Here is a 57,671-nt window from a genome sequence, read left to right as displayed (position 1 = left end):
GAAGTAGTATAAGTAGATTGGTCCGGTACATTAGCCCCGTTTTTTATTGCTTGAACAAATTTCCCTTGTGGTGTTTTTGCTGCTTTTTCTGCTGGGCTCTCTCCACAAGCACTAATTACAAGCGCTAAAGCTAACAGAATTGAAAATAAAATCCCTTTTTTCATCTTTTTCCTCCTGCCTAGTTAATATACTAAAACTAACACAATTTGGATATAGAAAACAAGCAAATCCCCAATAATTCACTAGTCTGACACAATTTCAAATAAAAAAAGTGCCCAAAGAACAGGCACACTTTTTATTTTGGAGTCACTTTTAAGGAAGTAGCATTTTCAGAAATTTTCCCAGGAGCAGGAGAAGTCACATTCGTGCCTTGGGGAAAAACAGCTTTAACAGTGTCCCCGTCTTTAATATCAGCTAATTTTATCGCTTTACCAGTCGTTTCATTTGTCACAGCTGTATTACTATTAACAGTTACAATAAGTTCACTTGCATAATTATTCTTCTCGCCGCTCCATGTTAACGTGCCATTTACTGTTAGTTCACTATTATTTTCTAACAAACTAGCATCTGTTACTGTCCCATCAAGCACTAAATATGGAACCTCCTCTTGGTTACAGCCTGCTAAAAATAATACGCTGAGTATAATGGGTATAATTATCTTCTTAAAACCTGCCATTCTCGTTCTCGTCCTCTCTGAAGCTTATCGTTCTTTCTAGCATAGCATTTACACCAATCTCAGGCAATCGTTTTCTTATTTTCTTAAACAATTCTTATACACCCATCAAAATCCCACTAAAAGCCGCCAACAAGCCAAATATGTATGTTAATCCCATATAGGAAAATAATACACGATAATTCGTTTTCCATTTTAGTTCCATGCTTTCTAGTTTGAAGGTCGAAAAAGTAGTATATCCCCCCATAAATCCAGTGCCTAAAAAAAGCTGCCAACCTGGTCCAAGTGCAGAAGAAACAACAAACCCCAACAAAAACGACCCTGTTATATTAATAAAAAATGTCGCATAAGGAAAGTTAGTCTTCCATTTACTTTTAACTAATACAGAAATTCCGTAACGTAAAATCGCACCAAGGCCAGCTCCAAAACCAACGAGTAAGAAATTAACCAACATGATGCGAACCTCTTTTCAAAAGCTTATTACTAAATATATTACCGAGCTTCACCATAGCGAGCCCTCCCATTAAGCTAACAAAAACATAACCAATCGCAAAAAACATTTCACCCTTTTGGATTAGTTGAATCGTCTCCACACTAAATGCCGAGAACGTAGTGAAAGCACCAATAAAACCTGTTCCAATTCCATTTAAAAGCACTAAGGAAATACCCGTTTTCCCCGCTAAAAACCGCATTAAAAAAGCTAACAAAAAACAACCAATTAAATTAACTGTTAACGTTGCATAAGGAAAACTTCCGCCACCAAGCAATAAATTCATCGCATAACGGCACATCCCACCTAATGCACCAAAAATTCCCACATATAAAAAATACATCTTTTAAAATCCCACCTCACAAAAAAACGCCCTGAAATATTTCATTCCGGGCAGCAGCCTTTTCCTATTTCTTCTATACTATAACGCAAAACATTCCAATTATTCAACTCACTGGAAGTCGAAGGATGGTCTTCATTTTTTCTGGGTCTACTTTACGTGGATCGCTTAAATAAATTTCGTGATGTTTACGAACAGCCCCCGTATCATTATGAAGCCCTTCTGTTTCCATGAATTGGTGCATTTCCGCGACCGTTTTCACTTCTTCACTAAAAGGACCAATATGCATCATTTGTACACATTCCCCTTCTTCAAAACGAATCAATTTCACACGACTCGTATCAACATCAGGCTTTTTCTTCTTAGCAAGCTCTTTCGCCCATTCCACCACTTCTTCGGTGACAAAGTCTGGTTGTCTAAGAATAGATGTCCAAAGCCACGCATCTCTGTCCTTTAAATCAAACTTCTCTTCAGACCACCAAAAACCTTCCAGCGGCGGTACAACAAAATCCGCATAACCATCCAGACGCGTCTCGCCCATCTTGCTCATTTTAATCGTGTACGCAATCGCATAAAGAGACTGCACCGCCTTTTGGTATTCTTCACCATCCGGGTCACCTTTCCCATCCACCATCAAAAAATTCATTTCTGGTACAAAAATACGCTCTGGTTTCCTTTTAGGTGCATAGAATTTCTTTTCCTCTTTTTTAAAATCAATTTTCTTTTCAGTCATTTGAATTCCTCCTCGTTCATCCATTTTGGTATTAGCTTTTGAAAATTATCATAACTAGTTGCCATTTTTACTGCAAAATTTATTAACTTCTCTAAATTACGTGATTTATCTTGTCCTGCCTAACTAAGAGCGGATATATTATGTATTATTGTATAAAGTGCATAATGCTCCCAAAAAATCTGCAATTTCTTCCTTCCCAATATATCTTAAAATATTTCCTTTCGCATCTGATGTTTTTAATTTCTCCATCTGATATTTTCTAGTAACTGAAAATCCTTTTTTATCTTAGAAATCTTTTTTTCATTATGTATCATTTTTAGCTGGGATACTTTCATTATTAACTCTCCCTATGATTAAAGTTAGTACTTCTTATTATACAAGAAGGTGTTTACTTTTCCCTAGGTATATTGCTAGATTTTATTGACAAAATAACAGAATCAATATTATAATTAGTTTTGCTACGCATACGCGGTCGTGGCGGAATCGGCAGACGCGCTAGGTTGAGGGCCTAGTGGGGTAAAACCCGTGGAGGTTCAAGTCCTCTCGGCCGCATCAAACAAAATTCCTAGGTTAGAATCTAATCCTGAAATTTAGAATCTAGAAAAACGGAACTTCTCATTGTTTAGAGCATTTGAGGAGTTTCGTTTTTTCTATATTTTATGAAGCCTTACTATTGTTATAAAGCAAAAACAGACTATAGACAAAATGAGCCCTCACTTTGTCTATAGCTTGGATGCTCTCTATATTTCGGGAAAATTCTCGGTTCTAATCAACTATAATTGTTTCCAAAAAAGCCTTCCAAGGTGCTCCATACGTCTTATTTGCCTTTTCAATAATCGCTTTACCATATTCTGTCGTATCTTCGCTCACAACAATTGGTGTTATATTTTTCGTTATGAGCCACTCCACATAGTATTCTATATAAGAAGATGCCTCATCGTCCACATCTTTGAAGTAACACAACAACTCTTCATCATCAGGCTGTGTTCCCCACGGTACTGCATCCACTGATAGGAGTTGTAAAAATTCATTTAAATTACTACAAACAAGATCGAGTTCACCTTCTGTACCAATGAAGACTATCGGATTATTTTCTACTGGTTGATCTTCATCAACAACGAAATAATAATATTGTGCCCCAGTGCCATCTGCATTAGCTAAGTACAATAACTTTTTAGAAAGAACTTCATACTCCCCACCAAAAAAGCCTAAAAAATCTTCGACATCTTCTTTATTCGTATTCCAGACAATCACACCTTTACTAAATGGTGAGTCCGCATTACCACGAGTTGGCATTTTCCATGTCCAGCCTTTAGCTAATAGTTCTTTCCAAAGCGCGGGTATTGCTTTCCCATGATAAATTTCTTGTAAGTTCGTATAAATTTTATTAGCCTTAGCCTCTGGAATATCTTCAATCACTTCTTTTAAGTCAGCAATCAAAACTGTATTCCCTTGAATATCTACGCCATATTTATTACCTGTTTTAAAATAATAGGTATCACTTGGTTCGTGATGAATTAAGAAGTCAGCACGATGTGTATATTCATGAATAGCTGGGAATTGTGAATTGAATGTTGGTCTTTTATCTTGAATCTGATAATCAAATTCATCTATAAACACCCATTCTACACTGTCATAAAAATACATTTTATCAAACGCCATTTGTGGAAAAAAGCCACAAGAATATCGCGTTTCTTTTGTTTTATGATTGGTTAATTTTTTGCGATAGCCAAAATACCCTTTTTTCTTTTTCGCAATAATTCCCTGTACACCAATCAAGTACATTTCTTCACCGATTAATCCTTGCGCATAACCAGGAGATATAAATCCAGCATGGTCAAACATAAAATCCGTAACAGGTGTACCTTCTTCATTAATAAAGCCCCATAAACCATCTTTTTTCACAAATGCTAAACCATTCCAAAAACTATATACAGCACCCTCGTAATGTGGCTCCACAATGACGTTCCCATCTGAGTTAATATAACCATATAAGCCATTCTCAAATAAAAATCGTATTGGATCATAGATGTCTATAATATCCCCAGGTTTTTCAACTGGACCAAGTGTTCCTTCTGAATCTCGCATTTGCACTTTACCATCAGCATAAATAGCGGTATATTCCGTACCTTTACCATCAATATAGCCCCAATCAAATAAATAGCCACTCTCTTTATAATTTTGATAAAACTTGGCAATTCCATTTTTAAATTCAGTTAAATGATGATATTTGGGCTGTGAAATCCAATTCCCATCTGTATCAATTAACCCATAACAATTTACATATGTCCCGTATTCTTCACGTGGGACTCTCTCTAAGGAATTTGCTCGAATAACGCCTTCTGAAACAAGCACATGTTTCTTTCTATTTTCAGCATAGTTATATTCAATTCGATTAAATTGAGGCGTTATCAAAACACCATCTGGTCTTAAAAAACCAGCTCGAAGGTCAACTCCAGCCCGTCCTAAATTATATTCTATTTCAAATACTCGATATCCATCGAGAGTAATAGGTAGTATATTTTTATAATAAGAATTATTTAAAACACTACCTTGTTCATCAATAAAACATTCCACTTGACTCCTGTAAGCATCTTTTTCATTATAAATCAGAGCATCCCCAACAGCTGGTTCTTCGTGTTCACTTATATAACATTTTGATTTAATGAACTTTTTATCAATCTCTCCAACCGCGTATCCAAAGTCATAAGGTCTTAGTTCATTATAAATAAATGGTGTAATTTGTGTCCCGTCTTCTTTAAAAATAGCCCATAATGTTGTATCTTCTATAGTGCGTTCTAAGAAGAAAAAACCATTATTTCCTTCTACGCAAGTTTCATAAGGTATATTAGCTAATTTATTCATTTCATGATGTCTCCTTTACCAAAGTATTTAATACTATTTTTCAGTAAAACTTTGTGCTTCAAATTATTCTATTATAGCTACCTAATACTTTTGATTATCATTTAGATGCTGCTGGTTTATTAAACTGAATATAACCTTCTGATATATAGATAATTCTTCTGTTCGAACAATTAAATCCTCCCTTCAACAAATTTAACATTTTCACTATACCATGTTAAAAAAAGGCAAATTACTAAAATAAATCATTAAAAAAGGGGTTTTTTTAGTGTACAACTTAAAATCGTCATAATTTTGTCATAAACAGAGTACTACAGAAAAAAGAGGCCAAAGCAAGAAATTACTTTAGATAATATAGCAATGAAGTGCTATATATGGCTTTCTAAGCACCGACAAGAAGTACGAAATCAAGTAGTAGTCATGAAGTTGATGAACATGGCCAATTGACTTTGGAAAAAAAAGGAGAGCTTTTTACCTAAAACATGAAAAAAACTTCTCTATTTGGGTTCTAGAGAAGTTTTATATCTTTTTAATTTCTTCTATAAATAAATAATCCACTAGCTATGGTGGTAAATACTCCTATAACAATCATTGTGAAGTCTGAACTATCACCAGTTTGTGGTAAAGCGGAGATATCTGTCGCTTTGTCGGTTACTTTTACTGATGTTGTATTTCTATTTTCGGGAGTTGGCTTTGGTGTTACTTTTATTTTTTTATCATTAAAAGTCACATCGATAGTCTCTTGTGGGTTAAACGGTATCGTTACATGAATTTCTTTAGCTGATTTTTCATAACCGGGCGGTGCTATTTTTTCCGTTATCACATAAGTTCCCGGTAACAAGTTTTCTACAAGTGCAAAACCACTACTGTTGGTAGTTACATTTTTTAACATCGTTCCGGCTGTTGTCTTAATGTTGAAAACTGCCTTTGCAAGTCCTGTTTTCGTTGTTTCATCTTGTTTAAAAATTTTAATTGCTCCTGTTTTTTCTGTGTTTTGAAAAATGAGTTTGGCTGGCTTTGTGTCGCCGTAAGTAATTGTAAAACTTTTCGGGGTGGTATTTATCTGATACCCAGTAGGGGCAGTTAACTCAGTGACTGTATACTTTTCAGGTGGTAATCCTGTGGCGGTTCCAATACCATTTTTATCAGTTGTTATTTTCGCTACTTCGAGTCCAGATTCATCTTTAATTGTATACACTGCTCCACTAAGCGCTTTATTACCAGAAATTTTTTGAATTTCTACTTTTCCATTAGTTGTAAGTCCTGCATCAATATCAAAATTCTCACTTCTTAAAGTTGGAACATTTACTTTTGTAATTCCTGTTTTATCTGGTTTGGAATTAATAGAAGTGTCTGTACCTTGATTTGCTTTAGAAAAAATATAACTATTGTTTGGTAGGTTGAATCTCACTTGGTAATTCCCTGGCAGGATATCTGTGAATAAATAAGAACCAATATTATTTGTTATTGTGCTTTCTTTTAACACACCCTCTTCAGTTAATAAGTCCACTTTTACACCAGGAGCAGGTTCTTCACTATCTTGCTGTATACCATCCCCATTAAAGTCATACCATACAATATCGCCAATTTTTGCACCATTTACATTAATATATAATTGAACATCATCTAAAAAATTCCCATTAGTAAGGGTTCCATCTGCTGTCGATATTGGATTAAAAGTTAGTCTTGTGATAGTTTGTCCAGCAGGCACTGTGTAATTTCCTTCAAAACTTCCCCACGTTTCCCCATCAGAAACTCTTGTTACCTCCGTTTGACTTTCCGGTGAGCCAATAAGCAAATCAGCTGTGTCCATTCCATTACGACCTCGATGCGAAAATTTCCATGTTAAATTCGAACCTGGAATGGTCCGAATATCCTGATAAACTGGTCCAATACCATCTGAATTTAATTCAATAAAGTTATTTCCAGAAAAAGCAGGCACATTATATCCATTGCCGTTTTGCCATACTTCAATGTTTCCAGTAGGATTTGTTGTACTCCAGGCCTCTACACCATCTTGGTTAACCATCCAAACATTTGGTGTGCCAGCATTTTGTCCATAGTTGGCAATATCAACATTTTCAAAATCATTATTTTTAATAGCCCATTTTAATTGCCAGCCATTTAAAGATGTTGGATAAGCCTGCACTTTTTCAGTAGCACTTCCAATAATAAATACTATAAATAAAATAAAGAAACTAGCTATTATTTTTTGTTGCATATTTTTTCCTCCCTTTTTCTGAACATAGTACCTTATAGTACCCCCAATAAAGTAAAAGAAAACAGCTAGTATGTTAAACCAGCTGTTTCATGTTTAAGACAAAATATCATATGCCATTTTATATTTAGTTGATTTAGCGAAGTGTTTGCTTGCGTGCTTTTTCACTCGTTCAATTAATACCGGATCATTGGATTCTTCAATTTTTTTAAGCAAATCTATCATATTTTTTTCGTAGCTAGCTTGCTCCTTTTCATGATATAAAAGTAGCGTTTCGGTGTATTCAATAAAATAATCTAATTCCATCACCCGCTCAGTTACTTTACTCATAATCCGCATCAGCTCTGTCGCCTCTTCTAGCCAACCTTTTTCTGCAAAAATAACCATTAATTCTGTTATAACTAAAAAGTCATTATTGGCAAAGTCAATCCCTCTATTTTCAAAGGCAATTATTTCATCGTAAATCAAAATAATATTTTCATCAAATTGTGTTTCATTTCCTTCTATTTTTTCAATTTCTGCAAGTTTAAAACGAATAACAAAATAGAATTTACTTGTTAATTCAGGATATAATGAGTAAAATTCCACAGCTTGGTTGAAATGTTTTTTTGCTTCTGTTAAGAACCCAATTTGAAAATAAATATAACCATAAAAATAAAGCAAAGATCCTTTTAGTTCAAAGCTTGCATCTGGGATAGTATTTAATAAATCACTGGCAGCTTCTACATGGCTTAAAGCTGGCTCATACAAGTTTTGACAAATATAATTAATACAAATATTAATGTGAAAAACAACCTGAAAAGATGGAGAATCTGTTATTTCTATACATTTTTTCCAGTAGTTTTCTACAAGTTTATAGTCGCAAGTAACAAATGCATGTTTTAATGACTGGCAATAATAATAATATGTTAATAAATAAATTGGAAAGTTGCATTCAGCACGTTTTTCGTTATTATTTAAATATCTTACTTCAATTTCTTCAGCTTTTGAAAACTCCCATATTTTATAATAGTAGCTAGCTTTTAGACAGTAAAAGGCAAGCTCAACAGCCGGAGATTCCTGAACTAAATCTACTTTACTAGCTATTTTATTTAACTTAGTTTCTATATCTTCTGTTTTTGAAAAAACTAATAGTTCAAAAATCAATTGAAGTTCTTGTAGGACTTCCATGTTTGTTTCTTCTTCATTAACTAATAATACTTCTTCAGGCACTTCTAGTCGTCGTGCTATATGCATTAATGTTTCCATGGATGCTAGTTTAACTCCGTTTTCAATATTTGCAAGATATGGAATCGAAACAATTCCTTGTGCTAGATCTTTTAAAGTTAGAGATTTCTCTTTACGAATATTCCTAATTCGCAAACCAATTAAATTCATGATGCCACCGCCATAATATAGATATTTTCATTTTAATTATAAACATTTATTTATGAAAAACAACTACATATTGTAGGTTATTTTGAACTTAAAAATAATCTTACACAACACAAAAAAACTGTATTACTTACAGAATTTTTTTCCAACTATAATTTTGTTTATAAATTACTTCTTACTCCTAGAGCGTGTTTAAGCGTATTATGATTTTTTATTTTTTCATTTTAAAATAAAACTCATTGTACTTATGTAAGTTTATTTGCTGTTTTTTCATTGGAAAATCCATACAAATCTTCACTAATTCGTCATATTTTATACTAATTTTTTTAAATATTTACTTAAAAAATAAATATAGAGGCTAGAAAAAGTTTTGCCTCTATATTCTTTTAGCATAAATCAATTAACCTATTCATTCCCACTTGAAAGGTTTTAACCTACATAAAACGTGTAGAATATCATTTTAACATTCAAATCTTGTAAAATTAAAAAAAGGAAACAACGAAAAAAATGGTGCTTTTAAAGCTTATTTCACTTTAGTTTATCCAAAAAAAGCGAAGGTACAATGCCCTTCGCTTTTAACTATTTAAATAATATATGCTTCTTCTTCATATAAAATACAATCGAAACCGCTACAATCATTTCCGAAATCGGAATTGCTAACCAAACACCTGGGATGCCAATGATTGGTGGTAAAATAAGCAAGAAAATCACCATAAAAATAATTTCTCGTGAAATCGTAATCCATGTTGCCATTTTGACTTTATCGGAAGTTTGGAAATATGTCATCATAACAAAGTTAAAGCCCATAAATAAGTAGGCTGAATAGAATAACTTAATTCCGTTACTTGCAAGTTCTCTAATTTCTGCACTAAAGTTTCCGAACATCGAAACGAGCAAGTTAGAACCAAATAATCCAACTAATAAAAAGGCAACTCCTGTACTAAATGCTACTACGATTGCAATTTTCAATGTTTCAAGTTCCTTCTCTCTTGCCCTTGCCCCTCGGTAATAACTAATAAGTGGTTGAATCGCTGAACCCATACCAAGGAATAACATTAAAATTACACTATGGGTATAATTTAAAACAGAGAAAGCCGCAACGCCTGCAGTTCCAGCAATAGCTGCGATAGAAATATTATAGCCTAAAGTAAATACCGACACGCCAACTTCTGCTAAAAAACTTGGCAACCCAATGCCTAGCGTTTTTTTGAAAAAAGCTTTATTCCAATCAACTTTTACAAATTTCAAGCGACTAGATTTTTTAAAGAAATGTGTAATTAGAATCAACACACCGATAATAATTGCAATCATCGTAGCAAGCGCAGAACCCGTAACGCCCCATTCAAATACGAATAAAAATAAATAATTCAAAATAACATTACTTATTGCCGTAACAATTAGAGCAACCATAGATAAATTCGGATCACCATCGTTACGGACAAAAATACTTAAAATATTTTCAAGCGTAAGTGCAAATCCAAAAATAAGCAATATATTCATATACTCAAGTACGTAACCAATCGTTTCATCATTCGCACCTAAAAAATAAGCTAGTGGTACTTTAAAAATAAAAGCAAGTATGGCAATAACGAGCGTAATGGAAATAACTGCTAAAATCGCGTTCGTAAAAATTGTTTGTGCTCTGGCAACATTTTTCTCCCCAATTGCAAAGGAAAATTGAGTCGCGGCACCAATCCCAATCCAAATCGAAATAGCTGTAAAAATCGTAAATACAGGCACGGCAATGTTTATCCCAGCCAGTGCTACTCCGCCGAGCTTATGCCCAACAAAAATTCCATCAATCACAATATTTAAAGACATTAACAACATTCCTACTAAGGAAGGAATTAAATATCTAAAATAAATCTTTTTAACTGAATCTGTCTCTAATATTTCTATATTCTTTGCCATGTTACACCTCTAAATTAAGCTTTTAGCGTAATTCCTCTCCAGAAAATTTGCCATAAAGCTGTGATTTTCTTTTCCGTTCTTTCCGGGTCATTCACGTACACAATGTCAACGATGACGGCATCGAGGATTCCCATATACGCTTCTTTCATCGTTTCCACATCTTGCATCGGTATTAACTTTTGCTCCATCCAATTGCTAAATAAAGTGGTAAAATCTTGTTCCATTTGTAGCAGATTCTCGGTAATATCTGCTTGAACAATATCATACAAATGCTTCGGTGGATAAAACCCATACCGTAGCCAAAATTGATACGCCTCATCGGTGTCGTATAATTCCTTCACACCAAAAAGTAAACTAGATAAAACTAAATCTGGTCTAGATAAATCGCTATCTAGGAGTTTTGCCCGATAATAATCAATTTCCGTAGATTTCGCATCCTTCATAATAGATAAAAACAAATCATCTTTATCTTTAAAATGAGAATAGATGGATTGTTTCTTCAGCCCCACCACTCCCGCAATATCAGCAAGCGATGTTCCTTCAAAACCATTATTAGCAAAAAGTGTCAGTGCAGCTTGTTTGATTTCTTCTTTTCTCATCATTCCACTCCTCCCAGAAAAACTGACGACCGTTCGTAAGTCATTTTCTCATGAAAAAAATTCTTTGTCAATAAAAAAATCCACTCTACTAAAAGAGTGGATTCACGGATTTATTTTTCTTCTAAAAACTCGCTAATCAATTCGTATGTCTCATCGGTCGCTTCTGAATTAGTTGTCATAAAGCCATGTGGCACTTTTTCAAAGCGTTTGGCAAATACTTCTACGCCAGCGTCTTTTAATTTCTTCGCATATGCTTCCCCTTGATCTCTAAGTGGATCAAATTCAGCAGTCGCAATAAATGTTTTTGGAAGTCCGACTAAATCTTTGCTACGGATTGGTGCAACGAGTGGATCGTATTTACGATCACTTGCATTCGCAATATATAATTTAAAGAATTTATCTAATGATTCTTTCGTAAGCACGTAGCCTTCTGCAAATTCATCCATTGACGGATAAAGAACAGACGCATCACGACTGAAAATATCCGTTGCTGGATAAAGTAAAATTTGAGCAGTGATATTTGGTTTTCCTTTGGATTTAGCAATCTGCGTAACTACAGTTGCTAAGTTACCACCTACACTATCCCCTGCCACAATAATATCGGAGGATTTAGCTCGTAGGCTAGTACGGTGATTTTGTACCCAAAGTAGTGCCGCATAAGCATCTTCCACTGCCGCTGGGAAAGGATTTTCTGGAGCGAGTCGGTAATCAACCGTTACAACACGCGCACCAGTAGTTTGTACCAGTTTTCTTGCAATCGCGTCATGTGTTTGTAGTCCGCCTAAAATAAATCCGCCACCATGATAGTAAACGATAATTTCGAAAGGTCCCTCTTCTTGTGGTGTATAAATCCGAATCGGAATTTTGCCAGCTGGACCATCAATTTTTTTATTTTCCACATCACCAATTTCGATATCTTTTGCTGAAGGTAATGCTTTTGTTGCTAATCTCATATATTTATATCGTGAATCTACGTCAGATAATGGTGAAGTGTTTTTCACATATTCCTGAGAAGCCTCATCTAAATTTTCAAGTACCTCGGGATTATATTCTTTTTTCCCAACTGCTTTTTTGTAAATAAAGAAAACGATTAATAATGGAAGTAGAATGATCCCGGCAAAACCGATAGCAATCCATTTTATTGTATTTTTCACATTCGCTCAACTCCTTCAATATAACTTCAATAACAAGTATAGCAGTTTTACGAACAGGAACCAATTTATTACTATTTGAAATGATTATTTTTATTTGAAAATGTATTTTTAAGCATAATTATGAATAAACCGAAATAAAAAGGTTGATATTCACAAGCGTTAGTGTTAATATAAATACAAATATTTGTATATTTATGAATAGGAGGATGAATACAATGGCAAAGGAAAAAATTGTATTAGCTTACTCAGGTGGGTTAGATACTTCTGTTGCAATTCAGTGGTTAGTAGAATCAGGTTATGAGGTTATCGCATGTTGTTTAGACGTTGGTGAAGGAAAAAATTTGGATTTCATTAAGGAGAAAGCTATTACTGTTGGAGCAAGCGAATCCTATACAATTGATGCGAAAGAAGAATTTGCAGAGGATTTTGCGTTGATTGCACTTCAAGCCCATGCTTATTATGAAGGAAAATATCCGCTTATTTCTGCTTTAAGCCGTCCATTAATTGCGAAAAAATTAGTAGAAGTAGCTCGTCAAGAAGGCGCTTCTGCTATTGCTCATGGTTGTACTGGTAAAGGAAATGACCAAGTCCGGTTTGAAGTAGCGATTCATGCACTTGCTCCTGATTTAAAAGTCATCTCTCCTGTCCGGGACTGGAAATGGTCTAGAGAAGAAGAAATCAATTACGCCAAAGAACATAACATTCCTGTTCCAATTGATTTAGATAACCCCTTCTCGATTGACCAAAACCTTTGGGGTAGAAGTAATGAATGTGGGGTTCTTGAAAACCCATGGACCACACCACCAGAAGCAGCTTACGACTTAACAGTGAGTTTAGAAGACGCACCCAATACAGCAGATATCGTTGAAATCACCTTTGATGCTGGGATTCCTATTTCTCTTAATGGTGAAAATATGAGTCTAGCAAATTTAATCCTTACATTAAATGAAATTGCTGGCAAACATGGTATTGGCAGAATCGATCATATCGAAAATCGTTTAGTAGGTATTAAATCACGTGAAGTATACGAATGTCCGGCTGCTGTCACTTTAATCACTGCACATAAAGAACTAGAAGATTTAACTTTTGTTCGTGAAGTAGCACATTTCAAACCTATTATTGAACAAAAAATCAGCGAAACAATTTACAATGGCTTATGGTTCTCGCCTTTAACAGAAGCATTAGTTGCCTTCTTAAAATCCACGCAAAAATTCGTGAACGGCACCATCCGTGTTAAATTATTTAAAGGTCATGCCATTGTGGAAGGAAGAAAATCACCAAATTCGCTTTACGATGAAAACTTAGCAACCTATACGTCTTCCGATACATTCGACCAAGATGCAGCAGTTGGCTTCATCAAGCTTTGGGGATTACCAACGAAAGTGAGCGCAGAAGTTAATTCAAAAGTGACCATAACAACTGAGGTGTAAAAAATGGAAAAACTATGGGGTGGACGTTTTCAGGAGAAAAGTGATAAATGGATTGATGATTTTGGAGCATCTATTTCTTTTGATCAACAAATGGCAAAAGAAGACTTGGCGGGTAGTTTAGCGCATGTCGCCATGCTCAGCAAATGCGGGATTATTCCTGCTTCAGAAGCAGCTGAAATTACGGCCGGGTTAAAAATTCTCCAAGAAAAATTAGCGCTTGGTGAGCTCGAATTCAGCACGGTTAACGAAGATATTCATTTAAATATCGAAAAACTATTGCACGAGGAAATCGGCCCAGTCGCTGGAAAACTTCATACGGCGCGCAGTCGGAATGATCAAGTTGCAACAGATATGCATTTATATTTAAAACAAGCCGTAGCGGAAATTATTCAGTCATTAAAACATTTACGCGTAGTGCTTGTTCAAAAAGCAGAGTTGCACGTTGAAACAATTATGCCTGGCTACACGCACTTGCAACATGCCCAGCCTCTGTCCTTTGCCCATCATTTATTAGCCTATTTCGGTATGTTTACGCGAGACTTAGAGCGTTTAGAGGAGAGCGTTAAGCGGATTGATATTTCGCCGCTCGGTTCCGCTGCACTTGCTGGAACGACTTTCCCGATAGACCGGGCTTATAGCGCAGAATTACTTGGCTTTTCTGCTGTGTATGAAAATAGTTTGGACGGCGTGAGTGATCGTGATTTTATTATTGAGTTTCTTAGTAACAGTTCTATCTTAATGATGCATTTATCGCGTTTTTGTGAGGAACTGATACTTTGGACGAGTCATGAGTTTCAATTTGTCGAGTTAACAGATGCGTTTTCGACAGGAAGTTCGATTATGCCGCAAAAGAAAAACCCAGATATGGCTGAGTTAATCCGCGGGAAAACTGGCCGAGTTTACGGAAACCTGTTCGGCATGCTAACAGTTTTAAAAGGGCTCCCACTCGCTTACAATAAAGACTTGCAAGAAGATAAGGAAGGCATGTTTGATACGCTTGAGACGGTTCAAACAAGCTTAGATATATTCGCAGGAATGATTGAAACGATGAAGATCAACACAGAAATAATGGAAGAATCGACGCAAAAAGATTTTTCCAATGCGACCGAGTTAGCAGATTATTTGGCGAAAAAGAGCGTTCCATTTAGAGAAGCACATGAAATCGTTGGAAAATTGGTGCTTGCTTGTACCCAAAAAGGGATATATTTGCAAGACATCTCACTTAACCACTATAAGGAAATAAATTCACTTATTGAAGAAGATATTTATGATGTTCTTTCTTCTAAAACGGCTGTTAAAAAAAGAAATTCTTACGGTGGAACTGGGTTTGATCAAATTAGAGTGGCGCTTACTAATGCAAAAAAAACATTGTAAATCCCACTGGAATGCTGCTTGGCATTCCAGTTTTTTTATTGTATTCTCTTTTTTATCGCTCTTTTTCACACCTTACAAGATTTGTCAGGGTAGTACTTTTTTTGTTACTATTAATAAGAATGTTACCTTTGTGCTAACTTGGGGAAATACATACAGAGAAAATAAAGGGAAGTGATGTATTGAAAAAATTAACAAGTGTCTTTTGGGGATCGGGTCTTCTCGTTTTATTAGCCGTTTTATTTGGGGCTTTTTTGCCAAAACAATTTGAGACTTTTACAACCAATATCCAAAAATTTCTAACAAGTAATTTTGGTTGGTACTATTTAATTGTTGTAGCGATTATTATTATCTTCTGCTTGTTTTTAGTCTTAAGTCCGATTGGCTCAATCAGACTCGGAAAACCTGGTGAAGAACCGGGATATAGTAATAAGTCTTGGTTTGCGATGTTATTTAGTGCTGGAATGGGAATTGGGCTCGTTTTCTGGGGTGCAGCTGAGCCGTTATCTCATTATGCTGTCCAAGCTCCCGGCGGCGAAGTTGGCACGCAAGCAGCTATGAAAGATGCGCTTCGCTATTCATTCTTCCACTGGGGCATTTCCGCTTGGTCAATTTACGCGATTGTCGCTTTAGCACTGGCTTACTTCAAATTCCGGAAAAATGCACCTGGCTTAATAAGCGCCACACTATACCCCATTTTAGGCAAACATGCTAAAGGTCCGATTGGGCAATTGATTGATATCATTGCTGTTTTTGCGACGGTAATTGGAGTTGCAACTACACTCGGCCTTGGCGCACAACAAATTAATGGGGGCCTTACATACTTGTTTGGCGTTCCAAACAATTTTACAGTTCAATTTACGATTATTGTTATCGTCACTATTTTATTTATGTTGTCGGCCATGTCCGGACTTGATAAAGGTATTCAGCTTTTAAGTAATGTAAATATTTATGTTGCTGGTGTTTTATTAGTTTTAACCCTTATTCTCGGACCTACGCTTTTCATTATGAATAATTTCACCAATTCATTTGGAGACTATTTACAAAATATCATCCAAATGAGTTTCCAGACGGCACCTGATGCGCCTGATGCCAGAAAATGGATTGACTCCTGGACTATTTTTTACTGGGCTTGGTGGCTTTCTTGGTCACCATTTGTCGGGATTTTCATCGCTCGAATTTCACGCGGTAGAACGATTCGTCAATTCTTACTCGGTGTCATCGTGTTGCCCGCTTTAGTCAGTGTGTTTTGGTTTGCCGTATTTGGTGGCTCGGCGATTTTTGTCGAACAACATGGAAATTCTGAGCTTTCAAGTTTAGCAACTGAACAAGTACTATTTGGGGTATTTAATGAATTCCCAGCTGGCATGGTGTTATCGATTGTTGCGATGATTTTAATTGCAGTCTTCTTTATTACTTCAGCAGACTCGGCCACATTTGTTCTCGGGATGCAAACAACTGGCGGTTCTTTAAATCCACCAAACTCCATCAAAGTAACATGGGGCTTACTACAAGCTGGTATAGCAAGCGTACTGCTCTATGCGGGCGGACTGACAGCACTTCAAAATGCATCAATTATAGCGGCCTTTCCGTTTTCCATTGTCATTATCTTGATGATTGTTTCCTTATTTGTTTCGTTGACGAGGGAACAAGAAAAACTTGGGTTATATGTTCGACCAAAAAAATCACAACGTTCACAATTGTAATAAAAAAGGGATGAAAATCTAATTGTAGATTTTCATCCCTTTTTTCATCCTTTTTTCTGCTTTGCCGCGATTATTTCGCGATAACTACGAGTTTGTTTAGGATATTTTTTCCGAAAGAAATGTTGCGAAACAACTGCTAACACGAGTGAAATGGCGGTGATTGGAATAGAACTTTTAAATATCCCTACCATTAGTAATAAAGCACTGGCAAATAACGTTGCATTAAAAAGGAATTTTTCCATTAGTTACTCCTCCAAATTATAATTTAGTTCGCGGTCATGAGCTAATTTTTTTATACCCAAAGCATCAAACACTAATGCTTTTTCCGCAATATAGGCATTATATTCAATACGTTCTAGCATGTCATAAGCTTTATGGAGTGATGTATCTAGTACGACAATACCATGCTTATTTAATAAGCTTGCACTTGGAACAGCTTTATCCCCTAACTCGATAACGTGTTTCCGTACGATTTCTGCAAGTTCTGGACTAGTTGCTGGAGCAAATTCAAGGGTTGGGATTTGACCAATTTTTTGCGTTGCTTCCGTTAAATTCGGAAGTTCCATACCAAGTGTTGCAAACAACATTGATTCTTTTGGATGAGCATGAAGAACACAACCGATTTTTGGATTTTCTACATAGCAAGCACGGTGTAAGTTGATTTCTCTAGTTACTCTTCCGTCTCCTTCTACTACTTCATTGTTGTTATCCACTACAAGGATTTCATACGGGGAAAGATCGCAAAGTTTTGCTTGACTCATAAGCGTTGGCGTCATAATAATGTGCTCGCTATTCATACGCACACTAACATTTCCTCCAGCCGCATTCGTTTCAAAGCGGTCAAACATAGTCTTTACTATTTTGGCTAAATCTTCACGTTCTTTTTGATATAACATATTATCTCTCCTCCAATTGTATAATACTTACTTGATTCTTGAGTTTTCCAGCAGCTTCTAAATCAAAGCTTGAACTATCTTGTTGCATGACTTTACTAGCTGAGCAACCTGTCGCAACTTTTAGTGTTTCTGTAATCGGCATATTCATCGCAAGTCCCGCAATAAATGCCCCGACAAACACATCGCCCGCCCCAGTATCATTGCGTTCCTGCACTTTTGGTGGAATAACTTGATACAATTTGCCGTTATGTGCGCAAATGGATCCTTTTGCTCCAAGCGAAACAACAAGATAGGGGATTTTTTCAGCTAATTTGCGGACATTTTCTTCTAGTGAACTTGTCTTTTCATCTAAAATGGCGATAACTTCATCTTCATTTGGTTTAATGAAATCGACGCCCATTTCGACAGCTAGATTTAAATATTCACCGGAATTATCACATCCTAGAAACGCGCCAGTTGCTTTGACAGTTCTTAGTAGTTCTTTAAAATCAGATAATGTATAATGAGGAGGCGGGGATCCAGCAATCACCACCATGTCCTCTTTTTTAACTTTTTTAGCGATTTGTTTCAAAAGGTTCACTTTGTTGGTCTGACTTACGGTAAAACCTGCTTCTGGTATCATCGTGCTGCCAAACGTGTCATCACTTAAGACGACGAAGCATTCTCTTGTCGAAGTTCCAGCTTCTACAAGGAGATCATGGTTAATATGTTTTTCTTTTAGAATGGCATATAGTTTGTCGAGATTGTCTGATCCCGCAATTCCAAGTGCTTCATTTTTAATACCGAATTTCGATAGCACACCTGAAACATGAAGTCCCTTTCCCCCGCAATCATATGCTGTTTTTTTGACTCGATTAGTCTTCCTTTTTTCTAACTCTCCTTGAATGAAAAGCAACCGGTCAATAGCTGGATTTAATGTTATTGTGTAAATCATCTCATCACTCCTATTTCTCAAGAGCTAGCTTTTTCTAGTTCAATTGTTCGTTTTTTCATCATTTTCACATAAAATACTAGTAATAATACCCAAATTGCGACAAAAATAAAGCCTAAAATAGTGAACTGACTTGCTTCTGCAAAAATATAACGGAACACTGGATATTCCAGCGTACTCCATGTAATTTGTTGTCCAGCTTTTAGCGAAATTGCGCCTGTTGAATGTGCTAAATCTGTAATCGTTCCAGCGAAGAACGTAGATACATATAAGAAAATTGGTGTTGTAATCGTTCCAAGAATAATCATGCGAATCAAGTTTCCGCCTGTTACAATAAGCGCTGGTGCACACAAGGAAATATTTAAAATCCCTGCGAAAGGTAATACACCATTTCCTGGTAAAATAAGCGCAAAAATAAGTGTAACTGGGACCATAAGAACGATTGCTACCCACACTTCACTACATCCTGCTAAAATAGGCCAATCTAAGCCAATAAACAATTCACGATTTTTAAATTTACGTTTCATAAACTCAGAAATACCATCAGATAGTGGTGAAAGAGCTTGCATAAATAGTTTTGCAACCATTGGGAAAAGGGTTAATGCAGCTGCTGCTTGCATGGCTAACATAAGCGTTTTTGCTACATCGTATCCTGCTGCAATCCCTAAAAGTCCACCGATAATAAAGCCCATTACATGGTTTTCTGCAAAAATACCAATTTTATCTTTTAACGCGTTGGCATCCATATCTTTACGAAGAGCTGGAATTTTTTTAAGTAACCAGTCAAGCGGCATTAAGAAAATACAGAAAATCATCATGCCGTGGGAAACTGTTACACCTGGAATTCCATTTAACTCTTGAATTTGACGTTGGTTTGCATCACATAAAATTAGTTCTGTAACAATTTGAATTCCGGCAACAATAAATGCCAAGTAAACATTTTGAGTTACTCCGATAATAAGTACCGCTGTTAAAATTTTGCCCCAAACGTTCCATAAATCGACATTCAAGGTTTTGGTTTTATTGATAATTAGCATAATCGCGTTAATACCTAGTTGTAGCGGGAACATCAAGAAAGCAAATGGCCAAGCCCAAGCAAGTGTTGCCATCGATGTCCATCCACCATCTAAAATGCTTAAATTAATCCCTGTTCTTTCTGCCAGTCCTTGTGCAGCTGGTGTTAAAGCTTCAATCATAAAGCCAATAACAATATTCATTCCAAGGAAAGCTACCCCTAGAATAATCCCCGCACTTACTGCATCTCTTACTTTCATTCGTACAATTAGCCCAATAATAATCATCAGTGCTGGAACAAAAACGGCAGCTCCAAGGTTCAAAATAAACTGTATAACTGATTGTAATGACTCCATTTTTTCACGCTCCCTATTTTGTGTTATTTATTTTAAGGCGTTAAGTAATTTTTCTGTTTCTTCGTCCATGCCCATACCAGTTAAGAACGCAATACCATTTAATGTTGGAATATCAAATTCCTTGTTCGCTTTTGTAATTGCCACGTATACATCACTTGTCTTAATATGTTGTTCTAAAGACTTAATATCAACTGCTTCTACTGTTGCGCGAACACCTTTTTCTTTTAAAATGCGTTCTACTTTAGATGCCACTGTTTGACTTGTTGCTACACCTGATCCACATGCTACGATAACTTTTTTCACTCTAATCACTCTCCAAATTGTTTTTTTAGAAAATCACATAATGCGTTGCTATCATTTATTTCCTTTATTTGTTCCACAAAGTCTGCTTCCATAAATTTTTCCATGATGCTTGAAAGCAGTGGAACTTGATCTTTGGGATTTTTAATACCTAACATGAAAATAACTTCGACATCAATCCACTTCTCTGTTGTCCCCATTTGAATAAAAGGAATCGGTGTAGAAAGCTTGTTAACAAGTACAAAAGGTCGTTTGACATAAATCGTATCGGTATGAGGAATTGCGATTTTGATGCCATTCATCTCGAGTCCAGTAGGAAAAACTTCTTCTCGGCTTGTCACCGCTTCTCTAAAAGTCGCCTCTACATACTGCTCTTTCTCTAATATCTTGCTCGTGTATTCAAAAAGTTCTGCCTGACTCTCATAACTTGAATTTATCAGGGTTAACTCTTTTTGAAACAAATCATGGTAATCCACGTGATGCTCACCCCCTTTCAAGGATTTCAACGATTTTCTTTTTGTTCGTAGAAGCGAGAAGTTCCGCTAATCTCTCAGGCCGCAAGAAAATTTCGTTCAATTTTAGTAATAAGGGTATATGTTTATTTTGTTCGGATGGTGCTAGAGCAATCATGATTTTAATTGCTTCATTCGCAGGGGTTTTTGTGTCCGCTTTCATTATCATCAACTGAATATCTTGCTCAATTACCCCGTTCGCCGGTTTTGCGTGGGGCAAATAAATATTCGGGCCAATCATCATCTGCTTATAATTTTGATAGAATATCTCTTCACAAGTATGAATGTAACAAGTATCCACCGTTCCTCGTTCTAACATCGGTGCAAACGCCGCTGAAACTAGCTGCTCCCACCCAAGTGACGTTTCTAAAAAGTGAACCTGCTCTTCCGTAATTCGCATTTGTTCGGGCTCTTTTTTCTCCACCTGCTGCTCTTTTTTATTGAAAAAAGATTCTACTTTGGCTTGCACTAATCGAATATTTTCTTCAGGAATTTCATCTTTTAGCATAGCGAGCAATTCTTTGGTTTTTTTATGACTGTCCATTTCAATAGCTTTATCGACTTGTTCTCTGAGGATTTGCCTACTATCTTTACTTAAAATCGACGGGATAACAAAAATGGTCGCACTGCTTTGAACGGGTACGGTTGTAAAAACAAAATCAATATCACGTGCCACTGAATTTAATTGTCGCACCGCATAAGCCCCTTGAAAATCAATATTTGGAAACATCATTTTCAAGTTTTCTAAGAGTAGTTTGGAGATGGATGTACCACTTTTACAAAGGACAACTGCACGGAAAATCGGCTGTTCCGTTTCCTCAATTTGATACATCCACCCAAGAACTATCATAGAAAGATACACAATTTCCTCTTCTGACCACCTATGGCCCACCAATTTTTCAAAAGGTTTGGAGGCTTTTTCTACAATGTTGAAAGTGGAGGTATACTCTTTAATAAACTGTTTTTTAAGTGGGTTATTGATTTGAAATCCTAAAATCGTTCGGTAAATTGCTGGTCTGACATGTAAAATCACTTTTTCTTTAAATTCATTTTTCTTCATGATTTCTGTCGCAAAATACATTTCAAGTAAACCGATGAACTCATCAACTGCATAGGCGATTTCTTCACTGTCTGAGAAATGAAGCGCCGACTCCACTAAGTTCGAAGCAAGTACTTGTAGCGATAAGTAAAGCAAATCATTTTCACTTAAAAAGTCATAACCCCAAAACATTTCTTTCATTATCGGGAACTCACGGGTATTTTTGATGTCATACATTTCAATTTTAAATGTCCAGTTTTTATTTGTTACTTTTGCTCGCTTGATGATGCCGTGGAGAATATAGGGCAATTCTTCCATTTGCTCATCGGTAAAGGTAATTTGGAGCTTACTTTCGACTTTTTCCAGCCGTTTCTTTAGTAAAAAGACTTCGCTTACAGTAATCAGCTTCTTTTCATCAAGTACAAATTTTCCGTAGGGGGTCTGAACGACTTCACGAATGAGTTCTGCTAGTAAATTACGAATCAGAAATTCTGAACCAGAAACCGCATAGCCATCTTTTCTTGAATAATCGAGCTGAATTTCAAACTCATGCAGACTTTCTTTGATACTTTTCACATCTGTAAGCATGGTATTTTTACTTACATAAACATATTCTGCCAGTGCACCGAGTGACATATAATGATTATGTAGCAATAACTTAATCATGATGAGTTTGCGACGAATATTTACCTCATAAAACGAAAATAACTGTTGTTCTTCTGCTGTCAAAAGCCGGTAACAAGCTTCCCTACATACATCTGTAACAAAAATCATGTCATGGTCAATCAAAATTGGTTCTGACTTTAGTAGATGGTTTATTTGTGTAATCTGTGCGCTAATTGCTTCTTTGGATACTTTAAAATTCTTGGAAACATTTCTAAGATTCACTTGCCGATTCAAGAGCAGATAAGTAATTAATTCTTTACAATTCTGTTCCATCTACTTTTCCCTCCCTTATATTAATAGTAAATGATAACCCTTACATAAAAATGATGATTCATCACAACTTCTCTTTTGGCAGAAAGATTTATTGTGATGAATGATATTTTAGGGTTACTTTCTATTATAGATGAGAAGGTTTTCAAGGGGAATATGAAAAAGTGCGAATCAGCCTTCAATCAAGCTTCATCGCACTTTTTTCTATTAATATTTGCTTTATTATATTGGCTACTTGCCTTGAATCGTCTTTCTCAAGTCGGGCATAAGTTACGCGAATAACCGTCTCTTTTACCCCGAATAAAAATCCAGGCATCACTAGTAAATCATTCGCTAAAAAAATATCAAAATCACGAATGGAGCGAAATTCTACTGGTAATTTCACCCACAAATGAAATCCTCCTTTTGGACGGATGAATGCTAGTTCGTTTGGTAAAATTTCCTCTAGAGCCGCTATCAAATGATCTCTACGCACTGCTAAAACTTGATGTAATTGCTTTAAATGCTCTTTATATCCAGCTGTATTTAAGACGCTATTAGCTAATACTTGCGGGAAAATACTTAGTCCAAAATCCATCTCCTGCCTTGCGAGAGCTAGCCGTTCAATCACTGCTGTCGGGCCAATTAGCCACCCAATCCGTGTAGTTGACCCCATTATTTTAGAAAGCGAACCAATATATAAAACATTATCTGAATCTAGTTGTTTTAAAGGAACTGGAATTTCACTATCAAGTGCTGCCAGTTCTGAAAACGGATCATCCTCTACAATCGGAATTTGCAAATGAGCGCAAACTTTCACGAGTTCCTTGCGCCGTTTTAAACTCATTACAAGTCCCGTTGGATTTTGAAATGTCGGATTAACAAAAACCATTTTCACTCGATGCTTATGATATAAATCGCGTAATTCAGAAATAATCACACCATCATCGTCCATTGGCAAGGCAAAAATCCGCAAGCCCGCAGATTGAAATAGCGATAGCGAATAAAAGTAAGACGGCGACTCGATCGCCACGGCATCACCTGGTTTTAATAAACATTGTGTAATTAAAAAGAGTGCTTGCTGCGCTCCTGATGTAATAAAAATTTGTTCCGGGCGTGCATTTAGACCATAGGCATCGTGCATTTGCTTTTGAACAGTTTCACGTAGCGGTCTGTAGCCTGCTTCGTCTTCCAGTTGTTCTTCGGCAATAAAAGACTGCCACGAAAGGCTTGGTGTTTCCATTTTAGGAGTCATTTCAAGTGGAAGCTCCCCTGTCGAAGCATCAATCACTTGTTCCGAATCCGCGCGTTCCATCACACCTGTTTGCCTAATATAAGGAACAGCTGGCGTAAAGCCACCTTGCGTTAAATAGTGGCGCCAATTCGTTGACTGCCCCGCAAAAAGCCCCCACTTTTCCGCATTTACTATTGTTCCACTACCTTGCTTCCGGACGATAACAGCCCGGGCAGTAAGCTCATCAAGCGCCCGAACCACTGTCGAGCGATTCACACCAAAAAATTCCGCCAGCTGTCTTTCTGGAGGTAATTTTTCTTCTGGTAAAAGTTCGCCGTTCATAATTTTAGTTTCTATTAAATCAACAATTTGTAAATAAATCGGTAAATTAGAATTCCCAGTAAGTTTCCACATCTACTACACCCCTTTTTAATTGGATGGAGAAAACAACATCCAATTGGCTGTTTTTACGAAATGGCTTTTAGCTTATCATAATAATCAGGTATTTTCAATTAACTTTGATGGAGGTTATTAGTATGGAGAAAAAAGTTGGTACAGACCGTGTAAAACGTGGAATGGCGCAAATGCAAAAAGGCGGCGTCATTATGGATGTTGTAAATGCTGAACAAGCAAAAATTGCCGAAGAAGCTGGTGCAGTAGCAGTTATGGCACTTGAACGTGTTCCTTCTGACATTCGTGCAGCAGGTGGTGTCGCTCGTATGGCTGATCCTCGTATTGTGGAAGAAGTAATGAATGCTGTATCTATCCCTGTTATGGCAAAAGCTCGAATTGGTCATATTACAGAAGCACGTGTCCTCGAAGCAATGGGCGTCGACTATATTGACGAAAGCGAAGTATTAACCCCAGCTGACGATGAATTCCATTTACTTAAATCAGACTTCACAATTCCTTTCGTATGTGGTTGCCGTGATATAGGTGAAGCGCTGCGCCGTATTGGGGAAGGTGCTGCCATGCTCCGTACAAAAGGTGAACCCGGAACAGGAAATATCGTCGAAGCTGTCCGCCATATGCGCCAAGTAAACGGCCAAATTCGCCAAATTGCAGGAATGACAGATGATGAATTAATGGTTGCCGCTAAAAATTTCGGTGCTCCATATGAACTTGTAAAAGAAATTAAAACACTTGGCAAACTTCCGGTCGTTAATTTTGCCGCTGGTGGTGTTGCGACTCCCGCTGATGCAGCTTTAATGATGGAACTTGGAGCAGACGGCGTTTTCGTTGGTTCTGGTATTTTCAAATCTGATAACCCAGCAAGATTCGCCAGTGCGATTGTCCAAGCTACTACTTACTATACAGACTATGAATTAATCGGAAAACTTTCCAAAGAGCTAGGTTCCCCGATGAAAGGAATCGAAATGTCTCGCCTTAACCCAGAAGACAGAATGCAAGATCGGAGTTTTTAATATGAAAAAAATTGGTGTCCTTGCGCTTCAAGGTGCAGTTGATGAACATATCCAAATGATTGAATCAGCCGGTGCTTTTGCTTTTAAAGTAAAGCATTCAAATGATTTAGCTGGGCTTGACGGACTTGTTTTACCTGGTGGTGAAAGTACAACGATGCGGAAGATAATGAAACGTTATGATTTAATGGAACCAGTTAAAGCATTTGCCAAGGAAGGTAAAGCTATCTTTGGTACTTGTGCCGGACTTGTGCTTTTGTCAAAAGAAATTGAAGGCGGCGAAGAAAGCCTTGGATTGCTTGACGCTACCTCAGTTCGTAATGGTTTTGGACGTCAGAAAGAAAGCTTTGAAGCCGAATTAAATGTAGAAACATTTGGTGCAACTCCCTTCGAAGCCGTGTTTATCCGTGCTCCCTACTTAATTGAACCAAGTGATGAAGTAACTGTATTAGCAATAATTGACGGGAAAATCGTCGCTGCTAAACAAGCGAATATTCTCGTAACTGCTTTTCATCCTGAGCTTACAAACGACAATCGTTGGATGAATTACTTCCTCGAAAAAATGGTATAAAAAAAGCAGTAGACAACTTAGTCTACTGCTTTTGCATATTATTTATTCACTGCTTGCGCTGCCGTAATTAACGTTAAGTTATAAACATCATCTGTGTTACAACCACGAGATAAATCATTAACTGGCGCATTTAAGCCTTGTAAAATTGGTCCAACTGCTTCAAAGTTACCTAAACGTTGGGCAATTTTGTAGCCAATGTTTCCTGCTTCTAGACTTGGGAAGATAAATACATTTGCATCCCCTTTAATAACCGATCCTGGCGCTTTTTTCTCAGCAACCGTTGGAACAAATGCTGCATCAAATTGGAATTCACCATCAAGCGTTAATTCAGGTGCTTTTTCTTTTGCAAGAGCTGTTGCTTCAACCACTTTTTCCGTTTCATCGGATTTTGCAGAACCTTTTGTAGAGAAGCTTAACATAGCAACACGTGGGTCAATGCCAAAGATTTCTGCTGTTTCGGCACTAACAATCGCGTTTTCCGCTAAATCTGCTGCAACTGGTGCAATGTTGATAGCTACATCACTGAATAAATAACGTTCTTCACCGCGAACCATGATCATCGCGCCAGCAACTTTACTTACGCCTGGTTTTGTTTTAATAATTTGTAGGGCAGGGCGAACCGTGTCACCAGTAGAGTGAGCCGCACCACTTACAAGGCCTTCTGCTTTTCCAGTGTATACAAGCATTGTTCCAAAATAGTTTGGATCAACGAGCATTTTACGAGCTGCTTCTTCTGTAGCTTTCCCTTTACGACGTTCTACAAATGCAGCCACTAATTCATCAAAAAGTGGATCTGTCGCAGGTTCGTGAATAGCGATACCTTCAACAGAAGCACCAATTTCTTTTGCTTTTGCTTCAATTTCAGCTTTGTTTCCAAGTAAGATTGGTGTTACGATATTTTCTTTTTGCAGACGTGCAGCTGCTCCAACAATACGTTCATCTGTTCCTTCAGGTAATACAATGCGCACGTTTTTCCCAGTAACTTGTCCTTTAATTGTAGTAAATAAATTACTCATGTGTTAATTGCCTCCATTAATATTAAATATTATAGTTACCATTTTACTATAAAAAGAAACAACTTGATAGAAAAAAAGTGATTAAAAACAGCTCCAGCACTTATTTCCGTGTATCAATACAGAGGTAAAAAGGCGTAACATTCAGTTAAAAGAGCATTCTTCCCTTAGGAAACTTTTTTACTGTTATACCCTATTATTTTGCTACTTTGTTGTTAATTTTAACAAAACACTTCATATTAAGGTCTATTCGTGATAAAATGAACATAGTTGATAATGATTATCATGTTCAATACATAACATAGAAGGAGGCCTGCTAGCTTATGCAATTAAATGAAACTGTTGTTGGTGAAAAAGTTCGCATCTCAGAATTAAAAATTGAGAACGCCATGCTTAAACGTCGCTTACTTGCACTTGGTTGCGATGAAGGTTGTGATATTTGTATCAAACAAAAAGGTCTATTTGGTGGCCCTTGTACTTTTGAAACAAAAGGGCAATATATCAGTATTAGGCAATGTGATGCTTGTGCCATTATGGTGGAACGCAGATGAGTCAAAATACATATTGCTTACTCGGAAATCCGAATACTGGGAAAACTTCCTTGTTTAATGCATTAACAGGCTCTTATGAATATGTAGGAAACTGGAGCGGAGTCACTGTTGAAAAGAAAATTGGTACTTTACGTTCTAAAACAGGCAAATTAATTGATTTACCTGGTATTTATGACTTAAATCCCATTTCTCGTGATGAAACAGTTGTAACTAGATTTTTACTGGAAGAGAAATTCGACTGTATGTTAAATATTGTCGATTCCTCGCAAATTGAACGAAATTTAAATTTAACGATTCAATTACTTGAGTTCGGTGCACCTGTTGTGATGGGTCTTAACATGATTGATGTTGCCGCAGGTCGGGGCATCCACTTAAACATCCAAAACTTAGCAAAAAAACTGCGCATTCCGATTTTACCAGTAGTTGCTCGTTCTGGAAAAGGTACGGATGATATTTTAACTACTTTATCGGAAAAACATGTGGCGCCGGCAATTCCGCTTATTTTACCATATGGCGAACCTGCGGAGAAGGCTATTTTAGAAATCCAAGCTTTAACTAAAGATGTTATTCCTGCTAAGCAATCTCGATGGCTCGCAGTTCAATTCCTTTCTAAAAATGAAGTCACCGAAGAATTTTTAACAGACACCCCTTCGTTTGAGCGATTGAAAGATATCCGCGAAGAACTAGAAATTGCGCTTGCCGGCAAATTAGAAAATCATTTTCACCAAGTTCGCGTGAATTACATTCATGATATTTGTTTGACCTCAGTCGAATATACGCGCAATTCCGATATTCCACTATCCGACAAACTCGATAAGATTTTTACGCATAAGTTTTTCGGGATTCCGATTTTCCTTGGAATCATGTGGTTAATTTTCCAAATAACTTTTACTTGGGTTGGCGCTCCTCTGTCTGATTTGCTTGATGGTTTTATCGGTGGCTCGCTGACAGATTGGGTAACTTCCTTCTTAACAACCATTGGCGCATCTGGATTTATTATTGATTTGGTTGCAGATGGTATCATTGCTGGGGTTGGTGGCGTGCTCGTCTTTGTTCCCCAAATCTTGGTTATTTTCTTCTTCATTTCTGTCTTAGAAGATTCCGGATATATGGCTAGAATAGCGGTTGTTATGGACCGAATAATGGAAATTTTTGGCTTAAATGGGAAAGCATTTATTCCAATGATTATCGGTTTTGGATGTAATGTTCCTGGAATTATGGCAGCACGGTCGATTGAGGAATCCAAAGAACGAACATTAACCATTCTCGTATCACCATTTATGTCCTGTTCCGCGCGCCTTCCTGTTTATGCTCTTTTTGTTGGCGTATTTTTCGAAAAACATCAGGCGCTTGTCGTACTTTCTCTTTATGTTATCGGTATTTTAATGGCACTTATCGTTACTAAAATTCTTTCAAAAACATTACTTAAAAAAGATAATTCCGTATTCGTCGTTGAGCTACCACCATATCGTTTACCTTCACTTAAAACGTTATGGCGCAGTACATGGGAAAAAGGAAAAGGATTCTTACGTAAGGCAGGAACATTTATTTTTGCAGGTTCGGTTATCATTTGGTTACTGAACTATGCTGGCCCAGCCGGACTCGATGTACCAATGGGTGAAAGTTTCTTAGCAATCATCGGTGGAATGCTCGCACCACTGCTCGTTCCTTTAGGATTTGGTACTTGGCAAGCTGGCGCGACACTGATTCCTGGTTTTCTAGCAAAAGAAGTAGTCGTTTCTACAATGGCGATTATTTATGCAGTTGGAGAAAGTTCGCTTGGCAGCATCGTTAGCACCTTCTATACGCCCCTTTCGGCTTATTGCTTTATGTTGTTCATCTTGCTATACATCCCATGTTTAGCAACTGTTGCAGCGATTCGAAAAGAAACTAGTTCATGGAAATGGACCGCATTTTCTGTCGCCTATCCACTCGTTACAGCTTATGTATTAGTATTTCTTGTATATCAAATCGGCAGTCTATTCGTTTAAGAGAGGATGTTTTTCGTGAGTATTATCGTTAATTTATTACTTGGCGGAGCAATTTTTGGCTATACCATTTATGCGATTATCAAATTTGTCAAACGCAGCAAAGAAGGAAAATGCGGCGGTTGCGAACTTGAAAAAGCCTGTAATTGCGAGTCAGATGAGCATACGAATTTGGATCATATCTTTAAATAGAAAAAAGAGCCTATCTCAGGCTCTTTTTTATTTCGACGCTGGTTTAATTGTCACTGCAACAATTTCATATGGATTTCCTAATCTTGGAAATGCTTTTTGATGAAGACTTCCCGCACCAAGACCAGCAGAAATTATCATTGTCTTCCCATCTTTCGAATGCTCACCGTATACATACTCCGGCAAAAGTGTTCGCTGCGGTCCAGGAGCAATCGCGCCAATATTCGTATACGGGATACGCACAATCCCACCATGCGTGTGACCACTTAACGTTAAATCAAAACCACTTTCCACATAAAGCTCAAAATAATCCGGCATATGTGACAAAAGAATTTGATAATACAGCGAATCTTGCTGCGGTTTTATCTCCGCTATACCTTCTTTATAATAAGGATAGTCATAATCTAAATTCGCACTACTTCGCAAACCAGATATCTGAAATTTCTGCCCACCAACATCGATAGTAGCCGTTTTATCTTCTAAGTTAACTACACCCATTTTTTCTAAAAAAGGCTTGTAATCGTCCTCATAGGCATTTTTAACATCGTATTCGTGGTTTCCTGGCGAATAATAAACGGGCGCAATCTTCGTAAGCTGCTTTATAAGCTCTTTAGGAACACTATCCCCTTGTTTATCAAAAAGATCCCCTGTAATCGCAATCACATCTGGATTTAAACTTGCCACTTTATGTAACATTTTTTCATTCTTATCGCCAAATTCACTAAAATGTAAATCCGATAATTGCACTAGTTTAATCTCTTTTTCAATTTTAGTAGAGCTCACTTCATATTTTTTTACCGTTAGTCTAGTTCCGAGAAACCATCCCGCAACTAAAAGTATGACGATAATACTAATTGCTATAATCCACTTTATCTTTAAAGACATTTTTCACCTCTATGTTGTATTCTTTTTTTATTGTACCATAAAGTGAACAAACCTATTTACATAAAAAAGAGACAAAATGGTTTCCCGCTTTGTCTCCAGTCTTAGCTTTGATACTAACCAGAGCTTTTCTTGTTATTTTACAGGAGGTGTAGAAACAATCGCTGTGATTTTGCCACTAATTTCCCAAGATTTCACTTCATTTGGTAAAACGAAATGATCTCCTTTTTTAATAGCCTGTTCGTTACCATCAATTGTTAGTACCGCTTCTCCGTCTAAAATACTTACTAACGTGTAAGGCGCTTTGGCCACAAATTCAGCCTTGCCATCCACTTCCCATTTATAAACGCTAAAGAAGTCATTCGATACAAAAGTCGTTTCGGTTAAGCCATCTCGTGTTTCTGTTTTAATATCTAACTTCGCATCCACATGTGGCGCAGTCGTAACATCAATAGCTTTATCTAAATGAAGTTCGCGCAAGTTTCCTTCTGCGTCTTTACGGTCATAGTCATATACACGATAAGTCGTATCAGAGCTTTGTTGTGTTTCAAGGACTAAAGTGCCAGTACCTAACGCGTGAATTGTACCGCTTGGAACATAATAAAATTCACCTGGTTTAATCGCCACTTTACGAAGCAATTTATCCCATTCGCCATTTTTTGCCCAGCTAGCGAATTCTTCTTTGCTTGCGGCTTTATGTCCATAAATTAATTCCGCACCTGGAGCGCAGTCAATAATATACCAGCATTCCGTTTTTCCTAGTTCGCCATTTTCATGTACTTTAGCATATTCGTCATTGGGATGAACTTGTACAGAAAGATCCGTATTTGCATCCAATATTTTTGTAAGTAATGGAAAAACAGCTTCTTTCGGGTTACCAAAAAGTTCCGGTTTTTCTTGCCATAATTCGGCTAACGTTTTTCCTTTGTATTCCCCGTTTTTGATTACGGAAGGACCGTTCGGATGAGCAGAAATCGCCCAGTCTTCCCCTGTAGTATCAGACGGGATATCATAACCAAAATAATCATGTAATTTCGTTCCACCCCAAATTCGGTCTTGAAAAACAGGGTTTAAAAATAATGCTTCTGTCATTATAAAATTACCTCCATTCCAGCGATTTTGCTGGGTTTTGTCAATTAAAAGTATATACTAATAATGGCGAAGATGCTAGTTATTTTCCGTCTAAAAAGCCTCTTTCTTTTATTTGTTCTGTTAAATTCGGATAATACGGTTTATCATAAAATTTTGCTAAACGTTCGGTATAAGACACAAAACCTTCCCGCTCAGAAAAAGGAATGATTTCTTGGTCATAAGCTTCGAGTAAAGGCATCACATCCGTTTGGTAGGTTTCTTCAAAATAAACTGCTTCTTTCGGCAAGCGAGGTTTTACAGGAGCTTCTACATCCGGAACTCCGATACAAAGTCCGACAACTGGCATGACGAATTCTGGCAAATTTAGGAATTCAGCGGTTGCCGTAATATTTCGTCGCAAACCACCAATACAAATCGTTCCGTAATCAAGCGATTCAGCAGCTGTTAAAGCATTTTGCATACAAAGTCCGATATCTGTTGCCGCAACCATTAGTAAATCTTCCTCCCCAGCAATTTGGAAACTTTTACCGTGCATATCACTCGCTACTTTTACGCGGTGAAAGTCTGCAACGAAACAAAGAAAAACGGAACATTCTGCTATGTAAGGTTGATTGCCACAAAGTTCTGCCATTTTGTTTTTACGTTCTTGATCTTTAATCGCAATAATAGAATAGTGTTGACCGTTAATCCACGACGGAGCTGCTTGAGCTGCTCGGATAATCGCATCGAGCTTTTCTTCTGGAATCTCCACCCCTTTTTTATATTTTCGAAAAGAGCGATGATTTCTCAGCAAAGTTAATACGTCATTCATATTTATGCCTCCTAGAGTTATGGTTTAATTAAAGTATAGCTTGTTTTTAGGCAATTGTTAATGTTTTCTCTTGTATTTCTGCCAGATATTTTCTACACTTAAAGAAAAAGAGGTGAAAAGATGTGCGTCAACAACAAATAGATTTTAAATGGCTAGAAGAAAACTTCTTGACTACAAATGAAGCCGCGACTTACTTAGGCATATCTAAGCAAGCCCTCCTCTCCTTAGCAAAACGCGATGTACTCCCTTTTACAAAAAAAGGAAATATGGTTCTCTTTCATAAAATGGATATTGAACTTCGGTTAGAAAGTCAGCAAAGTTTACGAAAAAAGTACCGCCCTTTTGAAACGTAATTTCACAAACAGCGAAACGGACGAACCACATCCGATATGTTACACTTTAGTTAGTGATATTCTAAACAAGGAGTGATACATAATGAATGAAGCAGTAAAAACTTTAGATGGATGGTTTTGTCTACATGATTTTCGTTCAATTGACTGGGCAGCATGGCGTGAATTAAATCCAGCAAATCAAGAACTTATGTTAAATGAGCTAAGCCACTTTTTAAGTGATATGGAAATTACAAAAAATATCGGTGAAGGTGAACATACCATTTACAGCATTCTTGGTCAAAAAGCGGATTTAGTATTCTTTACTTTACGTGATTCCTTAGAGGCATTAAATGAAGTCGAAAACCGTTTTAATAAATTAGCCATTGCCGACTACTTATTACCAACCTATTCCTACATATCTGTTGTGGAATTAAGTAACTATCTTGCATCTCACATGGCGGGCGGCGAAGATCCTTATCAAAATAAAGGGGTTCGTGCGAGACTTTATCCAACTCTTCCACCTAAAAAACACATTTGCTTCTATCCTATGAGTAAAAAACGGGATGGTGCTGATAATTGGTATATGCTTCCAATGGAAGAACGCCAAAAACTTATCCGTGACCACGGTCTTATTGGTAGAAGTTATGCTGGGAAAGTACAACAAATTATTGGTGGTTCTATTGGATTTGATGATTACGAATGGGGCGTTACCTTATTTTCAGATGATGCACTAGAATTCAAACGCATCGTGACAGAAATGCGTTTTGATGAAGCAAGTGCCCGTTATGCAGAATTTGGCTCCTTCTTCATCGGAAACCTTCTACCATCCGAAAACCTCTCCAAATTATTTACCCTTTAATTAAAATAAGCTGGAATTCTCTTTAATAAATCTTTTTTCAAAAGTTTATTGAGACGGATTCCAGTTTTTTATTTCACAAAACTAACAATTTTGTAAGGATATCTCCCGTAATTGTCATTTGATACGATGGAACGCCTCTCTTTTAAACGATAGAATGATACATATAATAAATGAATCTAGTTTTAAGGAGAGAAAATAATGGAGACAGTTCTACAAGCAAAAAATGTAAGAAAAATTTATGGAAGCAAAGGAAATGTGTATACTGCACTTGAAAATATCAGTATTGATATTAAAGAGGGAGAATTCACTGGAATTATGGGTCCTTCTGGAGCTGGTAAGTCTACTTTACTTAATGTTTTATCTACTATTGATAAGCCAACTTCTGGTGAAATTATGATTTCCGGACAAGAACTTGAAAACATGAATGAACAACAAATGTCTACTTTCCGCCGTGATAAACTAGGTTTTATTTTCCAAGATTATAACTTATTAGATACACTTACCATCCGCGAAAATATTATCCTTCCACTTGCACTAGCGAAACGCCCCGTCAAAGAAATGGAGGAAAAATTAGCAAGTATAAGTGAAAAGTTTGGTATTACAGAAATTCTTGATAAATACCCAAGTGAAATCTCTGGTGGTCAAAAACAACGTACAGCTGCATCACGTGCGATTATTACTTCACCTAGTTTGATTTTTGCGGATGAGCCAACTGGGGCACTTGATTCCAAATCTGCAACCAACTTACTTGAAAGCTTACGTGACTTAAATGAACAAGATAAAGCTACCATTATGATGGTTACACACGATGCATTTGCAGCTAGCTTCTGCAAACGAATTTTATTTATTAAAGACGGAGAGTTATATACAGAAATCTATCGTGGAACGAAAACACGTAAGGAGTTCTTCCAAAAAATTCTAGACGTTCTTGCAAAATTGGGGGGCGACACAGATGACGTTATTTGATTTAGCGAAGAAAAATATTAGACATAATTTCGTACATTACTTTCTATATTTTGCATCAATGATTTTTAGCATTATGATTTATTTTACCTTCCTTGTTCTTTCAAAAGATCCGTCAGTCGTAGCTCGAATTGACCAATCTGCTAAGTTATCGACCGCGTTTTCTAGCTCCTCTGTCATTTTGCTTATTTTTGTAGCAATTTTCATTCTTTATTCCAACAACTTTTTCACAAGAAAACGGAAAAAAGAAATCGGACTTTATTCTTTGCTTGGACTTCGAAAAAAAGAAATTGGTCGGATGTTATTTTATGAAAATTTCATTATGGGTATCGGGGCTTTAGTAATTGGTATTTTAGCTGGTACACTTCTTTCAAAAATTTTTGTAACCATCTTACTTAACTTAATTAATTTGGATAGTATTGGCGGTTTTGCCTTTTCATGGGGAGCTGTTTTACAAACAAGTATTGTCTTTATTATCATTACTTTGTTTACATCTATTACAGGCTATCGAATTATCTATCGCACCACATTATTAGACTTATTCCATTCTGAATCAAAACGTGAAAAAAGTCCGAAACCTTCTTTTATTTTGGCGCTACTTTCTCTAGTTTTAATTGCGCTTGGGTACTTTATTGCTGGACAACCACTTGATGCCAAAAATTCGTTATGGGCGCAATTAGGTTTTTCTATCGGAGCACTGGTCATTTTAGCTTCCGTAATTATTGGTACTTCTTTGTTTATTACCTTCTTCTTACCATATTTACTTACAAAGCTAAGAAACAACAAACGGATTTTTTATAAGGGTAGTAATATCATTTCTACCTCTCAGTTGAACTTTAGGATTTCATCCAATGCAAAAACATTAATTATTATCTCTATTTTAAGTGCAACTACCTTGTCTGCTATTGGAACGATAAGCAGTATATACTATCAAGCAAATACATCCGCAAACACTTCTGCACCATCAAGTTTTGAGTATCTAGTTCCGAAAGACAAAGCGCTAAATAATAAAATCGTGGAAACAGCTGAAAGTGACTCTGATCACCCAGTAGAATACGAACAAAAGAGCACTTACTACACTGTCAAGGCAGAAGGAACTCGACCAGACTTTGTAGAATATGATATAAATGAAGGTTTTCCAGTTATATCTGAATCCGCGTATAATGCGCTCGTTAAAAAACAAGGAAATCCAGAAAACACAGCTAGTTTAAAAGAAAATGAAGCACAAATGGTACTTTCTGTCACTTATGATGAAAAAGCACAGAAAGAAATGCTTGGCGAAAAATATACGTTAGCTTCTCCAAACAAACCAACTGTTGAAATTAAATCAGTTGTTCAAAACTCACCAATTGCATCTGTTATGGGCTTACTCGTTCTTCCAGATGCACAAGTTGCCCAAATCGCTACTGATAAGAGCATCCCATCTCAAACAGTTGAATCTATCACTGTAAAAGATGCAAAACAAGCTCAAGATTTAGATAAAAAAATGCAATCGCTAGTTCCAAAAGATAGCAATCTCATTTCTTACGCAGCTACTTATCAACAAATCATCACAGTAACCGGTGTACTTCTATTTATCGGTATGTTTATCGGTTTTGTTTTCCTAGCAGCGACAGGAAGTATTATCTACTTTAAACAACTAACTGAAGCATATAATGACATCGGTACATTTGACATCTTGAAGAAAATCGGTCTTACTAAAAAAGACATCCGCAAAATTCTTGCTAAACAATTACTCGTTGTCTTCTTGATTCCATTAGTTATCGGAATTGCACACAGTAGTTTTGCACTTATCGGACTTTCACATATGCTGGCACTAGATTTAACACTACCAGTTGTGATTTCTACCGGTGTCTACACATTAATGTACATTGTGTATTACTTTGTCACTCTAAATAGCTATACGAACATTGTTTTCGGTAAAAAATAATAAAAAAAGTCCTCTAATTATTTAGAGGACTTTTTTGCGATATAAGCAAAGATACTAGATAGAAAAGCAGATGCTCCCATTAAAAATTGCATTCCAAAGACTTGCCTTTCATTACTACCGAATGTAATCGACAAGTTTTCTTTTGCAAAATTAATCCAGTTGGTTACAGATAAATAATTCGTAAGTAAAATGAAAGCCGCTCCCATAAGAATTCCAATTAATAAAAGCGAGACTTTACGCCATGCCAGTATAGTTACAAGCAAGAAAATCACAGCTATAAAACAAGCAAAGTAAGCATCAAGTGAAGTTGTAAATAAATAGCCTTCTTTAATACTATCCGAATGTAGTTGTTTAAAAATTGTTACTGCCGCAAAGATTGCCGTAACAGCACCAAAAATTGCGAAAAAGCCAGATGCGTAACGCCATTTATTTTTCCAAGACTGGTCTTCACTTACCTCTTTTAAAGCGAATTTCGGGCCAAATAATAACGTGATTAACACTAAAATACTACTGATAACCAGTAACGTTCCTGACCACTCAAATGGCTGCGAATATTCCAATTTCGCCAAAATTCTTAGTTGGTAATAATACACGGAAAAGACTTGAAATAAAACAAAGCAACTGATTAGCATAATGCTTACTAATCGAAATTTTTCGCTTTTAATGAAACTAAAACCAACAATAAATAATGCTAAACCAAAAATCAATAATACCCAATAATTCCAAACAAATGTAAAGCTATCTTTCTCTGCACTAAAATAACCAACCAAAGCACTTACAAAGCTGTATAGTTGTGTCACACCTAGCGCAATTAGCAAACTACCGCATATTCCTCTTAATTTTTCAGGCAATTTGCCCACTTCCCTTCCTATTTATGTTTCCTCATGTTAATCTAAAATCGAGGTGATAAAAATGAACTGGACCGTTTGGGATAAAACACAACCTGCTCCAATAGCATTGTTACTTGAAGCTGATCCAAGTGAAGAACAAATTGCGAAATATCTTGATAAATCACACGTTTTCCAATTAAATGATGCCATTAAAACAATCGGCGTCGTTTGTTTACTTCCATTAAATAATAAGCAACTTGAAATTATGAATATTACTGTTATATCTACACTTAGAAATCAAGGAATTGGTAAGAAACTACTTGAAAAAGCGTTTGATTTTGCTTTACAAAACAACTTTACTGAAATCATTGTTAAAACAGGCAATTCAAGTATTGACCAACTCGCTTTTTATCAAAAAAACGGCTTTCGGATGCAACAAATCGTTCCAAATTATTTTATAGATCATTATAAAGGGCAAACCATTGTCGAAAACGGTATTGCTTGCGTAGATCAAATCATTCTTTCGAAAGAAATAAAATCCTGATGAAGTTTATATCATCAGGATTTTTTGTTTGTAGTTTTAATCGTTAAGTGCCATTTCTGAACGAACAACCGCTGAAATACGTTCACAATATTCGTCTGTTGCTTCTTTTGTGGCAGCTTCCACCATTACTCTTACTAATGGTTCTGTACCAGATGGACGAACAAGAACACGACCATTACCAGCCATTTCAGCTTCTACTTCACTAATTACTTTACTTACTTTTGGATTATCTGTTACATGATTCTTATCACTTACACGGATATTTTCCAGTTTTTGTGGGAATGTTTTCATTTCTGAAGCAAGTTCAGATAATTTTTTCCCAGTTGCTTTCATAACGTTAATTAGTTGAATTCCAGAAAGCAGGCCATCACCAGTAGTATTATGATCTAGGAAAATAATATGACCAGATTGTTCTCCGCCAAGGTTATAGTTACCTTCTCGCATTGCTTCTACTACATAACGGTCACCAACAGCTGTTTGAACATCTTCAATTTCAAGTTCTCTTAAGCCTTTATAAAAACCTAAGTTACTCATTACTGTGGAAACAATCGTATTACTATTTAATAGACCTTGTTCGCGCAAGTATTTCGCGCAAATAAACATAATTTTATCTCCATCGACAATTTGGCCGATTTCATCAATTGCAATCACACGGTCGCCGTCGCCATCAAAAGCTAAACCTACATCTGCTTTTTTATCTAAAACAAATGCAGCTAACGCCTCCGGATGTGTAGATCCAACGCCATCATTAATATTTAAGCCATTTGGAGAAGCGCCCATTGAGCTAATGTCAGCATCTAAATCAGCAAATAAATGTGTTGCTAAGCCAGAAGTTGCTCCATTTGCACAGTCCAAAGCAATATGATAACCATTGAAGTCATTCTCGATTGTTTGTTTTAAGTATTGAATATATTTTTGTTTACCTTCAAAGTAATCGCTAACTGTTCCTAGACCTTCACCACTTGGACGAGGTAGTGTATCCTCTGCTGTATCAAGTAATTGTTCAATTTCTTCTTCTTGATCATCAGAAAGTTTAAAACCGTCCGAACCGAAAAACTTAATTCCATTATCATCTACTGGATTATGGCTTGCAGAAATCATGACGCTGGCAGAAGCTCCTTGCGCTTTAGTTAAATAAGCGACGCCAGGAGTTGATATAACACCTAAACGCATAACTTCAATTCCTACAGAAACAAGTCCTGCGATTAAAGCGGATTCAAGCATTTCTCCAGATATACGTGTATCACGAGCAACAAGCACACGCGGATGTTCACCCACGTGACGAGTTAAAACATACCCACCCATTCGACCTAATCTGAATGCAAGTTCTGGTGTTAATTCTGAGTTTGCAACCCCTCTAACTCCATCCGTACCAAAATATTTACCCATTTTATTACTCTCCTTCTAAGTCATTCATTATCTAAATGATTTTTGTTTGTCTTTTAAATTTTGCTCTTTTCAAATGTTGGTTCTATTTTTGTTAAGCCTTAACCATACATTTGTTATTATACCTTTTTTAAGAAAAAATTTCATCTCTCTATAATAAAACGTTGGCATTAGTCAGTTTTCAAACAATTCTATGTAGATAAAACCTTTGTAAAAAAGCAGGAGTATGGGACACGCTGATCCCACACTCCTTAAGTTTATGTGTTTTTGGAAGGTACTGTATTTTGTGCTTCTTTTTCTGTAATAATGAAATCAGCTTTTTTAGGATTAATAACATACGCTACGTTATCTGGTAAACCGTTTAATTCTAGCGGGATACTATAATTGCCAGCTTTACTCTTACTAAGGTTAGCAATAACACTTAAATCTTTTGCAGTTATATCTTCTAATACTTTTTTCTCTCCAGTGATAGTTACAGAAACTTTACCATTTGCTGGTGTTATCATTTGGGCATCAAAAGTATTTTTCAGACCACTCATATATACTTGCATACTAGAAAAAGACTTAGATGTTTTAGAATCATCTGCTTCAGAATCATCCGTTGTATCGTTATTATTTGTTTCTGTGTTTTGATTATTATCTGAGGTGGTCGACCCATTACTTGTTTCAGACTTTTTTATGGTTTTTATTTTAACCTCAATGGTCGTAGGTTGTACTGATTTTGCGCCTGTTGGAATTGGCACAGTAATTTCTTTGACAGTATCTGCTTTTATTTTAGTAACATCAATCGGAATTTCAATTTCCTTAATTTTATCAAGGACCGCATCATCACCTACCACCACTACTTCTGATTTATCTGGTGTCATGCTAGAAATCTCTATATCACTTTCTGGCGAGCCTTCTTGTTTAATTTTTACTGGTACTGATTTTCCGACTTTTTCCACTGGTACAGTTACTTCTACCTCTTGCGGACTAACCTCTACATCAAGCTTATTCAAGTTACTATCAAAAACGGATACCGTCGCTTTATCGGTAAATTCCGATTTATGCTTACCATTACTTTCAAGTGTCGCTTTAACGTAAGCAATTTGTTCGATTGTGTCTTTTGCACCTGTAATGGAAACTTTTTTAGGATCAATTATCGGCGTTCCCGCTTGATAACCATCTGCAATAACAGATTTACTTAACTCTACATCTACAGAGAATTTTTTTGTTACTTTTTCTTGAACATTTACGTTAACAGTTGCCGGATTAACTTTAACTTTAAGCCGGTCCGATACATCTTTTACTTGGAGTTTAATTTCTTGCGTTCCAATGGATGCATTTTTTAAATCTGCGTATACGGTGAAATCTTGTTGTGCTTTTGCAGATTGGACAATACTTCTAGGACCAGAAAGCGTTACTGTAACTGTTTCTGGAACACCTGAAATATAAAGGTTCGTTTTGTCGTAATATACTTTTACTGGAACATTCTCAATAACCTCCGTATCGCTGGATGATGTTGTTGAGAAAGTAGTGGCATTATTATTGTTTGCATTAACAGACGTAAAAAGGATGGCTGCGAGTAATAAGGCTATAATCCGAATCGACCATTTATTATTCAAAATTCGATCCATCATTCGCTTTTGCCTCCTTTCCATTTAGAAAAGATAGAAGGTTTCTTTGCAGTTACTGTGACTAGTTCTTTAAGAAGAATTTTATGTAACTCTTCTTCTGACACATCACGGAAAAGTTCTCCACCTTTAGTTAGGGAAATTCCGCCTGTCTCTTCAGAAACTACAATCGTAATACTATCTGTCACTTCACTAATTCCAAGTGCAGCCCGGTGACGCGTTCCAAGTTCTTTGGATAGGAACGGGCTATCTGAAAGTGGCAAGTAACTTGCTGCTGATGCAATTTCGTTTCCTTTGATAATAACTGCACCATCATGAAGTGGTGTGTTTGGAATAAAAATATTAATTAATAATTGAGAAGAAATTTTTGCATTAAGTGGAATTCCTGTTTCAATATAATCATCCATCCCAGTATCTCGTGCTACTGAAATTAGCGCACCAATACGACGTTTCGCCATATATTGAGTGGATTTTTCAATTGATTCAATCAAATGGTGTTGCTCTCGCTCGATTCTAGAACCGTATCGCGTAAAAATATTGCCTCGACCAAGTGTCTCTAAAGCACGGCGCAATTCCGGTTGGAAGATAATTATAATTGCAAGAAATCCCCAAGTAAGCATCTGATCCGTAATCCATTCTACTGTTTGGAGACCAAAAAATCCGCTTAATAGTTTAACTGCAATGATAATAAAAATACCTTTTAATAATTGTACTGCTTTCGTACCTCGGATTAACATGATCACTTTATAAATTACAAACCATACGACAAGAATATCTACAATATTTGCTAGATAATGCAATATCGACATATTGGAAAAATCCATCACTTCACCTCCGTGCCTCTTGAAAACCATTTATGATCACATGGTTCACTTTCTTTATTATAGCATAAGAGTGCAGGCGGAAAAAGCAATCGTCCCGCCAAAAATCGGAAAGATTTGTTAAAGAAAAAACTTGCCAAAAACGAATCTTATCGTTTCTAGCAAGTTCTACTACTCTTATATTTCTACTGTTACCGCTGTTTCTAGCAAATAATTTTTCTTATACATTTCTAAATTAATAGCTTCTCCGTGGCATAATTTTATAGTTACTTGTCCAACTTCTACTTTTACTTCCAACAAACGATCACGGAAATTAATTTTGAAACGGTAATTTTTCCAGCCATTTGGCACGAATGGAGCAAAACTTAACTGACCAGATGTTACTCGCATGCCTGCAAAGCCTTGTACGATTGATAACCAACTTCCTGCCATTGAAGTAATGTGCAGTCCGTCTTCTGTATCATTATTAATGTTATCAAGATCTAGTCTTGCTGTACGTTTGTATAGTTCTACTGCTTTATCATATTTACCGAGCTCTGCCGCTAACACCGCATGCACAGCTGGCGATAAACTAGATTCATGTACCGTTAGTGGCTCATAGAATTCGAAGTTGCGTTGTTTCGTATCAAAATCAAAGTCATCATAGAATAAATATAAACCTTGAAGTACATCGGCTTGTTTAATGAAGCAAGAACGTAAAATTTTATCCCATGACCAATTTTGGTTAATCGGCATATCTTCTGGTTTTAATGTGTCAGTGGAACGCAATTCTTTATCTAAAAAGGTATCATGTTGCACAAAAATCTGCCATTTTTCATCAAAAGGATAATACATACGATGCTCAATGTCTTCCCATTTTGCTATTTCGTACTCGGTGACACCTAAACGTTTTTTCGCTTCTGAATCTAAGTTCTCTAACGTATAACGAATCGTCCAAGCAGCGATATAGTTAGTATACCAGTTATTGCTAACGTTATTATCATATTCGTTTGGTCCTGTTACACCGTGAATCATGTATTTATCTAAACGGTCAGATAAATGCACGCGATCAGCCCAGAAACGAGTGATTTCGGTTAATACTTCGATTCCATCTGTTTTTAAATATGAATCATCACCAGTGTAGTTTGTGTAGTTATAAATCGCATAAGCAATCGCGCCATTGCGATGAATTTCTTCAAACGTGATTTCCCATTCATTATGGCACTCGACTCCGGTAAAAGTTACCATCGGATAGAGGGCTCCACCTAAGCCAATTTTCTTTGCATTGATTTTAGCACCATCTAATTGATTGTGGCGGTATTTAAGCAAGTTATGGCTCACAGATTTGTCAGTCAGCGATAAATACATCGGTAAGGCGAATGCTTCGGTATCCCAGTATGTTGCGCCGCCATATTTTTCACCAGTAAATCCTTTAGGACCAATGTTTAGTCTTGCGTCCTCCCCGTAATAAGTCGCAAACAATTGGAATATGTTAAAGCGAATCCCTTGTTGCGCGGAATTATCTCCAGAAATTTCAACATCCGCTTTATCCCATCGTTCACGCCAACCTGAAACATGCTCAGCTAATAGTTCTTCATAAGTTTTTGCTTCTAAACTTTGTAAGATTTCTTCTCCTGCTGGAAGAATTTCCGCTTCCTCATAATCGCGAGATGTTGTAATGACAACCCGTTTTTCTATTTGAGCCACTTCATCTTCTTGTAGGTCAAATTGAAAATAATTTTCGGTATAAAGAGCTTTTGTTTGATTCGTTTCGTTTGCCGCATTGGTCTTATTTTCCATCACTGCAGAAACAGTAAATCGTGGAGTTCCAAAGTTGTTTGGAATGGTTTTTGTGACAAGCGAACCGCGACTTGCCGATGAAGTTTTTTTAACTTCTTGCCAGAACATTTCTTCATAGTTAGCATCTTCATTTTGCACATTGCCATCTAAAAAGGACGTTAATTCCACTTTTGCAGGACTTGACGCTTCCACTTGATAGCGAATAACCGCAAGTTCTTTTGTCGCAACACTTAAGAATCGTTCTGCTGTAATCTGAAAGTTTTTGTTATTTTTAACTACCGTGAATTGTCGTCTCAAAACACCTTTTTCCATATCTAATTCAAGTTCAAAATCGCTTACCTCATCTACAAATAAATCGAGTTTTTCACCGTCAAGATGTACTTCAATCCCGATAAAATTAAGGCCGTTAATGACTTTACCGAAATAATCTGGGTAGCCATTTTTCCACCAACCAACTCTTGTTTTATCTGGAAACCACACGCCTGCATAATAAGTTCCAATATGGCCGTCGCCGGAGTATCCTTCTTCAAAATTCCCGCGCATCCCCATGTATCCATTACCGAGTGAAGTTAGGCTTTCTTGCAAACGTTTATTTTCTTTATCTAGTTTGGTTGTCCGTAATGTCCATGGTTCGATTTCAAATAATTGCTTCTGTGCCATACTAAAACCTCCTAATTAGCGACTAGCAGCCATGCTTTTTTCACTAGTCTTATAAAATCTTGTTTTTAAAAATGTCCATGCTATCATCAACACCATTCCAAGTGACTGAACAGCCATAATAATCGTAATATCGAAGTAAATAAAACCGATAATACAAGCCGCAATCACCGGAATTCCCAGTGCATTTAGCGTTAAATTTACTGATTCTTTAAAAGATGCAATGCTTGAAAAACTGCTCCGTTTTGTCATCCAAATGAAAAGTGAGGTAAATGTTGTTAACATAAGTGAACTAACAAAAATAATTGAGCCAATCATCAGCACCATCGATAAGAAAACAAAGGCTTGATTTTCTAAATACCACTGCGCAGAAACCCAATCTACTAGCGATTCACCAGAAGTGATTTCACTTAATGTGGCATCTTTTGGATAGCTCACTTCAAATGTATAACCACTTGCATCTGTAAGCGTCATTTCTTGGTCTTTGAAGTTAATGATGTTTTTAGCTCCGGAGAGTTCTGCCTTCGTTAAATTTACACCAGCCACGCCATTAGCCGATTTTTCGACGATATGCGCATTTTTATCAGTTAATTCTCCGTTTTCGAGCGTCAGTCCACTAATTTCTGTCGCCAATTGATCCGTGCCAAGCGTCGCCATTTTTGGCATTAAACTTAGTAAATCAAAACTCGACTGATTGGCAAAGTGCGCGGAAACAGGAAGCAACAGTAGCGCATTTAAGAAAATAAATACGATGACCATTTGCCAGAATTTCAGTATTTTCCGACCTTCGAAAATTGCCGTTGGTCCAAGCGTACTTTTTACATATTGAATGATAAACGGAACTTTTTTCATTGGTATCACAGCCTTTTTAAAAATCAATTATCCTTTTGTTCCACCAGCAGTTAAGCCAGAAACAAAATTCTTTTGTAAGAAGAAGAACAGTAAACAAATTGGTAGCGCGGCTAAGATTGCTCCTGCTGCAAATAAAGCTACTTTTTGTTGTTGTGGGTTGGCAATGAACGTTTGAAGTCCTACCGCAATCGTCAAGTTTTCTGGAGTTCTTAGTAAGAATTTAGCAAGTAAGAAATCTCCAAATGGTCCCATAAATGCCCATAGAGCTTGAACGGCAATCATTGGTCTTACAAGTGGCAAAATGATTTGGGCAAAAATCCGGAAATGTCCTGCCCCATCAAGTTTGGCCGATTCATCTAAATCACGCGGCACGGTATCAAAGTATCCTTTCATTAGCCAAGTGTTCATTGGAATCCCGCCGCCAATATAAATCAATGTCAAGAACCAATATTGATCAAGTGCGCCTAGTAACATTGCTAACACGTAGAAAGCTGTTAGGGCCGCCATTGTTGGCACCATTTGAATAATAAGGAAGAAAATCAAGCTATTTTTACGTCCTTTAAAACGGTAACGGCTATATGTATAACCTGCAAGCGTCACAATTGTTACTTGCATAATCATCGTTACAACCGCGATAATCAGTGTGTTTTTGTACCAATCAAGATACAATGTTTCATTAAACAATCTCGTGAAGTTATTAAGTGTCCAACTATCCGACCACTCAAGCGTAAATGCTGCGATATTCCCTGGTTTGAAGGCAGAAGATGCTGTTATTAGAATTGGATACAAAATAATAATCGTTAGCACGGTTAAAAATAAATACGTGAAAAACTGTGTTAAGAACTTTGTTGTCCGCTGATCTTTCATAAAGTCTCTCATTTACATCATCTCCTCGTTCCCAAAGGCATTCGTTTTCTTAAAGGCAATCATCGAAACTGTAATTACGATAATAGAGATAAGAAGTGTCACAGCAGCGGCTACAGCATATTGCGGCGAAGTACCAGTTGTTAGTTTATAAATCCATGAAATTAAGATATCGGTTGATCCTGCGCCTGCTCCGACACTTCCGGGACCACCTTCATTGAATAAGTAGATTATCGAAAAGTTATTGAAGTTAAATGTATATTGCGTAATAAATACAGGTGCTGTTACAAATAAAATCATCGGTAACGTAATTTTACGGAAACGTTGAATTGCACTTGCCCCATCAATTCTAGCCGCTTCGTATAGTTCACCAGGGATTGCTTGAAGCACCCCAGTAACCATAACGTAAATATATGGAAAACCAAGCCAACCTTGAATACTAATCAGTGCTACTTTTGTCCAGAAAGGATCTGTTTTCCAAGCAATCGCATTGATATCAACAAATGGCAAATGGTTTAGGAGCGGGATGACTTGCGAGTTGATTGCCCCAATACTATCATTAAACATATTTGAAAAACTCATGATTGTAATAAAAGCTGGAACCGCCCACGGAAGTAAGAAAACTACCCCAAAAAGACGTTTCCCTTTAATAAAGTTTTGATTTGCAACAATCGCTGTGAATACGCCAACGACAATTTGTAAAGAAGTCGCACAGATCGTCCAAATGAGTGTCCACGAGAATACACTTAGGAAGGTGTCACGGTACGAACTTAGGAAGAAAATATTAAAGAAGTTCTTAAATCCAACCCAGTCAATTAAGTTCGCTGGCGGAATATGGTAAAAATCGTAGTTGGTAAATGCCATGAAAAGCGTTACAAGAACTGGGAAAATAATAACAAAAGTCATCACTAGGTAAGCGGGTAGTGTAAGTAAATACGGGAAACCTTTGTCGAGCATATTTTTTATAATAGCAATTGCGGAACGGTTAACAGTTTCACCAAGGTTCCACTGCATAGCCACGCGTCTTGCATCGAAAATATTTATAAACCAAAAGCCTATAAATAGTAATGTCACAATTAATTGTAAAGTACCTTCAATCATTAAAAATAAGGAATGATCTACACCTGGTACAGATCCAAGTGTTACAAGGCCAATCAGTGCATTCAGCCCAACTGCAAAAAATTCTATGATAAACAAAGCAAATAGTGCGAAAAAGACAATCCCTTTAAAATTTTGCTTATTATAAAATTGACCAAGTCCCGGAATGATTGATAACAAAGTCGCTTGACGAACATTTTTAATTTGTTTCTGTTCTAGTTTCATTTTGTTACCCTCAATTCTAGATATAGATTCACTAGCTAAGTTGAAAAATTGGCGGGGCGCGCTACCTTTGCCCCGCCAACTCCTAATTATTTAGTATATTTTTGTGTTACGTTATCTTCAATTACTTTTACTGCATCGTCAGCTGATTGTTGCGGTGTTTTCGAACCAGAAGCTGCGTCAAACATTAAGTTTTCAGCGCCTGTCCAAACTTCTGACATTTCAGGAATATTTGGCATTGGCTGTGCATTTTTGTATTGTTCGATAACAGCATTTGTTAATTCGTCATTTTTCGATTTCGCTGTATCACGTGCTTTTAAGTTAGCTGGTACTTCATTTGTCATATCATATAAAGTTTCTTGATTTTTTTGGTTAGTAACATAATCCAACCATTTTTGAGCTACATCTTTGTTTTTAGAATAGTTACTTACAACCCAACCTTTACCGCCTGCAAATGGAGAGTATTCTTTACCATTATTAAGCGTTGGGATTTTTGCTACGCCGTAATTAATTTTTGCTTCTTTATAGTTTGCTGCTGACCATGGGCCACCTAGAATTGCTGCTGCTTTACCTTTAACAAATTGATCTTGGATAAAGTCATCTGCACTCTTATTGTCTTGCATACCTTTTGGCCATACATCTTGGAACCATTTTGTTGCGTAAGTAATTCCTTCAACCGAACCTTTATTGTTTAAACCGATGTCTTTTGGATTTGTACCTTCATCGCCGAATACATAACCGCCATACCCTGCAAGTAGTCCATATGAGAAGTAGAAATCAGTCCATTTTGCTAAGAAACCAGTATTTTTTCCTTTTTCAGAAGTGAAGGCAAAACGAGAATCTGTTGAAAGTGTTTCTAAATCTTTAAATGTTGCTGGAGCTTTGTCGAGTAAATCTTTATTATAGTAAAGTACTAGAGTTTCAATAATTGCTGGAGCACCATAAATTTTATCGTCAATGGTTACTTGTTTTTGGTCTTTTTCATCGTAATCGTCTTTATTACCAAGTTTTACTTCAGCTAAATGTCCTTGTTGACCTAAACTTCCAATTCTATCAAATGCGGACATCATTACGTCTGGAGCAGTTCCAGCAGGACCGTCAAGTGGAAGAGCTTCTAATGTTTCGAACATGTCTTTTTCGACTACTTTTACTTTCACGTCATTGTCTTTTTCAAAATCACCTTTTATTTTGTTCACGTAGTCTTTGTAGCCTGCATCAACGGAAACGGTTAATGTTTTTTCATCAGATGAGCCAGATTTACTCGTGTCTTTGCCGCCACCACATGCTGCTAAGCTTAAAGCCATTACTAAAACCGCCGAAACTATTCCCACTTTTTTGAAACGCTTCATTTACTTTTCCTCCTCTTTATGAAAAAAGCCGCTCTATAATGTCTGATTTCAAAGTCCCCATCTTTTTTCAATTCTTTTTTAAGTTTGTGAATTAGGTTAACCTATGCATTTATTATATGCTGATTCCGAAAGCGTTTACAAGGAGATTTCACATGTTACCGATAACAACATTTTTTCGGTAAACATGTGAAAAATTCCTTTACGCCATTGATTTAGCTGTTTTCTTTAATAACAAGAAATCCTTTTGCTGGGATGACAAGATTTTCTGTTACAGCTCGGTTGTTCCAAATATCAGTCGCTGTATTTTCAAATGAAATTGTGAAATCTTTATCTTCTTTTGCTTGATTGAAAAGGAAATACAGTTTTTCACCATTTAATTCTTTAGAAAATGCTGTAATGCCTGTTTCGCTACTTGCACCTAGCCAAGTTAATTCGCCGGATGTGATAATTGCTTGGTTATCTTTTCTTAGCGCGATTAATTTTTTCGTAAATGCTAGCATATATTGATTTTGTTTTGCTTCATTCCATTCCATACACTTACGGCAACCTGGGTCATTTCCACCGTCCATACCGATTTCTGTTCCGTAATAAATACACGGCGAACCAGTGTGTGCGAACATGAAGGCAAGCGCTTGTTTTACTTTGTCCTCATCATTATTAGCACGGGTTAAAATACGCGCTGTATCATGGCTATCAAGCATGTTAAACATCACTTCATTCACTTGATTTGGATAGCGCATATATTGTTCATTAATACCTGAAACCATTTGTTCAGGAGTAATTTTTTCTTCAATAAAGTTTTCGATAATCGTTTGAGTAAACGGATAGTTCATTACTGCATGGAATTCATCTCCAAGTAACCAAATCCAAGAGTCATGCCAAATTTCCCCAAGGATATAAATATCTTCTTTTTCCGCTTGGACTGCTTTTTTGAATTCCTTCCAAAAAGCATGATCGACTTCATTAGCAACGTCTAAGCGCCAACCATCAATATCAAATTCGCGAATCCAGTAAGTGGCAATGTCTAGTAGATACTTTTGAACTTCCGGGTTAGCTGTATTTAATTTTGGCATGTGCGTTGTGAAAGCAAATGTATCATAAGAAAGTGTTGCTTCTCCTTCGATATTGCCATTTTCATTTTGACGAACTGGGAAACTGTGAATGTGGAACCAATCGTGATATGCTGATTTTTCTTCGTTTAAAACAACATCTTGCCACTGTGCGGAAGTGTCTCCGATGTGATTGAACACCGCATCTAACATTATGCGAATACCACGTTTATGCGCTTCTTGAACTAACTTTCTAAAAGTTTCTTTGTCTCCGAAATGCGGATCAATTTTTTTGTAATCAACTGTATCGTATTTATGGTTGGTTGGTGCTTCAAAAACAGGCGTCAAATAAACCCCATTAATACCAAGCTCTACTAAATAATCTAAGTGTTCGATTATCCCTTCGATATCTCCACCGAAAAAGTCTGTTGTATTCGGGTCTTTACTTCCCCACGGCAAGGCATTTTCAGGAGAAATTGCCGGGTTTCCATTTGCAAAACGTTCTGGGAAAATTTGATACCAAATAGTTTTACCTACCCATTCAGGCGCTTCAAACGTGTCAACAGCATGTATAAATGGAAATTTAAAATAATAATCCATCGTTTCTAAGTTCGCTTCTGTCGGCTCAAAAAAACCTCGTCCACCGTAAAAGACTGTTTCTCCTTCTGTATCAGTTAATAAAAACCCATATTGAAGACGTCTATGTTCTGGTGTGATTGCAAAAAACCAATAATCATGCTCTTCTGTTTCTGCGATTTTGCGCATCGTATAAGATTCACTTTGCCATTTTCCATCTTTCCATAAGTAAGGGTCCGCAGCAATTAAAGTAACCTTGCTAATATCCAAACGTTTCGTTCTAATCCGAATATGTAATGTTTTAGCGTCATAACTATAAGCATAGCTACTCGCCGGTTGATGATAAATCCCTGCTTTTTCCATTTTTTCTCCTCCTATATCACCTTTCGTTCTATTTCAAATTAGCATTTCCATTAAAGCGTTTGCAACCTTTTCTCGCTCGTTAACGGTAACAAGTTTTTTTGGTTATTTAACATTCTTTCAATATATAGAAAAAATAATTACTTCTCCTCTTTTAAAGTGACAAATTAGTAACTTTACTGATTTAAAGTAAAGAGCTATAATAACTCATGGACTAATAAACTCTTTTGAAAAAAGGTCTAAAAGGAGGATAAAATGGAAAATACTTTAAGCTTAAAGAAACAAGGGTATTGGTTATTTTCCAGCGCAATCATTATTGGTGTTCTTTTTCTTCTTTTGCCGCACATCATTTCCAATATTGGAGTGTTAGAATTTATAGGTGCTTTCTTTAATGCCCTATGTATGGGAGTTATTGCTTTTATCATTCTAAAAGCAGAATTTCTTGATTGGTTTAAACATTTTAGTTTCAAATGGATAATTATCGGTGCTCCTGCATTAATTATTATCAGCGCTATTTTCAATTATGCGTGGGCTTATTTCGCAGGTAGTACAACGGAAAATGGTATCAACAGTGTTCTTACATGGTCTTATGTCTTTACAAGTATTCCATTTATGCTACTCGGTGAAGAATTACTATCCTTAAGCTTGTTATACGCCGCTTGGAAAAAATGGAACTGGAAATTTTGGCAAGCTTCACTATTATGTTCTTTACTTTTTGCAACTTGGCATTTGACATCTTATGATTTTAACTTTCTACAATGTATCATTACTTTAGCTCCTGCCAGGCTCATTTTGAACTACTTGTTTAAAAAAACCAACTCCATTTGGGTTACTTTTATCGTGCATTTCATTTTTGATTTTGTTGCATTTTTACCTATTTTACTCAAATAAAAAAACGCTAGGAAAAAGATTCCTAGCGTTTTTATTACTCTTCTTTTCCAGTTGTAGAAGCTCTTATCAGTAATTCTGGAGTAAATAATAGGTTTCCTTGAGGTTTTCCGTGATTATTAATTTTAGCAAGTAACATTTTTGCAAGTTCTTCTCCCATTTCAACGACAGGAGAGCGAACAGTAGTGATTTTTGGGGAAGAGATTCGATCTAAGAAGACACCATCAAATCCTGTTACAGCAATATTTTCACCAAAACGACGACCGAAAGTTGCTGCTGCACGAACAACTCCTATCGCAATACGGTCTGAAGCGCAAACAATGGCAATTTTTTCTGAGTTATAACGTAATAATTCAAATGCTTTTTCTTCTGCAACACTCGAACTATTCGCAATAAAATAACTTTCCGGATTAAGTCCATGTTTTCGCACCACTTTTTCGTATCCTTCTAAACGTGATTTCATAAACTGCTCATCAAGTAAATCAATTCCTAAAAATACAATTCGCGAAAAACCAATCTCTACCATATGCTCTGTCGCTAGCATCGTTCCTTTTTTATTATCTACATCTATAGAATCATAGCCACGTTTATTCTCACCATAAAAAATAACTGGTTTATCAATATCCAAAAGACCTAAATCATAATCTTTATCCCGTATTCCTGTGACAATAAGCCCATCATAAGCTCCGATATTTCTGGACCTTTGCGTAACAAGTTGAAGTGAATAATAATACTTATCTAACTCACGGCTGATTCCCGTTAATAAATTCATATAATAAGGTTCAACTGTGTCAATTTCTTCTAAAATCAAAAATTTAATAACTTGTGTCCTGTTTTGAACAAGTGCTCTAGCTGCATAGTTAGGTACATACTCTAGAGCTTCCATCGCACTATAAACAAGCATTTTCAGTTCATCTGAGACTTGATCTGGATGATTAATAACCCGTGAAACTGTCATTTTGGAGACATTTGCCCGTTTCGCAACATCTGCTAAAGTCGCCATCTCCAACCTCCTCCATTCATAATCTTCCTTATTGTACCATCTTTTCCGCAAAAAAAAATAAGATTTAACCCACAAAAAAAGCATTCCCTTTAAAAACACGAAAATGCTTGGTCTATTATAATTATGTAAAGACTCATTTTAAAGTGTTTGCCACTTTTTTTGAGAGACTCTGCGTTCCTTTGTGTGTTGATAAGCCTTAATAATTACTCGGCACAATTGATGTATCCCACCAATTAAAATTCCAATAGTAATAGCCACGAGCGTAGTTGTCAGAAAACTAATAAATGGAAAACTAGATGTATTCATTGCAGCTATTCCCAATATAAAAGTGATAATAGTAGGTAGTACATAATACCTAATGTCCTGTTCCTGCATACAAAGCGCTCCTTTACTAAATTAATCTCTCCTATCAACTACTGAAATTATAACGCGAAAACTGGCTTTTTTCAAGGTCTGAAAGGAACTTCAAGGCTTATTCAAAAAAAAGAAAATGGCTCTATATAGCGCTTTCTTCGCCTATAATAAATCCACTCACTTTGAATTCATCAAAAAGAAAAATTTGTTACCAGTTTGTAATATTAATTAAGTCCTTTTACTTACCTGTCATGCTACTTATATTTATTCATATTTGTATATAAGTATTACTTTTTATTCACCGATATATCCATTTCTAGATATGTTTTATTTATAATATATACATAAAAGTCCCCCTAATTATTATAGTGAGGAATTCTTTTTATTTTTCATGAAAAAAATCTTTTAAAACTTAAAATAGAATTTATTTTCGCATTTAATGGCAAAAAGAGGATTTTTGTTTAGAGAAAAAGGTATTTCTATTCATTTTTTTGCTCTCAAAATCTTATTTTCGTCTTTTTACAAATCCATTTCATCCAGGTAAGCTTATATCGTTCCATTATAAAAACGGAAGAGCATCCCCCCTCTTCCCCCGAAGGTCTCTTCCGTTTTTCTCTTATTATTCTTTTAAATGATATGGATACGTTGAAACAACAACATCTCTTTTCATTAGAAGTCTTGTACGAATCAATAGGCTTGTTTGATTATGAAGGACATTTTGCCAACCTTTTCTAGGGATAAACTGTGGTATTAATACCGTAAGTGAGTAGTTGTCTTGGTCAGCTTTTTGTTTTGCTGTATCAATAAATTTCATTAATGGATCTGAAATCGACCGATACGGAGAATACAGGTTAGCCATACGAACTTCCGGATGAACTCTATTCCATCTCTCAACAAATTCTTTTTCCTGCTTTTTATCAATAGAAATATGAACAGCAATGACTGTATCGCCAATAGACTTAGCATACTGTAATGCTCCTTCTACAACTTTGGTGGTATCGGATACACAAATAATAACGGCATTTCCTTTGAAATCAGGCAAGTCCATTGTTTCGTCAATTCTAAGTTGTGGTCCTACTTTACGATAATGATGTCTTGTACGATGGAAAACATAAATCATAATAGGCATAAATACAAATACAGGCCATACAGACTCAATTCTCGTTAAGAATAATACTAGAAGTACTGTAAATGAAATAGACGCCCCAAGTAAGTTAGCGGATAAAGATTTCTTCCAGCCTTTCGGGCGCTGTTTCCACCATTTTACAATCATACCTGTTTGTGACAGAGTAAATGGTATAAAAACCCCTACTGAATATAACGGGATAAGTAATTCTGTTTTCCCTTTGAATAAAATAATTAATAAAATAGATCCTACAGCTAAAGTAATAATCCCGTTGGAGTAGCCTAATCGATCTCCTCTAGCTAAATACATTCTTGGCATAAATTTATCTTTAGCTAGGTTAAAAGCTAACATTGGAAATGCAGAAAATCCGGTATTAGCGGCTAAAACCAAAATCAGCGCTGTTGTAGCTTGAATGAAATAAAACATAAAGTTTCTGCCAAATACATTTTCCGCAATCTGAGATAACACTGTTACTTTCAATTCAGGTACGGTTCCATAAACAAATGCTAAAACCGTGATACCTACGAAGAAGAAGCCTAATAGTCCTGCCATTAAAGTTAATGTTTTGGCCGCATTTTTTGGCCGCGGCTCTTTAAATAGGGGCACTGCATTTGAGATAGCTTCAATACCTGTCAAAGAAGCAGACCCGGAAGCAAATGCTCTTAATAGTAGAAAGATTGTTACACCTTGTACGTGAGTTCCAACTGCGGCTGTTTCATGACTAGCATCCATACCAGTTAACACTTTAAATAAACCTGTAAAAATAAGAGCAATGATGGAAAAAACGAATAAATAGACCGGAATGGCAAGTAAACTAGCAGATTCAGTAATCCCTCTAAGGTTAATGATCGTTACACCCACTACAAGCAATACTGCTATAGGCACTGCAAAAGGATACAATGATGGCACTGCTGAAACAATTGCATCCGTTCCTGAAGACACACTTACAGCTACTGTAAGCATATAATCTACCAGTAAAGAACCTCCTGCGATTAGTCCAGCATTGTTTCCTAAATTTTCTCTTGAAACAATATATGCTCCACCACCATGTGGATAAGAATAAATAATTTGTTTATAAGAAAGATTTAGTGCAAACAAAAGAACAAGAACACAAAGTGCAATGGGTAATGAATACCACATAGCTGCAGCACTAACAGTTACAAGTACCAATAAAATTTGTTCTGTACCGTATGCAATGGAAGAAAGCGCATCTGATGATAGAACGGCTAAAGCTTTTAATTTCCCTAATTTTTGGTCTCCAGCTTCTGATGTTTTCAGAGGGCGGCCGATTAATAATCTTTTTAGCGGCGATGCCATAGTATTCCCTACCTTTTTTATGTGATTTTTTAGCTAACTTCAAGTTGACCAGACACATTATAGCACAGCTGATTTTAGATTGTAATACTAATTTGTATTATTTTATAAGGCTAATTACATTCCACTTGAATAGTTGTTCATAAAGCTTCATTTTCCATTTATGTCACCTAAATATTTATTTCATATTCTCTTCAATATACATACCCATTAATCAGATAAATAACCCGTTCTTCACACTTTTATTTTCAGAAAAAAAAGAATTTAATTTGGGTATTTACAAATGATATCCTTTTTTTATATAATAGTTTCTAGCGGTAAAAAACTTTTATGTAAATGGCCCGTTGGTCAAGCGGTTAAGACACCGCCCTTTCACGGCGGTAACACGGGTTCGAATCCCGTACGGGTCACTTTTAATCAAAAAAGCAGCTAAAAAAATTAATTTCATTTTTTTGAAAAAAAAGCTGGTAAAAATATTAAAAATGTTATATTATGTATTAGTATCTGTTTTAAAGATTTAACGATGCAAGAGATTTCGATTTACCAGTAAAGAGCGATTCTTCGCCGACTTAGCTCAATCTGGTAGAGCAACTGAATCGTAATCAGTAGGTTGCGGGTTCAATTCCTGCAGTCGGCATTTATATCGGAGGGGTAGCGAAGTGGCTAAACGCGGCGGACTGTAAATCCGCTCCTTCGGGTTCGGTGGTTCGAATCCACTCCCCTCCACCATTTTCTATTATTGGGCTATAGCCAAGCGGTAAGGCAACGGATTTTGATTCCGTCATGCGCTGGTTCGAATCCAGCTAGCCCAGTCATATTTAGAGCCGTTAGCTCAGTTGGTAGAGCATCTGACTTTTAATCAGAGGGTCGCTGGTTCGAACCCAGCACGGCTCATCCTTAAAAAACAAGAAAAGAATTCTTTTCTTGTTTTTTTATATAAAAAAATCATTTAGCATCTAAACAATGCTAAATGATCTTTTCGTTTCGCTATGGAGATGTTGCTTTAGTTCTTATCTTGCCACAGCTACCTTCATAATTTTTCAATAAAATAAAAGACTTCGAATTTTCTGCTAAAAATCCCGATTCTATCAACTTTCCACACAAATGTGTAACCGATCGAACTGAAAGATTGGCATAATTAGCAATTAATTTTCTTGTAAAACACTTTGGTATGCGAAGCACTCCCTCTTTTTCAATACCAAAAAATTTCCCTAATTGTTCTAAAGACTCCCTTAATCGACTTTCCCCGTTCCCCCGCATTAAGTTACATTTTTCAATTAAAACATTTTCATGATTACGATTATTAAGATATAAATAGAGCCACCCCTCTTGCATCCCAATAATCGAACAAATGACATCCTCTTTATCGAATTCATATGCTGTAATCGTTTCGATGACTCTTGCTGTATAAACATTCGCTTCTGCCATAAAATAGTCATTTAAACCAGCAATTTGGTTGGGGCCTAGAAAACTTACTACATTTTTCTCTTTTTCTAATGAAACAATCCCTTTTTCAATAAAGTAAACTTTTGTATTTAAAATATCTTCTGTTAATAAAATTGTATTGGTTGAAATTTTTGTTTTTTTATACGGGATTCTGTGGTCAATTAAAGTTTGTAAAAATCGTTTATACCCAAATTCTTCTTCTAATACTTTTTTACTATACAAATCTTCAAATAACGACTGCATTTATTGTCATCTCATTTCTATTTTGTGTCATAAGCAAATAGTTTTATAATGCGATGAGTGGCTTCTTACAAGTGATGATACTACCAAACACTTTTAAAAGGAACCCAACAAAAAAACCAAACTTCCACCTTTTAGCAACTATTTTTGACTTTTTCGTCACATTTAAACCTTATTTGCTGAGTAATTTATTTTGTCGTTTTTCTTGATATTTATATTATAAACCTTGTTAAGAGCCGTCTAAATTTGGTCAAATATAGTCCCTTTGTTATTTTTAAAAAATAGTATTTAACTGAATACTATTTTCTTCTAAAATTGTAGTTTTAACCTTTTTTTAAAGCTAATTATGAACTTTTTAAGGCGGTTTTTAGCTAGTTTAACTATTCCTTCGCGTCAATTATTTGGAAGAAAGTATTCTTCTAGAAGAATATCTGTTTTAGCGTTTTATTGCAGAACAATAGGGGGAAATTACAATAAAGGAGGAACTAGCATGTATTTGAAAGAAACATTAGATCAATTTGCTTCCATTAGTAATATTCTTAAGTTACTTAAAAAAGATCCTGGTTTTAATAAATATTGTATACAAGAACGCGTTCTTCATAAAACAATCTTTACAGCAGATAAAAAAAGAAAATATATC

General features: G+C 36.3%; 50 protein-coding genes, 6 tRNA genes and 2 pseudogenes (1 of these 58 running past the window's edge). 21 read left to right on the top strand and 37 right to left on the bottom strand.

What is annotated here, in order from left to right:
• The 5 genes from HCB45_RS00290 to HCB45_RS00270 all read right to left on the bottom strand — a co-directional run.
• Window positions 1–164, bottom strand: the 5' portion of a protein-coding gene (locus tag HCB45_RS00290) for an Lmo2079 family surface lipoprotein (protein WP_185319254.1). Its footprint begins 979 nt before the window's first position; 164 of the gene's 1,143 nt are visible here — the first part of the coding sequence; its start codon is at window positions 162–164; its stop codon lies beyond the left edge, outside the window.
• Window positions 165–295: 131 nt separating this feature from the next.
• Window positions 296–676, bottom strand: coding sequence for a hypothetical protein (locus tag HCB45_RS00285; RefSeq protein ID WP_185319255.1), 381 nt, complete (start codon window positions 674–676; stop codon window positions 296–298).
• 94 nt (window positions 677–770) lie between these two features.
• Window positions 771–1,127 carry a fluoride efflux transporter CrcB gene (gene crcB, locus HCB45_RS00280; protein WP_185319256.1) on the bottom strand — a complete coding sequence of 119 codons (357 nt, stop codon included), beginning with the start codon at window positions 1,125–1,127 and terminating at the stop codon, window positions 771–773.
• The gene (gene crcB / locus HCB45_RS00275) at window positions 1,117–1,506 is read right to left on the bottom strand and encodes a fluoride efflux transporter CrcB (RefSeq protein ID WP_185319257.1); all 390 of its coding nucleotides are present in this window, start codon (window positions 1,504–1,506) and stop codon (window positions 1,117–1,119) included. The genes crcB (HCB45_RS00280) and crcB (HCB45_RS00275) overlap by 11 nt, the downstream gene beginning before the upstream one ends.
• A gap of 103 nt (window positions 1,507–1,609) precedes the next feature.
• Window positions 1,610–2,236, bottom strand: a complete 627-nt coding sequence (locus tag HCB45_RS00270; protein WP_185618247.1) for a GyrI-like domain-containing protein — start codon at window positions 2,234–2,236, stop codon at window positions 1,610–1,612.
• Window positions 2,237–2,704: 468 nt separating this feature from the next.
• On the opposite strand from HCB45_RS00270, the gene HCB45_RS00265 reads away from it, so the two are divergent.
• Window positions 2,705–2,788 (top strand) — tRNA-Leu (locus HCB45_RS00265).
• A 213-nt stretch (window positions 2,789–3,001) separates the two neighbouring features.
• Here the strand turns inward: HCB45_RS00265 and HCB45_RS00260 are convergent.
• The 6 genes from HCB45_RS00260 to HCB45_RS00235 form a co-directional block, all read right to left on the bottom strand.
• Window positions 3,002–5,101 (bottom strand): WG repeat-containing protein, encoded by a 2,100-nt coding sequence (locus tag HCB45_RS00260; protein WP_185618245.1) that lies wholly within the window; start codon window positions 5,099–5,101, stop codon window positions 3,002–3,004.
• Window positions 5,102–5,627: 526 nt separating this feature from the next.
• Window positions 5,628–7,319: an LPXTG cell wall anchor domain-containing protein gene (locus tag HCB45_RS00255; protein WP_185618243.1), complete on the bottom strand. Its 1,692-nt coding sequence runs from the start codon at window positions 7,317–7,319 to the stop codon at window positions 5,628–5,630.
• A gap of 93 nt (window positions 7,320–7,412) precedes the next feature.
• On the bottom strand, window positions 7,413–8,693 hold the full coding sequence (locus tag HCB45_RS00250; RefSeq protein ID WP_185319261.1) for a helix-turn-helix domain-containing protein: 1,281 nt from the start codon (window positions 8,691–8,693) through the stop codon (window positions 7,413–7,415).
• 576 nt (window positions 8,694–9,269) lie between these two features.
• On the bottom strand, window positions 9,270–10,601 hold the full coding sequence (fepA, locus tag HCB45_RS00245; RefSeq protein WP_185319262.1) for a multidrug efflux MATE transporter FepA: 1,332 nt from the start codon (window positions 10,599–10,601) through the stop codon (window positions 9,270–9,272).
• 14 nt (window positions 10,602–10,615) lie between these two features.
• The gene (fepR, locus tag HCB45_RS00240; RefSeq protein ID WP_185319451.1) at window positions 10,616–11,200 is read right to left on the bottom strand and encodes an efflux pump transcriptional regulator FepR; all 585 of its coding nucleotides are present in this window, start codon (window positions 11,198–11,200) and stop codon (window positions 10,616–10,618) included.
• A gap of 110 nt (window positions 11,201–11,310) precedes the next feature.
• Window positions 11,311–12,354, bottom strand: a complete 1,044-nt coding sequence (locus HCB45_RS00235) for an alpha/beta hydrolase (RefSeq protein ID WP_185319263.1) — start codon at window positions 12,352–12,354, stop codon at window positions 11,311–11,313.
• Window positions 12,355–12,569: 215 nt separating this feature from the next.
• On the opposite strand from HCB45_RS00235, the gene HCB45_RS00230 reads away from it, so the two are divergent.
• The 3 genes from HCB45_RS00230 (at window position 12,570) to betL (ending at window position 16,861) form a co-directional block, all read left to right on the top strand.
• Complete coding sequence (locus HCB45_RS00230) at window positions 12,570–13,784, top strand: argininosuccinate synthase (protein WP_185319264.1); 1,215 nt, start codon at window positions 12,570–12,572, stop codon at window positions 13,782–13,784.
• A gap of 3 nt (window positions 13,785–13,787) precedes the next feature.
• A complete protein-coding gene (gene argH / locus HCB45_RS00225) occupies window positions 13,788–15,158 on the top strand; it encodes an argininosuccinate lyase (protein ID WP_185618241.1) in 1,371 nt (456 codons plus the stop codon).
• Between the two features lie 179 nt (window positions 15,159–15,337).
• On the top strand, window positions 15,338–16,861 hold the full coding sequence (betL, locus tag HCB45_RS00220; RefSeq protein ID WP_185618239.1) for a BCCT family glycine betaine transporter BetL: 1,524 nt from the start codon (window positions 15,338–15,340) through the stop codon (window positions 16,859–16,861).
• 44 nt (window positions 16,862–16,905) lie between these two features.
• On the opposite strand, the gene HCB45_RS00215 is transcribed toward betL, so the two are convergent.
• The 8 genes and pseudogenes from HCB45_RS00215 to HCB45_RS00180 all read right to left on the bottom strand — a co-directional run bounded on the left by HCB45_RS00215 (window position 16,906) and on the right by HCB45_RS00180 (window position 24,472).
• The gene (locus tag HCB45_RS00215; protein WP_185319267.1) at window positions 16,906–17,103 is read right to left on the bottom strand and encodes a hypothetical protein; all 198 of its coding nucleotides are present in this window, start codon (window positions 17,101–17,103) and stop codon (window positions 16,906–16,908) included.
• 3 nt (window positions 17,104–17,106) lie between these two features.
• Entirely contained in the window at window positions 17,107–17,757 is a 651-nt protein-coding gene (locus HCB45_RS00210; RefSeq protein ID WP_003724521.1) for a class II aldolase/adducin family protein, read from the bottom strand.
• Window position 17,758: 1 nt separating this feature from the next.
• Window positions 17,759–18,691: a 1-phosphofructokinase gene (locus HCB45_RS00205; RefSeq protein WP_185319269.1), complete on the bottom strand. Its 933-nt coding sequence runs from the start codon at window positions 18,689–18,691 to the stop codon at window positions 17,759–17,761.
• A 17-nt stretch (window positions 18,692–18,708) separates the two neighbouring features.
• Window positions 18,709–20,058, bottom strand: coding sequence for a PTS galactitol transporter subunit IIC (locus tag HCB45_RS00200; RefSeq protein WP_185319270.1), 1,350 nt, complete (start codon window positions 20,056–20,058; stop codon window positions 18,709–18,711).
• Window positions 20,059–20,085: 27 nt separating this feature from the next.
• Window positions 20,086–20,361, bottom strand: coding sequence for a PTS sugar transporter subunit IIB (locus HCB45_RS00195; RefSeq protein WP_003722354.1), 276 nt, complete (start codon window positions 20,359–20,361; stop codon window positions 20,086–20,088).
• A 5-nt stretch (window positions 20,362–20,366) separates the two neighbouring features.
• Window positions 20,367–20,834: a PTS sugar transporter subunit IIA gene (locus tag HCB45_RS00190; protein WP_185319271.1), complete on the bottom strand. Its 468-nt coding sequence runs from the start codon at window positions 20,832–20,834 to the stop codon at window positions 20,367–20,369.
• A 7-nt stretch (window positions 20,835–20,841) separates the two neighbouring features.
• On the bottom strand, window positions 20,842–22,848 hold the full coding sequence (locus HCB45_RS00185; protein WP_185618229.1) for a BglG family transcription antiterminator: 2,007 nt from the start codon (window positions 22,846–22,848) through the stop codon (window positions 20,842–20,844).
• Between the two features lie 179 nt (window positions 22,849–23,027).
• Window positions 23,028–24,472 (bottom strand): annotated as a pseudogene (locus HCB45_RS00180) (aminotransferase-like domain-containing protein).
• A gap of 122 nt (window positions 24,473–24,594) precedes the next feature.
• Here HCB45_RS00180 and pdxS point away from each other — a divergent pair.
• Together pdxS and pdxT are read left to right on the top strand one after the other, a co-directional pair.
• Window positions 24,595–25,482 carry a pyridoxal 5'-phosphate synthase lyase subunit PdxS gene (pdxS, locus tag HCB45_RS00175; protein ID WP_185618225.1) on the top strand — a complete coding sequence of 296 codons (888 nt, stop codon included), beginning with the start codon at window positions 24,595–24,597 and terminating at the stop codon, window positions 25,480–25,482.
• Window position 25,483: 1 nt separating this feature from the next.
• A complete protein-coding gene (gene pdxT / locus HCB45_RS00170) occupies window positions 25,484–26,050 on the top strand; it encodes a pyridoxal 5'-phosphate synthase glutaminase subunit PdxT (protein ID WP_185618223.1) in 567 nt (188 codons plus the stop codon).
• Window positions 26,051–26,088: 38 nt separating this feature from the next.
• On the opposite strand, the gene pta is transcribed toward pdxT, so the two are convergent.
• On the bottom strand, window positions 26,089–27,066 hold the full coding sequence (gene pta / locus HCB45_RS00165; protein ID WP_185618222.1) for a phosphate acetyltransferase: 978 nt from the start codon (window positions 27,064–27,066) through the stop codon (window positions 26,089–26,091).
• Between the two features lie 320 nt (window positions 27,067–27,386).
• Here pta and HCB45_RS00160 point away from each other — a divergent pair, with 320 nt between their 5' ends.
• Genes HCB45_RS00160 through HCB45_RS00150 form a run of 3 tightly spaced genes read left to right on the top strand, consistent with a single transcriptional unit; the run spans window position 27,387 to window position 29,794 of the window.
• Window positions 27,387–27,614, top strand: coding sequence for a FeoA family protein (locus HCB45_RS00160; protein ID WP_185319277.1), 228 nt, complete (start codon window positions 27,387–27,389; stop codon window positions 27,612–27,614).
• Window positions 27,611–29,605, top strand: coding sequence for a ferrous iron transport protein B (feoB, locus tag HCB45_RS00155; protein ID WP_185618219.1), 1,995 nt, complete (start codon window positions 27,611–27,613; stop codon window positions 29,603–29,605). The genes HCB45_RS00160 and feoB overlap by 4 nt, the downstream gene beginning before the upstream one ends.
• 6 nt (window positions 29,606–29,611) lie before the next feature.
• Window positions 29,612–29,794: a FeoB-associated Cys-rich membrane protein gene (locus HCB45_RS00150; RefSeq protein WP_003769684.1), complete on the top strand. Its 183-nt coding sequence runs from the start codon at window positions 29,612–29,614 to the stop codon at window positions 29,792–29,794.
• Window positions 29,795–29,821: 27 nt separating this feature from the next.
• On the opposite strand, the gene HCB45_RS00145 is transcribed toward HCB45_RS00150, so the two are convergent.
• The 3 genes from HCB45_RS00145 to HCB45_RS00135 form a co-directional block, all read right to left on the bottom strand.
• Window positions 29,822–30,676 (bottom strand): metallophosphoesterase, encoded by an 855-nt coding sequence (locus HCB45_RS00145; RefSeq protein ID WP_185319279.1) that lies wholly within the window; start codon window positions 30,674–30,676, stop codon window positions 29,822–29,824.
• 132 nt (window positions 30,677–30,808) lie between these two features.
• Window positions 30,809–31,765, bottom strand: a complete 957-nt coding sequence (manA, locus tag HCB45_RS00140) for a mannose-6-phosphate isomerase, class I (protein WP_185618217.1) — start codon at window positions 31,763–31,765, stop codon at window positions 30,809–30,811.
• A gap of 79 nt (window positions 31,766–31,844) precedes the next feature.
• Window positions 31,845–32,576: an NADPH-dependent oxidoreductase gene (locus HCB45_RS00135; protein WP_185618215.1), complete on the bottom strand. Its 732-nt coding sequence runs from the start codon at window positions 32,574–32,576 to the stop codon at window positions 31,845–31,847.
• A 122-nt stretch (window positions 32,577–32,698) separates the two neighbouring features.
• Here HCB45_RS00135 and HCB45_RS00130 point away from each other — a divergent pair, with 122 nt between their 5' ends.
• The 4 genes from HCB45_RS00130 (at window position 32,699) to HCB45_RS00115 (ending at window position 36,660) form a co-directional block, all read left to right on the top strand.
• A complete protein-coding gene (locus HCB45_RS00130) occupies window positions 32,699–32,929 on the top strand; it encodes a helix-turn-helix domain-containing protein (protein WP_185319282.1) in 231 nt (76 codons plus the stop codon).
• Window positions 32,930–33,011: 82 nt separating this feature from the next.
• Complete coding sequence (gene hemQ / locus HCB45_RS00125) at window positions 33,012–33,767, top strand: hydrogen peroxide-dependent heme synthase (protein WP_185319283.1); 756 nt, start codon at window positions 33,012–33,014, stop codon at window positions 33,765–33,767.
• Window positions 33,768–33,965: 198 nt separating this feature from the next.
• Window positions 33,966–34,733 carry an ABC transporter ATP-binding protein gene (locus tag HCB45_RS00120; RefSeq protein WP_185319284.1) on the top strand — a complete coding sequence of 256 codons (768 nt, stop codon included), beginning with the start codon at window positions 33,966–33,968 and terminating at the stop codon, window positions 34,731–34,733.
• Complete coding sequence (locus HCB45_RS00115; protein WP_185319285.1) at window positions 34,720–36,660, top strand: ABC transporter permease; 1,941 nt, start codon at window positions 34,720–34,722, stop codon at window positions 36,658–36,660. The genes HCB45_RS00120 and HCB45_RS00115 overlap by 14 nt, the downstream gene beginning before the upstream one ends.
• A gap of 17 nt (window positions 36,661–36,677) precedes the next feature.
• Here HCB45_RS00115 and HCB45_RS00110 read toward each other — a convergent pair whose 3' ends face one another.
• The gene (locus HCB45_RS00110) at window positions 36,678–37,511 is read right to left on the bottom strand and encodes a hypothetical protein (RefSeq protein WP_185319286.1); all 834 of its coding nucleotides are present in this window, start codon (window positions 37,509–37,511) and stop codon (window positions 36,678–36,680) included.
• A gap of 61 nt (window positions 37,512–37,572) precedes the next feature.
• Between HCB45_RS00110 and HCB45_RS00105 the strand changes: the two genes are divergently transcribed.
• Window positions 37,573–38,034, top strand: coding sequence for a GNAT family N-acetyltransferase (locus tag HCB45_RS00105; protein ID WP_185607847.1), 462 nt, complete (start codon window positions 37,573–37,575; stop codon window positions 38,032–38,034).
• A gap of 36 nt (window positions 38,035–38,070) precedes the next feature.
• Here the strand turns inward: HCB45_RS00105 and glmM are convergent, their stop codons facing one another.
• From glmM to HCB45_RS00060, 9 genes are all read right to left on the bottom strand, one after another.
• Window positions 38,071–39,423, bottom strand: coding sequence for a phosphoglucosamine mutase (glmM, locus tag HCB45_RS00100; RefSeq protein WP_003763407.1), 1,353 nt, complete (start codon window positions 39,421–39,423; stop codon window positions 38,071–38,073).
• Between the two features lie 254 nt (window positions 39,424–39,677).
• Window positions 39,678–41,036, bottom strand: coding sequence for a CdaR family protein (locus HCB45_RS00095; protein ID WP_185319452.1), 1,359 nt, complete (start codon window positions 41,034–41,036; stop codon window positions 39,678–39,680).
• Window positions 41,036–41,857 (bottom strand): diadenylate cyclase, encoded by an 822-nt coding sequence (gene dacA, locus HCB45_RS00090; RefSeq protein ID WP_003722380.1) that lies wholly within the window; start codon window positions 41,855–41,857, stop codon window positions 41,036–41,038. The genes HCB45_RS00095 and dacA overlap by 1 nt, the downstream gene beginning before the upstream one ends.
• Window positions 41,858–42,031: 174 nt before the next feature.
• Complete coding sequence (gene mdxK / locus HCB45_RS00085; protein ID WP_185319289.1) at window positions 42,032–44,293, bottom strand: maltose phosphorylase MdxK; 2,262 nt, start codon at window positions 44,291–44,293, stop codon at window positions 42,032–42,034.
• 15 nt (window positions 44,294–44,308) lie between these two features.
• Window positions 44,309–45,142: a DUF1189 domain-containing protein gene (locus HCB45_RS00080; protein ID WP_185618213.1), complete on the bottom strand. Its 834-nt coding sequence runs from the start codon at window positions 45,140–45,142 to the stop codon at window positions 44,309–44,311.
• Between the two features lie 27 nt (window positions 45,143–45,169).
• Complete coding sequence (locus HCB45_RS00075) at window positions 45,170–46,021, bottom strand: sugar ABC transporter permease (protein WP_003722383.1); 852 nt, start codon at window positions 46,019–46,021, stop codon at window positions 45,170–45,172.
• The gene (locus tag HCB45_RS00070; RefSeq protein ID WP_185618211.1) at window positions 46,022–47,329 is read right to left on the bottom strand and encodes a sugar ABC transporter permease; all 1,308 of its coding nucleotides are present in this window, start codon (window positions 47,327–47,329) and stop codon (window positions 46,022–46,024) included.
• A gap of 86 nt (window positions 47,330–47,415) precedes the next feature.
• A complete protein-coding gene (locus HCB45_RS00065; RefSeq protein ID WP_185319291.1) occupies window positions 47,416–48,675 on the bottom strand; it encodes an extracellular solute-binding protein in 1,260 nt (419 codons plus the stop codon).
• A gap of 212 nt (window positions 48,676–48,887) precedes the next feature.
• Window positions 48,888–50,663, bottom strand: a complete 1,776-nt coding sequence (locus HCB45_RS00060) for a glycoside hydrolase family 13 protein (RefSeq protein ID WP_185618209.1) — start codon at window positions 50,661–50,663, stop codon at window positions 48,888–48,890.
• A 252-nt stretch (window positions 50,664–50,915) separates the two neighbouring features.
• On the opposite strand from HCB45_RS00060, the gene HCB45_RS00055 reads away from it, so the two are divergent.
• Window positions 50,916–51,551 (top strand): CPBP family intramembrane glutamic endopeptidase, encoded by a 636-nt coding sequence (locus tag HCB45_RS00055; protein WP_185319293.1) that lies wholly within the window; start codon window positions 50,916–50,918, stop codon window positions 51,549–51,551.
• Between the two features lie 34 nt (window positions 51,552–51,585).
• On the opposite strand, the gene HCB45_RS00050 is transcribed toward HCB45_RS00055, so the two are convergent.
• The 3 genes from HCB45_RS00050 to kimA all read right to left on the bottom strand — a co-directional run bounded on the left by HCB45_RS00050 (window position 51,586) and on the right by kimA (window position 55,348).
• Complete coding sequence (locus HCB45_RS00050; RefSeq protein ID WP_185319294.1) at window positions 51,586–52,551, bottom strand: LacI family DNA-binding transcriptional regulator; 966 nt, start codon at window positions 52,549–52,551, stop codon at window positions 51,586–51,588.
• A 138-nt stretch (window positions 52,552–52,689) separates the two neighbouring features.
• Window positions 52,690–52,926, bottom strand: coding sequence for a hypothetical protein (locus HCB45_RS00045; RefSeq protein WP_185607843.1), 237 nt, complete (start codon window positions 52,924–52,926; stop codon window positions 52,690–52,692).
• A gap of 598 nt (window positions 52,927–53,524) precedes the next feature.
• Window positions 53,525–55,348 carry a potassium transporter KimA gene (kimA, locus tag HCB45_RS00040; protein WP_003767874.1) on the bottom strand — a complete coding sequence of 608 codons (1,824 nt, stop codon included), beginning with the start codon at window positions 55,346–55,348 and terminating at the stop codon, window positions 53,525–53,527.
• 335 nt (window positions 55,349–55,683) lie between these two features.
• Here kimA and HCB45_RS00035 point away from each other — a divergent pair.
• From HCB45_RS00035 to HCB45_RS00015, 5 genes are all read left to right on the top strand, one after another.
• A tRNA-Glu gene (locus tag HCB45_RS00035) sits at window positions 55,684–55,755 on the top strand.
• Between the two features lie 153 nt (window positions 55,756–55,908).
• Window positions 55,909–55,982: transfer RNA gene (locus HCB45_RS00030), tRNA-Thr, on the top strand.
• Between the two features lie 8 nt (window positions 55,983–55,990).
• Window positions 55,991–56,074 (top strand) — tRNA-Tyr (locus tag HCB45_RS00025).
• A gap of 11 nt (window positions 56,075–56,085) precedes the next feature.
• Window positions 56,086–56,157, top strand: a tRNA-Gln gene (locus tag HCB45_RS00020).
• A 9-nt stretch (window positions 56,158–56,166) separates the two neighbouring features.
• Window positions 56,167–56,239: transfer RNA gene (locus HCB45_RS00015), tRNA-Lys, on the top strand.
• Window positions 56,240–56,332: 93 nt separating this feature from the next.
• On the opposite strand, the gene HCB45_RS00010 is transcribed toward HCB45_RS00015, so the two are convergent.
• The gene (locus HCB45_RS00010; protein ID WP_185319296.1) at window positions 56,333–57,034 is read right to left on the bottom strand and encodes a Crp/Fnr family transcriptional regulator; all 702 of its coding nucleotides are present in this window, start codon (window positions 57,032–57,034) and stop codon (window positions 56,333–56,335) included.
• A 487-nt stretch (window positions 57,035–57,521) separates the two neighbouring features.
• On the opposite strand from HCB45_RS00010, the pseudogene HCB45_RS00005 reads away from it, so the two are divergent.
• Window positions 57,522–57,671, top strand: a pseudogene (locus tag HCB45_RS00005) (Crp/Fnr family transcriptional regulator); the annotation flags it as partial.

It is taken from the genome of Listeria farberi (assembly GCF_014229245.1).
Classification (GTDB): domain Bacteria; phylum Bacillota; class Bacilli; order Lactobacillales; family Listeriaceae; genus Listeria; species Listeria farberi.
This window is presented reverse-complemented; position numbering and strand designations above follow the sequence as displayed.

Excerpts from the sequence above, each read along its gene's own strand:
- HCB45_RS00075 (WP_003722383.1), bottom strand. The coding sequence starts at position 46,021 with ATGAGAGACTTTATGAAAGATCAGCGGACAACAAAGTTCTTAACACAG.
- HCB45_RS00145 (WP_185319279.1), bottom strand. The coding sequence starts at position 30,676 with ATGTCTTTAAAGATAAAGTGGATTATAGCAATTAGTATTATCGTCATA.
- HCB45_RS00270 (WP_185618247.1), bottom strand. The coding sequence starts at position 2,236 with ATGACTGAAAAGAAAATTGATTTTAAAAAAGAGGAAAAGAAATTCTAT.
- HCB45_RS00135 (WP_185618215.1), bottom strand. The coding sequence starts at position 32,576 with ATGAATGACGTATTAACTTTGCTGAGAAATCATCGCTCTTTTCGAAAA.
- HCB45_RS00115 (WP_185319285.1), top strand. The coding sequence starts at position 34,720 with ATGACGTTATTTGATTTAGCGAAGAAAAATATTAGACATAATTTCGTA.
- fepA (WP_185319262.1), bottom strand. The coding sequence starts at position 10,601 with ATGGCAAAGAATATAGAAATATTAGAGACAGATTCAGTTAAAAAGATT.
- HCB45_RS00160 (WP_185319277.1), top strand. The coding sequence starts at position 27,387 with ATGCAATTAAATGAAACTGTTGTTGGTGAAAAAGTTCGCATCTCAGAA.
- glmM (WP_003763407.1), bottom strand. The coding sequence starts at position 39,423 with ATGGGTAAATATTTTGGTACGGATGGAGTTAGAGGGGTTGCAAACTCA.
- hemQ (WP_185319283.1), top strand. The coding sequence starts at position 33,012 with ATGAATGAAGCAGTAAAAACTTTAGATGGATGGTTTTGTCTACATGAT.
- HCB45_RS00210 (WP_003724521.1), bottom strand. The coding sequence starts at position 17,757 with ATGTTATATCAAAAAGAACGTGAAGATTTAGCCAAAATAGTAAAGACT.
- HCB45_RS00080 (WP_185618213.1), bottom strand. The coding sequence starts at position 45,142 with ATGAAAAAAGTTCCGTTTATCATTCAATATGTAAAAAGTACGCTTGGA.
- pdxS (WP_185618225.1), top strand. The coding sequence starts at position 24,595 with ATGGAGAAAAAAGTTGGTACAGACCGTGTAAAACGTGGAATGGCGCAA.
- mdxK (WP_185319289.1), bottom strand. The coding sequence starts at position 44,293 with ATGGCACAGAAGCAATTATTTGAAATCGAACCATGGACATTACGGACA.
- fepR (WP_185319451.1), bottom strand. The coding sequence starts at position 11,200 with ATGAGAAAAGAAGAAATCAAACAAGCTGCACTGACACTTTTTGCTAAT.
- HCB45_RS00060 (WP_185618209.1), bottom strand. The coding sequence starts at position 50,663 with ATGGAAAAAGCAGGGATTTATCATCAACCGGCGAGTAGCTATGCTTAT.
- HCB45_RS00255 (WP_185618243.1), bottom strand. The coding sequence starts at position 7,319 with ATGCAACAAAAAATAATAGCTAGTTTCTTTATTTTATTTATAGTATTT.
- HCB45_RS00065 (WP_185319291.1), bottom strand. The coding sequence starts at position 48,675 with ATGAAGCGTTTCAAAAAAGTGGGAATAGTTTCGGCGGTTTTAGTAATG.
- crcB (WP_185319256.1), bottom strand. The coding sequence starts at position 1,127 with ATGTTGGTTAATTTCTTACTCGTTGGTTTTGGAGCTGGCCTTGGTGCG.
- HCB45_RS00205 (WP_185319269.1), bottom strand. The coding sequence starts at position 18,691 with ATGATTTACACAATAACATTAAATCCAGCTATTGACCGGTTGCTTTTC.
- HCB45_RS00285 (WP_185319255.1), bottom strand. The coding sequence starts at position 676 with ATGGCAGGTTTTAAGAAGATAATTATACCCATTATACTCAGCGTATTA.
- HCB45_RS00120 (WP_185319284.1), top strand. The coding sequence starts at position 33,966 with ATGGAGACAGTTCTACAAGCAAAAAATGTAAGAAAAATTTATGGAAGC.
- HCB45_RS00200 (WP_185319270.1), bottom strand. The coding sequence starts at position 20,058 with ATGGAGTCATTACAATCAGTTATACAGTTTATTTTGAACCTTGGAGCT.
- HCB45_RS00055 (WP_185319293.1), top strand. The coding sequence starts at position 50,916 with ATGGAAAATACTTTAAGCTTAAAGAAACAAGGGTATTGGTTATTTTCC.
- HCB45_RS00215 (WP_185319267.1), bottom strand. The coding sequence starts at position 17,103 with ATGGAAAAATTCCTTTTTAATGCAACGTTATTTGCCAGTGCTTTATTA.
- HCB45_RS00150 (WP_003769684.1), top strand. The coding sequence starts at position 29,612 with ATGTTTTTCGTGAGTATTATCGTTAATTTATTACTTGGCGGAGCAATT.
- HCB45_RS00250 (WP_185319261.1), bottom strand. The coding sequence starts at position 8,693 with ATGAATTTAATTGGTTTGCGAATTAGGAATATTCGTAAAGAGAAATCT.
- HCB45_RS00010 (WP_185319296.1), bottom strand. The coding sequence starts at position 57,034 with ATGCAGTCGTTATTTGAAGATTTGTATAGTAAAAAAGTATTAGAAGAA.
- kimA (WP_003767874.1), bottom strand. The coding sequence starts at position 55,348 with ATGGCATCGCCGCTAAAAAGATTATTAATCGGCCGCCCTCTGAAAACA.
- HCB45_RS00045 (WP_185607843.1), bottom strand. The coding sequence starts at position 52,926 with ATGCAGGAACAGGACATTAGGTATTATGTACTACCTACTATTATCACT.
- dacA (WP_003722380.1), bottom strand. The coding sequence starts at position 41,857 with ATGGATTTTTCCAATATGTCGATATTGCATTATCTAGCAAATATTGTA.
- crcB (WP_185319257.1), bottom strand. The coding sequence starts at position 1,506 with ATGTATTTTTTATATGTGGGAATTTTTGGTGCATTAGGTGGGATGTGC.
- HCB45_RS00095 (WP_185319452.1), bottom strand. The coding sequence starts at position 41,036 with ATGGATCGAATTTTGAATAATAAATGGTCGATTCGGATTATAGCCTTA.
- HCB45_RS00260 (WP_185618245.1), bottom strand. The coding sequence starts at position 5,101 with ATGAATAAATTAGCTAATATACCTTATGAAACTTGCGTAGAAGGAAAT.
- argH (WP_185618241.1), top strand. The coding sequence starts at position 13,788 with ATGGAAAAACTATGGGGTGGACGTTTTCAGGAGAAAAGTGATAAATGG.
- HCB45_RS00105 (WP_185607847.1), top strand. The coding sequence starts at position 37,573 with ATGAACTGGACCGTTTGGGATAAAACACAACCTGCTCCAATAGCATTG.
- HCB45_RS00070 (WP_185618211.1), bottom strand. The coding sequence starts at position 47,329 with ATGAAACTAGAACAGAAACAAATTAAAAATGTTCGTCAAGCGACTTTG.
- HCB45_RS00230 (WP_185319264.1), top strand. The coding sequence starts at position 12,570 with ATGGCAAAGGAAAAAATTGTATTAGCTTACTCAGGTGGGTTAGATACT.
- feoB (WP_185618219.1), top strand. The coding sequence starts at position 27,611 with ATGAGTCAAAATACATATTGCTTACTCGGAAATCCGAATACTGGGAAA.
- pdxT (WP_185618223.1), top strand. The coding sequence starts at position 25,484 with ATGAAAAAAATTGGTGTCCTTGCGCTTCAAGGTGCAGTTGATGAACAT.
- pta (WP_185618222.1), bottom strand. The coding sequence starts at position 27,066 with ATGAGTAATTTATTTACTACAATTAAAGGACAAGTTACTGGGAAAAAC.
- HCB45_RS00185 (WP_185618229.1), bottom strand. The coding sequence starts at position 22,848 with ATGGAACAGAATTGTAAAGAATTAATTACTTATCTGCTCTTGAATCGG.
- HCB45_RS00050 (WP_185319294.1), bottom strand. The coding sequence starts at position 52,551 with ATGGCGACTTTAGCAGATGTTGCGAAACGGGCAAATGTCTCCAAAATG.
- manA (WP_185618217.1), bottom strand. The coding sequence starts at position 31,765 with ATGACAGAAGCATTATTTTTAAACCCTGTTTTTCAAGACCGAATTTGG.